The following is a 47,240-nucleotide window of genomic DNA, read 5'->3' on the forward strand; positions in this document are numbered from 1 at the left end:
TCTCGTTGAGGTTGTGCGGCGGTACGTCGGTGGCCATGCCGACGGCAATGCCGGTGGTGCCGTTGAGCAGCAGGTGCGGCAGGCGTGCCGGCATCCAGGTCGGCTCTTCCAGGGTGCCGTCGAAGTTCGGGGTCCAGTCGGTGGTGCCCTGGTTGATTTCGCCCAGCAGGACTTCGGCGATCGGGGTCAGCTTGGATTCGGTGTAGCGCATCGCCGCGAACGACTTGGGATCGTCGGTGGAACCAAAGTTGCCCTGGCCTTCGATCAGCGGGTAGCGGTACGAGAACGGCTGGGCCATCAGCACCAACGCTTCGTAGCAGGCGCTGTCGCCGTGCGGATGGTACTTACCAATGACGTCGCCGACGGTACGCGCGGACTTCTTCGGCTTGGCGGCGGCGTTCAGCCCCAGCTCGCTCATCGCGTAGATGATGCGGCGCTGCACCGGCTTGAGGCCGTCGCCGATGAACGGCAGCGCACGGTCGAGCACCACGTACATCGAGTAGTCCAGGTACGCCCGTTCAGCGTATTCACGCAGGGGCAGCTGTTCAAAGCCGTGGAAAGCGGGGCGGGCTAGATCGGTCATGCGGGATTGTTACCTGTGGCAAGGGACGGCGACGGCTGTCGCCCTCGCAGGCGGTCGATTATCCGGATGCGGCGTGGGATGCCAAGCGATGTGAAGGAATCGGGGCCGGGCCGTTGTCCTGAATGGGGCAACACTGCATTTCCTTCCAGATTAAATATTTCCATTGAGAAATATATTTTCCGGAAGTAAAGTGCGTCCCCATGATGATCTGCCCCGATACCACGCCGCCCAGCCTGGGCCTGCTGCTGCGCCAGGTGCGTGACGGCCTGATGCGCCAGCTGGACGTTTCCATGGCCGAGGAAAACCTCGATATCGGCTTCACCCACTACCTGGGGCTGAAGGTGCTGTCGTTCCGCGCGCCCTGTACCGCCAACGAACTGGCCCAGGCCCTGGACCAGGTGCCCAGCGCGGTCACCCGCCTGCTGGACAAGCTGGAAGCGCTGGGCTGCGTCCGCCGTGAACCGCATGCGCAGGACCGGCGTGCGCTGCAGATCGTACTGACCGACGAGGGCCGCCAGCTGTGGGCCCGCCTGAAGCAACGCGGCGACGCGGTGATGGACGACGCCATGCGCGACCTGTCCGCCGACGAGCGCGCGCTGCTGCTTTCCCTGTTGACCCGTGTCCGCGACTCTCTGATTACGCCATGACTTCCATACCTGATCGCACCTCATCGCTGCGCCCGCTGCGGCCGGCGCTGCTGTCCGTGCTGGCGCTGGCGCTGGCTGCCTGTGCCAGCACCGGCGGCCTGCAACCGCACGGCCAGCTGCTCGACGCCGACAGCCTGCAGACCCAGCGCACCCTGGCCGGCCACACCCTGAGCCCGTCGGCATTCCCGGCCACCGACTGGTGGCGGGCGCTGAACGACCCGCAGCTGGACGCCCTGATCGCCGAAGGCCTGCAGCGCAATCCGGGCCTGGAGGCGGCCGATGCGCGCCTGCGCCAGGCGCGTGCCCAGATCGGCACCGCGCATGCCGACCGCCTGCCCAGCGTGTCCGCTTCCGGCGGCTACACCGGCGTGCGCCTGCCCGAATCGATGGTGGGTGACGAACTTGGCGGCAGCTATGCCGGCAGCGGCCAGGCCTACCTCAGCGTCAGCTACGGGGTGGACCTGTGGGGCGGCAAGCGTGCTGCGTGGGAGGCCGCGGTGGACAGCGGGCATGCCGCGGCCGTCGACGCGCAGGCCGCGCGCCTGAACCTGTCGGCCGGCATTGCCGAAGCCTACACGCAGCTCGGCTATGCCTGGCAGCTGCACGATGTGGCCAGCGAAGAGCTGGACCGCTCGCAGAAGACGCTTGACCTGACCCGCCAGCGTCGCGCGGCCGGCATCGACAGCGACCTGCAGACCCGCCAGGCCGAAGCCCGCATTCCGGCCGCGCAGCAGCAGCTGCAGGCCGCGCAGCAGCAGATCGACGAGGCCCGCACCGCGCTGGCCGCGCTGGTCGGGCAGGGCCCGGACCGTGGCCTGCAGATCGAACGCCCGCAGCCGCTCAACCCGCTGGCACTGCAGCTGCCGGGCGTGCTGCCGAGCGAACTGCTGGGTCGTCGCCCGGACATCGTCGCCGCACGCTGGCGGGTCGAAGCGGCCGGCCGCGAGATCGACGCGGCCAAGGCGAAGTTCTATCCCAGCCTCAACCTCACCGCGCTCGGCGGCGTGGTCGCCAGCGAAGTGGACCAGCTGCTCAAGAGCGGCTCGACCTTCGCCTTCATCGGCCCGGCGCTGAGCCTGCCGATCTTCGACGGTGGCCGCCTGCGTGCCAACCTGGACAAGACCGACGCGCAGTACGACCTGGCCGTGGCCGACTACAACCAGTCGGTGGTCACCGCATTGCGTGAGGTGGCCGACCAGGTCAACGCGGTGCGTTCGCTGGCCGACCAGGCCGCCTCGCAGGCGCAGGCGGTCAGTACCGCGCGTGCCGCCCACGCGTTGGCGCAGCAGCGCTACAAGGCCGGCATCGGCAGCTACCTGGACGTGCTCAGCGTGGAAGCGCAGCTGCTGCAGTCGCAGCAGCAGCTGGCGTCGCTGCAGTCGCGCCAGATCCTTGTTTCGGTTCGGCTGAGCCAGGCGCTGGGCGGGGGCTTCACCCCGTCCGGCGACACCGCCACGCTCGCCACCGCCCCCGAATCCACGCATTCCTGAGAGTCCTCCCATGAGCCAGACTTCCGCTCCTGCTGCCGCACCGGCAGCCCCTTCCCGCCGTGGCAAGCTGCTGCGCGGCCTGTTGGCCATCGTGGTGCTGCTGCTTGCCGCTGCGGCGCTGTGGTACTTCATGTTCGGCCGCTGGTTCGAAGAAACCGACGACGCCTACGTGCAGGGCAACCAGGTCCAGATCACTCCGCTGGTGACCGGTACCGTGGTGGCGATCAACGCCGATGACGGCATGCGCGTCGAGCGCGGCCAGCTGCTGGTGCAGCTGGACCCGGCCGACACCGAAGTGGCGCTGCAGCAGGCCCGCGCCAACCTGGCCCGGACCGTGCGCCAGACCCGTGGCCTGTACCGCAGCGTGGAAGGCGCGCAGGCCGAACTGAGCGCGCGCCAGGTCACCCTCAACCGTGTCCGCGAAGACTTCGCCCGCCGCAAGGGCCTGGCCGCCACCGGCGCCATCTCAGATGAAGAGCTGGCGCACGCCCGCAACGAGCTGGCCGCCGCCGAAGCGGCCGTGGCCGGCTCGCGCGAAACCTTCGAGCGCAGCAACGCGCTGGTCGACGACACCGTGATCGCCACCCAGCCGGACGTGGAAGCGGCTGCCGCGCAGCTGCGCCAGGCCTACCTCAACAACGCCCGCGCCGGCATCGTCGCGCCGGTCAGCGGCTACGTGGCCCGTCGCTCGGTGCAGGTGGGCCAGCGCGTGCAGCCGGGTACCGCGCTGATGGCGGTGGTGCCGACCGAACAGATGTGGGTGGAAGCCAACTTCAAGGAAACCCAGCTGCGCCACATGCGCCTGGGCCAGGAAGTGGAGCTGCGCTCGGACCTGTACGGCGGTGACGTGAAGTACAAGGGCCGCATCGACAGCCTGGGCCTGGGCACCGGTTCGGCGTTCTCGCTGCTGCCGGCGCAGAACGCCAGCGGCAACTGGATCAAGATCGTGCAGCGCGTGCCGGTGCGCATCGCCATCGATGCCAAGCAGCTGGCCGACAATCCGCTGCGCATCGGCCTGTCGATGAAGGCGGAAGTGAGCCTGCGCGACCAGAAGGGCACGGTGCTGCCGACCACCACGGCCAAGGGCCAGGTGTTCGACACCGACGTGTATGCCAAGCAGCTGCACAGCGCCGACGACGTGATCCACGAGATCATCCAGAGCAACCTGCCGCGCACGGCAAAGGCAAGCTGAGGCCACCATGTCCGCACAAGCTCCCGCCGCGCCCGGCCTGCCGGGCGCGCCGTCGGCGCCAGGTGCGACCGGCGCGTTCCGGCCGGCCAACGTGGCGTTGTGTACGGCAGGCCTGGCCATGGCCTCGTTCATGCAGGTGCTCGACACCACCATCGCCAACGTCTCGCTGCCGACCATCGCCGGCAACCTCGGCGCCAGTTCGCAGCAGGCGACCTGGGTCATCACCTCGTTCGCGGTCAGCACGGCCATCGCGCTGCCGCTGACCGGCTGGCTGAGCCGCCGCTTCGGTGAAACCAAGCTGTTCATCTGGGCCACGCTGTCGTTCGTGATCGCGTCGCTGCTGTGCGGCCTGGCGCAGAGCATGGGCATGCTGGTGGTATCGCGTGCGCTGCAGGGTTTCGTGGCCGGTCCGATGTACCCGATCACGCAGTCGCTGCTGGTCTCGATCTACCCCCGCGAGAAACGCGGGCAGGCGCTGGCGCTGCTGGCGATGATCACGGTGGTGGCGCCGATCTGCGGCCCGATCCTGGGCGGCTGGATCACCGACAACTACAGCTGGGAATGGATCTTCCTGATCAATGTGCCGCTGGGCATCTTCGCGGCGCTGGTGGTGGGCAACCAGCTGAAGGGCCGTCCGGAGCAGATCGAAAAGCCGAAGATGGACTACGTGGGCCTGATCACGCTGGTCATCGGCGTGGGTGCGCTGCAGCTGGTGCTGGACCTGGGCAACGACGAGGACTGGTTCAGTTCGCCGACGATCGTGGTGCTGGCCTGCATTTCGGTGGTGGCGCTGGCGGTGTTCCTGATCTGGGAACTGACCGACAAGGATCCGATCGTCGACCTGCGGCTGTTCCGCCACCGCAACTTCCGCGCCGGCACGCTGGCGATGGTGGTGGCGTACGCGGCGTTCTTCAGCGTGTCGCTGCTGATCCCGCAGTGGCTGCAGCGTGACATGGGCTACACGGCGATCTGGGCGGGCCTGGCGACGGCACCGATCGGCATCCTGCCGGTGATCATGACGCCGTTCGTAGGCAAGTACGCATCGCGGTTCGACATGCGCTGGATCGCATCGTTCGCGTTCGTGTTCCTGTCGTTCACCAGCTTCCTGCGTTCGGGCTTCAACCTGCAGGTGGACTTCGCGCACGTGGCGGGGGTGCAGCTGATCATGGGCATCGGCGTGGCATTGTTCTTCATGCCGGTGCTGCAGATCCTGCTGTCGGACCTGGACGGTCGCGAGATCGCGGCAGGTTCGGGCCTGGCCACGTTCCTGCGCACGCTGGGCGGCAGCTTCGCGGCATCGCTGACCACGTGGCTGTGGGCGCGCCGTACGCAGGAACACCATGCGCACCTGACCGAAAGCATTTCCGGCTACACGCCGGGCATGCAGGAGAAGGTGGCCGCGATGGGGCAGGGCGACCTGCAACATGGTGCAGCGGCGTTGAACAACATCATCAACCACCAGGCATCGCAGATGGGCTTCAACGACATCTTCTTCCTGCTGGGCTGGATCTTCCTGGCCATCATCGCGTTCCTGTGGCTGGCCAAGCCGCCGTTCGGCGCCGGTGCCGGCGCGGCGTCTGCCGGCGGGCATTGATGGTGTGAGCTGCTGAAACGAAAAACCCCGCTGAAGAGCGGGGTTTTTTGTTGTGTGCTGCTGATGGCGAACAGCGAACAGCGAACAGCGAACAGCTAACAGCAGCGTTTCAGTTCTTCCGAGCTGGGGAGGCCGACGGGCAGCCCCTTACGGGACACGCCGTAAATACATCCTTGTAGGCTTGGCAAAAACATCCATGTTTTTGACAGTCCCTACAGGGGCTGCCCGCCGGCCTCCCCCGACAGATGGTCGCGTGCGGAAACGAAGAGCAGCCACGCATGGCGTGGCTCTACGCGGCGGGTAGGCGAATGGGGCCGGTTACGCGGCTGGTACGCAGACCGAACTTGGCGGTAGCGTCGGTTCCCGAACGACGGCACGGAACTCCACCGCGTCCGGTAACGCAGGAAAATGATCGGCACTGCCATTGATCTTCCATGGCCACCAACACACCGTCGAGGGTCGGCGGGGGCGGGGGTACGGGGGCTTTGCGAAACATGGATGTTTCGCAAGAGCCTCCAGGGATGGATTCACGGCGCCCCCCGTACCCCCGCCGCCGCCGGCCAAGCTCAGGCCAACCGATGGTCACCGGCTGTTCGCCAGAATGCATGAAGCCGGGCACAGCCCGGCACCATGAAATCGAGAGTAATAGAAACGAAAAAACCCGCTTTCGCGGGTTTGATCATTTACTGAGTCATGGTGCCCAGGAGAGGACTCGAACCTCCACGAAGTTGCCCCCGCTAGCACCTGAAGCTAGTGCGTCTACCAATTCCGCCACCTGGGCGACTCAGGAGGAGAATTTTGCGGGAGAACCACGAATGTGTCAACAGGATGTCGAAGAAAATTTCCTGCGCGATCCCTGCCGCAGAAACGAAAAAACCCGCTTGCGCGGGTTTGATCATTTACCGAGTCGTGGTGCCCAGAAGAGGACTCGAACCTCCACGAAGTTGCCCCCGCTAGCACCTGAAGCTAGTGCGTCTACCAATTCCGCCATCTGGGCGACTCAGGGGGCGAATTATGCGGAAGCCGCCGGAGGCTGTCAATGCATGCGCGAACGCCGATTGGCATACTCGGCCCACACCAACTCCCTGGAGTTTCCATGGCACTGCCGATCCTGCACGCCCACCCGCTGTCGTCCTGTTGCCAGAAGGTACTGATTGCCGCCCGCGTGCTCGGCGTGGCCCTGGACGAGCGCATGGTGAACCTGGGCGACCCGGCCGATCGGGCGATGCTCCACGCCATCTCCCCGGCCGCGAAGATGCCCGTGCTGGTCGATCGGGGCCGGGCCGTTGCCGAGACCAGCATCATCATCGAATACGTGCAGCAGCACCTGGCCAGCGGCGCACGCCTCATTCCTGCTGATGCCGATGCTGCCCTGGCCGTGCGCTTCTGGGACCGGTTCTCCGACTTTTATGTGATGACCCCGATGCAGGCGCTGACTGCCGAACAGCTCAAGCCCGAAAGAGGGCGCAGCGAAGATGCAGCGCAGACTGCCCGGTCACGGCTGCTCGAAAGCTATGCCGCCATGAACCGCCAGCTCGAAGGCCGCACGTGGCTGGCCGGCGAAGGATTCAGCATGGCCGATTGTGCGGCGGCGCCCGCGCTGTTCTATGCCGTGGCCTATGTGCCGGTTCCCGGCACCGAGGTTCACCTGCTCGCCTATTTCGAACGCGTGATGGCGCATCCGGCGGTGGCCGCAGTGGTCGACGCGGCGCGGCCCTGGTTCAAGTACTTCCCGGGGCGGGCAGGGCTGTCGGCCCGGTACTACACACCCGAGGCCTGAAACGAAAAAACCCGCTTGCGCGGGTTTGATCATTTTCTGAGTCATGGTGCCCAGGAGAGGACTCGAACCTCCACGAAGTTGCCCCCGCTAGCACCTGAAGCTAGTGCGTCTACCAATTCCGCCACCTGGGCGACTCAGGGGGCGAATTCTGGGCAAGTCCGCAGGGGTTGTCAACGGTTTTGTTAATTTTCTTCACAATCCTGCATGGGCAGCGGCAATGACCCATTCTGCACACCGCCACGCGGTACCATGGGGGTCGATGAAATCAAAGAAACCGACCCGGGGCGCAAAAGCCCCCAAGTCCCCGGCGCCCAAGCAGGCTGCCGGTCCGTCGGGCAAGTCCCGCGCCGCTGCCAAGTCCGGCAAGCTGCCGCCCTGGATGCCCGAGTCCATGAGTACCCCCGCACCTCCCCGTGGCGGCAAGCGCTCCGGCCCCCGCCCGGATGGCCCGCCGATTCCGACCCGTCGCAACCCGCGCCCCAGCGCGCCGGTGGGCAGCATGGACGATCCCTTCGCCGCCCGCGAAGCCGAACGCTACGCCCAGCCCATCGCCAGCCGCGAAGCGATCCTGCAGCTGCTGGACCGCTGTGATGGCCCGCAGACCGCCGAGGAAATCGGCATCCAGCTTGGCCTGACCGAGCCCGACCGCGCCGACGCGCTGGGCAAGCGCCTGGGCGCGATGGTGCGCGACGGCCAGCTCGTGCAGAACCGCCGCGGCGGCTTCGCCCCGGTGCAGGCCACCAACCTGATCACCGGCGTGGTGATCGCCAACCCCGAAGGGTTCGGCTTCCTGCGCCCGGTCGACGGCGGCGACGACCTGTTCCTGGCGCCGTATGAAATGCGCAAGGTCATGCACGGCGACCGCGTGCTGGCCAACGTCACCGGCATCGACCGCCGCGGCCGACGCGAAGGCAGCATCGCCCGCGTGCTCGAGCGCGGCATGACCCGCCTGATTGGCCGCTTCAGCGTCGAGTTCGGCATCAATTACGTGGTGCCCGATGACAAGCGCATCCAGCGCAACGTGCAGATCCCGCCTGACCAGACCGGCGATGCCCGCGACGGCCAGCTGGTGGTGTGCGAACTGACCCAGGCACCCGACACCCGTCGCCCGCCGATCGGCCGCATCATCGCCGTGCTCGGCGACAAGCTCACTGCCTCGCTGATCGTGGAAACCGCGATCCACGGCCATGAGCTGCCGTTCGAGTTCCCGCAGCAGGTGCTGGACGAAGCCGCCTCGGTGCCGATGCAGGTGGAGCCGGCCATGATCGGTGACCGCGTCGACCTGCGCAGCACGCCGCTGGTCACCATCGACGGCGAAGACGCCAAGGACTTCGACGACGCGGTCTACTGCGAACCCAACGCCGAAGGCTTCCGCCTGGTGGTGGCCATCGCAGACGTCTCCAACTACGTCCGTCCCGGCACGCCGCTGGACGATGAAGCACAGAAGCGCGCCACCTCGGTGTACTTCCCCGGCTTCGTGGTCCCGATGCTGCCCGAGACGCTGTCCAACGGCATCTGCTCGCTGATGCCCAAGGTCGACCGCATGTGCTTCGTCTGCGACATGCAGGTGAACCGCGACGGCGAAGTGATCCACTCGCGCTTCTACGAAGCGGTGATGAACTCGCACGCGCGCCTGACCTACACCCAGGTCTGGCAGGCGGTGGGCGAAAACGATCCGGCCGCGCGCAATGCCATCGGCGCGCTGCTGCCGCAGGTCGAGCGCCTGCACCAGCTTTACAAGGTGCTGGCCAAGGCCCGCACCCGTCGTGGTGCGATCGAGTTCGAATCCTCCGAAGTTCGCTTCGTGCTCGACAACACCGGCGAAGTCACCCAGGCCGGCATGCTGGTGCGCAACGATGCGCACAAGCTGATCGAGGAATGCATGATCGCGGCCAACGTGCAGGCCGCACGCTACCTGCTGTACAAGCAGGTGCCGGCCCCGTTCCGTGACCACGCCAAGCCGCCGGAAGCCAAGTTCGAGGACCTGCTGGAGTTCCTCAAGGAATTCAAGCTGAGCCTGCCGCTGTGGTCCAAGGTACAGCCGGGCGATTACACCAAGCTGCTCAAGAAGGTGCGCGAGCGCCCCGATTCGGCGCTGATCGAATCGGTGCTGCTGCGCAGCCAGAGCCTGGCGGTGTACTCGCCGGACAACCAGGGCCACTTCGGCCTGGCGCTGGATGCGTATGCGCACTTCACCTCGCCGATCCGCCGTTACCCGGATCTGCTGGTGCACCGTGCGATCAAGCATGCGCTGAGCGGCAAGCCGCTGGAGAAGTTCACCTATACCCAGCGCGAAATGGCCGCGCTGGCGCTGCAGTGCTCCGAACGCGAGCGCCGGGCCGACGAGGCCGAGCGCGAGGTCGACGAGCGCTACCGCGCGGCGTGGATGGAAAAGCACGTGGGCGGCCAGTTTGACGGCGTGATCAGCGGCGTGACCAGCTTCGGCCTGTTCGTGGAACTGGACGATTCCAAGGTCAACGGCCTGGTCCATGTCACCCAGCTGCCGCACGACTATTACCAGTTCGACGCGACCCGCAAGACGCTCAGCGGGGAACGCCGTGGCACCAGTTACCGCCTGGGTGACCGTGTGCGGATCCTGGTGCTCAAGGCCAGCATGGAAGAACGCAAGATCGACTTCCGGCTGGTGGAAGAGAAGGGCGACGAAGAACCCCAGCTGCCGCCCCGCGGCCAGCCGGCCAAGCGGAAGAAGCAGAAATACTGAGGGGAGGCGCCCCATGAACCCGGTTCCCGAATTCTCCGGCGGTTGCCAATGCGGCGCGGTCCGTTTCCATGTCCGCGGCGCCCTGCCGGATCGTTCCGTCTGCCACTGCCGGATGTGCCAGAAGGCCTTCGGGGCGTACTACGCCCCGCTGGTCTCGGTACGCGGGGCCGATTTCCAGTGGACCCGTGGCGAGCCGCGCCGGTTCCAGTCCTCCAACCACTTCCGGCGGGGCTTCTGCGCCGACTGCGGCACGCCGCTGACCTACGAAGGCGAAGACGGCATGGCCGTGGCCGCCGGCGCGTTCGATCAGCCTGAACGGCTGCCACCGACCGTGCAGTACGGCACCGAGTCCAAGCTGCCGTTCGTGGACCAGCTGGGCGCGCTCGAGGTGATCCTGCAGGAAGACGACCCCGACGCAGAGCGCCTGCGCACGCTGGTTTCCCACCAGCACCCGGACCACGACACCCCCCGCTGGCCCCGTTGAGCGGCCGGGCAGGGGCCGGGCGCTACGGCAGCCGGACCGGCAATGCTCTACCATTACCACCCCCTGTACCGGTCCCGCCCCCGCAATGAGCAAGCAAAGCCAGTGGATTGTCGGCGTCAACGCCGTCGCCTCCTCGATCGAGAACGATGCCGAGAACGTCCGCGAAGTGCTCATCGAGGCGAGCGCGAAGAATCCGCGGCTGACCGAAATCGAGGAAAACGCACGCCGCAAGGGCATCGACGTGCGCAAGGTGAACACCCAGGCGCTGGATGGCGTGGGCGGTTCGGTCCGCCACCAGGGCGTGGCTGCGCGCTACCAGGCAGCCCGCACCTACGGTGAGAACGAGCTGGAAGGCCTGGTCGAGGCGGCCGAGGGCAAGGCCCTGCTGCTGATCCTGGACGAGGTGCAGGACCCGCACAACCTGGGCGCCTGCCTGCGCAGCGCGGCGGCCGCCGGTGCCACCGCGGTGATCATTCCCAAGGACAAGTCGGCCACGGTCAATGCCACCGTGCGCAAGACCTCGGCCGGCGCCGCCGACCGCATCCCGGTGGTGGCGGTGACCAACCTGTCGCGCTGCCTGAAGGACCTGCAGAAGCAGGGCGTGTGGATCTACGGCCTGGCCGGCGAAGCCACCACCTCGCTGTATTCGATCGACCTGAAGGGCAACGTGGCGCTGGTGCTGGGCGGCGAAGCCGACGGCATGCGCCGCCTGACCCGCGAAAACTGCGACGGCCTGGTCAAGATCCCGATGCCGGGCGACATCGAGAGCCTGAACGTCTCGGTGGCTGCGGGTGTCAGCCTGTTTGAAGCCGTGCGTCAGCGAAGCTGACGCGCCGCTTCAAACAGGCGGGTAGCAGCCGACCGTTGGTCGGATGACATTCGGGCGGGCGGTGCAACCGCCCGTTGCCTTGAATGCCGTGCGGTGTTCACCCCGCGCTGCCCCCCAACGCCTTGAACAGCGTCACGTCGTTGACCAGCTGTTTCTGCTTCACCGACGCCAGCGACAGTTCGGCGTCGCGCCGGGTCTGCTGCGCTTCCAGCCAGGTGCGCAGGTCGGTGGCGCCGACCCGGTAACGCACTTCGTACATGCGCTCGATCTGCACCGCTTCGTCATACGACGCCTGCGACGCCGCCACCTGGGTGGCGAGCTGGCTGCGCGCGGACAGCGCGTTGTCCACCTCCGACAGCGCCGTGTACAGCGTGCGCCGGAAGGTGTTGGCCGCGATCTGGTAATCGGTACCGGCGATCTTGGTATCCAACTGCGCCTGGCGGAGGTTGAGGAACGGCAGCGACAGCCCCGCACCCAGGGAGGCCACCGGGTTCTTCAGCACATCCGACAGCGTGGTCGCGCCGCTGCTCACCCCGCCGGTCAGGCTCAACGCCGGGTAGTAGCTGGTGGCGGTCACCTTGATGTTCTTCAGGCTGTTGCGCAGGCGCAGTTCGGCTGCGCGCAGGTCCGGGCGCCGGCCCAGCAGGTCGGCCGGCAGGCCTTCGGCGATGGCCGGGCTGCCGGCGCCGTCCAGCGCCTGCGGTTCGTCGGCCTGCGGCCATGGCTGGCCATCCAGCAGCACGGTCAGCGCATTGCGGCTGGCCACGCGCTGCTGCTCCAGCGCGCTCTGCGCGGCACGCTGCGCTTCCAGCTGCTGGGTGGCCTGGCGCACTTCCAGCCGCGATACCGCGCCGGCGGTGAAGCGGGCCTGCACCAGTTCCCGGGTACGCTGCAGGCGTACCAGATTCGCTTCGCCGGCCGCGATGGACTGGTTGAGGTAGGCCAGGGTCCAGTACTGCGTGGCCACGTCGCCGATCACCAGCAGTGCCGTGTTCTGCAGGTCTTCCTCGCTGGCCTGGGCTTCCCACTGCGCGATGTCGCGCTGGGTGCGCAGTCGGCCCCACAGGTCGATTTCCCACTGCAGCGAGACCCCGGCCGAACTGCTGCGGTTCCAGTCGGCGCCCTGGTCGATCGGGCGATTGCCGCTGCTGCCGACGCTGCCCGACGGCTGCGGCCACAGCGCGTTGTCGCTCAGCCCGGCCTGCAGGCGTGCGCGCTGCACCGCCAGCCCGGCCGAGGCCAGGTCGGTGTTGGCCTGCAGCGAACGCGCGATCACGCGGTCCAGCCGCGGGTCGCCGAAGCCGGTCCACCAGGCGTCGTCGCGCACGTCGGTCCGCAGCGGGGAGGGTGCATTGGAGGTTTCCACAGGCGCGTTGCGCTGCGCATCGCCACGGCCGTACACGGCCGGCACGCTGGGCGGGTCTACCTGGTACTGGCCGGTGCTGACGCAGGCCGACAGCAGCAGGGTGGTGGATAACAGGATGGACGTCTTCATTCGCGCGCCAGCGCCTCCACGGGATCGAGTTGGGCCGCATTGCGTGCCGGAAGGAAGCCGAACGCCACGCCGATCAGACTGGAGCACGCGAACGCGGCCACGATCGAGGCAGTGGAGAACAGCATCCTGAAATCAGGGGCGAAGGTGTCGAACACCCAGCCCACCACCAGCGACAGGCCCACGCCCAGCAGGCCGCCGAGCAGGCAGACCAGCACTGCTTCGATCAGGAACTGCTGGCGGATGTCGCTCTGTCGCGCGCCCACCGCCATGCGTACGCCGATCTCGCGGGTGCGCTCGGTGACCGACACCAGCATGATGTTCATCACCCCGATCCCGCCGACCAGCAGCGCGATGGCGGCGATGGCGCTGATCAGCAGCGTCATCGTGCGGGTGGTCTGCTCGATGGTGTCGCGGATCTCGGCGCTGTTGCTGAGGAAGAAGTCCTCCGTGCCATGGCGCATGACCAGCAGCCTGGAAATGGCGGCCTGCGCCGCATCCATCGGGGTGGCATCGTCCACCCGCACGGTGATGCTGGAGACATGGCTCTGGCCGAGCATGCGCGACATCACCGTGGTGTAGGGCACCCAGATCGACAGGCTGGTGCTGCTGCCAAAGCCCATGCTCTGGCGCTGGGCCACGCCGATCACGCGCACCGGCACGTTGCCCAGCAGGATCACCTGGCCGACCGGGTCGGCGCCGTTGGGGAAGAACTGGGTGCGGGTGTTCTCATCGATCACCGCCACCTGCGCCAGCCCCTTCACCGCATCGGCATCGAAGAAACTGCCGGCGCTCAGGGTCACGCCCTTGACCCGGAAGAACTGCTCCCCCACGCCGCTGACCTGGGCCGTGGCCGACTGGTTCCGGTAGCGCGCGGTGACCGACGAAGACACGCTGGGGGTGACGCTGTCGATGTAGCTCTGCCGCGACAACGCGTCGGCATCACTGGCCTTGAGCGTCTGCACTCTTGCCGAGCGCATGTCGCCGAAGCCGCGCCCGGGGTAGACGTCGATGGTGTTGGTGCCCAGCGCGCTGATGTTCTGCAGGATCTGCTGCTGCGAGCCGTTGCCCATCGCCACCACCGATACCACCGAGGCGATGCCGATGATGATGCCGAGCATGGTCAGGAAGGTGCGCAGGCGATGCGCGTTCATTGCCAGCAGCGCCATCCGGAATGCTTCGGTGAAGCGGTCGCGGGCGGCACGCCAGCTGTGGCCTTTGGTGGCGGCCACGGTCGGCGTGCGTTGCGCACGGTAGCTGGGTGCCTTGGGATTGACGCGGTCGGCGATGATCTCGCCGTCGCGGATCTCGATGATGCGCTGGGCGTGCTCGGCCACCGACATGTCGTGGGTGACGATGATGATGGTGTGGCCTTCGGCATGCAGCTCGCCGAGGATGCCCATCACCTCTTCGCCGGATCTGGTGTCCAGCGCGCCGGTCGGCTCGTCGGCCAGGATCACCTCGCCACCGTTCATCAGCGCCCGCGCGATCGACACGCGCTGCTGCTGGCCACCGGACAGCTGGCCTGGCTTGTGCCGCATGCGGTCGCCCAAGCCCAGCCGCTGCAGCAGCTGTTCGGCGCGCGCGCTGCGCACCGGCGCCGGGCTGCCGGCATACACCGATGGCACTTCCACGTTGCCGCGTGCGTCGAGGTCGCCGAGCAGGTGGTAGCGCTGGAAGATGAAGCCGAAATGTTCGCGGCGCAGTTCGGCCAGTTCGTCCGGCAGCATGCTGCCGGTCTCACGGCCGGCCACCTGGTAGCTGCCGCGGGTGGGGCGGTCCAGGCAGCCGAGGATGTTCATCAGCGTCGACTTGCCCGAGCCGGACTGGCCGACGATGGCCACCATCTCGCCGGCGGCGATGTCCAGGTTGACGTCGCGCAGTACGGCAATGGTTTCGTCGCCGGCCGGGAATTCGCGGCGCAGGTCGCGCAGCCGCAGCAGCGGCGCGCCCGTGGGAGCGGTCTTCATCGACGCGGCCCCATGCCCGGGCCACCCATGCGCATCTGCGCGCCACCGCGGTTGCCGCTGCCGGACGCGGCCGGGGTGGCGCTGCCTTCGCCGACCACGACCTTCTCGCCTTCCTTCAGCCCAGACAGCACCTCGACGCTGGAACCGGTGTTGATGCCGATCCTGACCTTGCGCGGCTGCGGCATGCCATCGGCATCGGCCACGCGCACCACGTATTGGCCATCGCGCGATTTCGGCCCCAGCGCCACCGACGGAATGACCAGCACGCCCTTGGCCTGCTTGAGCAGCACCGACACCTGCGCGGTCATGTCGATGCGCAGCGTGCCGTCCGGGTTCTCCACGTCGAACAGGGCGTTGTAATACACCGCCGTACTGGAGCTGGAACTGGACGAACTGGAACTGCTGGAACTGTCGCTGGCGATCGACGACGGCGCCGGATTGATCTGGCGCAGTGTGGCTTGGTACTTGCGATCCGGGTCGCCCAGCGTGGTGAAGTACACCGGCATGCCGGCCTTGATCTTGACCACGTCCGCTTCGGAGACCTCGGCATTGACCGTCACCAGGTCCAGCCGCGCCAGCATCACGATGGTCGGTGCGGTCTGGTTGGCATTCACGGTGCGGCCTTCTTCGGCCACCACCGCGACCACGGTGCCGTCCATCGGCGCGGTGATGCGGGTGTAGGCGAGGTTGGCATTGGCGGTGCCCAGCTCGGTCTGGCGGCCCTGGATCTGCGCGTCATAGGCCTTGACCTGCGCACGGGCGGTCTTGAGCGCGGCCTCGGCGCTGTCGAACTCCGCACGCGAGGTGGCTTCGGCCGCCAGCATTTCCTGCTGACGCGCGAATTCCAGTTCGGCCTGGCGCAGGGTGGCCTGCTGCACCGCGCGCTGGGCGGTGACCTGGTCCAGCGATGCCTGCGCGTTGAGCACGGCGTTGCGCTGGGTGGTGGCGTCGATCTCGGCGATCAGGTCGCCCTGCCTGACGGTATCGCCCAGCTGCACCTTCAGCGATTTGATCTGGCCCGAGGCCTGCGCACCCACGCTGACCAGCTTGTAGGCATCGATCACGCCGGTGGCTTCCACGGTCTGTTCCAGGTCGCCACGGGTCACCGGGCTGGTGGCCAGGGTGGGGGCGCCCGGCTTGCGCAGGGTCCATGCGACAATGCCGCACACCAGCAGGGCCAGGGCGATCAACAGCAGCACGCGGCCGCGACGGGTGGTAGGCAGGCGGGACTTCACGATGATCGTCAACTCGACAGGCCGGCGTGCGGCGTTGTCAGCATTGTGAAGAGCGCCTGTGGAGGGCTCAACGCACGGCATGTAACAGCACGTAACCACGCCCCGGTCCGACGTGTCCTTCTGTATCGTGTGCATGCCTTGAAACATGCATACGCAAACCAGAGGATGCGGTTCAGCTCCCGACAGGGGATCATCGCCGCATGGAGAACACCACTACGATGCAACGCCTGCTGATCGTCGATGACGACAACGACATCCGCCAGCTGCTGGCCGAACAGCTCGGTCGTGCCGGCTACCAGGTCAGCACCGCCAGCGATGGCCAGGGCATGCGCCAGGTGCTGGAACGCGAGCACGTGGACCTGATCGTGCTCGACCTCAACCTGCCGCGCGAGGATGGCCTGACCCTGTGCCGCGACCTGCGCGCGCGCTCGACCACGCCGGTGATCATGCTCACCGCACGCAGCGAACCGATCGACCGCGTGCTCGGCCTGGAAATGGGCGCAGACGACTACCTGGGCAAGCCGTTCGAACCTCGCGAACTGCTCGCGCGCATCCGCAACGTGCTGCGCCGGACCGAAGCGCTGCCGGCCAACCTGGAACCCTTGGCGATCCGCCGCGCGCGCTTCTCGCACTGGATCTTCGACCTGGAGCACCGCCATCTGGTCGACCCGGATGGGCGCGTGGTGGTGCTGTCCGGTGCCGAGTTCCGGCTGCTGCGGGTGTTCGTCGGGCATGCCAACAAGGTGCTCTCGCGTGAGCAGCTGGTGTCGCTCAGCAGCGGGCGCAGCTACGAATCGCAGGACCGTGCGATCGACCTGCAGGTCAGCCGGCTGCGCAACAAGCTGGCCGATGACGGCGGCAGCGACGGCCTGATCAAGACCGTGCGCAATGAAGGCTATGTGCTGGCCACGGCGGTCACGCTGGAATGATGCGCCTGCGCCGCTTCTTCGCGTCGATGGTCGGTCGGCTGTTCGTGATCCTGCTGCTGGGCATGAGCGTGGCGGCCGTCGGTGCCACCATGCTGGCCAGTGCCAAGCGGCAGCAGGAATTCGAGCGGCAGAACCTCAACCGCATCGCCGATCGGCTGCAGGGCTTCGTCAACATGCTCGACGGCGACCCGGAACTGCGCGACCGGCTGCTGACGGTGGGCGGGCCGGCGGTGCGCAGCCTGCCCGAAGGGGCGCGGCTGGGGCGCGAGGATGCGGCGTTGATGGGCATCCTCGACGACCGCCCGGGCCCGGTGGCGCATGCCACCGTGCATTTCACCTCGTTCCGTTCGTGCCTGCCCAAGGCGCAGGAACTGTTGCCGCCCCCTCCGCAGCAGCAGCGGCGCCGGCCGCCGCACGAACGGGACCCGGCCTTCATCCCGCCCAAGTGCCGCGCGGTGCAGGTCCCGCTCAGCGATGGCACGGTGCTGTCGCTGGCGCTGGAATCGCCGGCCATCGCCCACAACGGCATCCTCGCGGTGGACCCGCTGTTCCTGACCCTGCTGGTGCTGGCGATCGGCGTGCTGGCCTACGTGGTTGCGCGCATTGCCAGCGCGCCGCTGCAGCGGCTGGCCTCGGCCGCGGCCGAGCTGGGCGACGACCTGCAGCGTGCGCCATTGCCGGTGACCGGGCCGCTGGAAGTACGCCGCGCCGCCGAAGCCTTCAACGCGATGCAGAAGCGCCTGCAGCGCACGCTGGGTGAGCGCACCCAGATGCTGGCGGCGATCACCCATGACCTGCAGACGCCAGTGACCCGCCTGCGGCTGCGGCTGGAAAACGTAACCGACGAAGCCCTGCGCGAGCGCCTGATCGGCGACCTGGGTGCGATGCAGGCGCTCATCCGCGAGGGCCTGGAACTGGCCCGCAGCGCCGAGAGCGCCGAGCCACGTGCCGCGCTGGACCTGGATTCGCTGCTGGAAAGCCTCGTCGAGGACGCGGTCGAGGCCGGCGCCGACGCCCGCTTCGAGCAGGGCAGTGGCGCGGTGCTGATGCTGCGCCCGCTGGCCATGCACCGGCTGTTTTCCAACCTGATGGACAACGCGCTGGGCTACGGCGGCACGGCCCGGGTGCGGGTCGAGCAGGGCGCGGACGGGGTGCGGGTACGGGTGCGCGACAGCGGTCCGGGCCTGGCCGAGGACGACCTGGAAACCGTGTTCGACCCGTTCGTGCGCCTGGAAACCTCGCGCTCGCGGGCGACGGGCGGGGCCGGGCTGGGGCTGACCATCGCCCGCGCGCTGGCCGAGAAGGACGGCGCCACCCTGCGCCTGCGCAACCATCCGCAGGGCGGGCTGGAGGCCGTCGTGCACTGGCCGGCGCCACCGCGCCCGCCGGCACCCCGCGCCGGCTGATCGCACAGGAGGCAAACGGGCGCGGTTTTGCCTACTATGGGCAACCCCCGCCCGTATTCGCCGCATGAGTGCGCCCGATCTGGCTGGTTTCCACCCCGGCGCCGCGCTGTCCGCGCCGTGCCCTTCCCGCGCCCCTGGCGGATCCTGACGGATGAGCCAAGGGGGAGGCGGGAACCGGTGGCGGCCGGTACATGCAGTAGTGACCGTGCAGCGCCTGTGCCTGGCGCTGGTGTTGCTGTGCCTGGTGTTCGGGGTACCGGCCACATCGGCCGCGCAGGATGGTCCCCCGCCGCTGCGCGACTACGCCATCGATGTCTGGACCTCGCGCAACGGCCTGCCGCACAACTCGCTGCGTGACATCGCGCAGACGCCGGAGGGCCACCTGTGGTTCGCCACCTGGGAAGGGCTGGTGCGCTACAACGGGCTGGACTTCACCGTGTTCGACCGCAGCACCCGGCCGGGCCTGCGCGACAACGGGGTGGGCGCGCTGTTCGTCGACCGCGAGGGCGGGCTGTGGATCAGCGATTCGCGCGGCAACGTCACCCGGCGCAGCGCCGACGGCCGCTGGCAGGTGTTCGCACACCAGCCGCCGGCCCCGCAGGTGCTGATCCAGGCCATGCAGATGGACAGCCATGGCCGGCTCTGGCTGCTGTATGAGGGCAATGGCATCGGCAGCCTGACCCGCGACGGCCACTTCGACTACCAGAAGCCGCCGGCCGACGTGCCGATGGCCATGAGCTTCACCAAGCTGGTGGTGGATGCGCAGGACCGGGTCTGGGTGGGCACGCTGGACGGCCTGGTGGTGCGCGGCACCGACGGCGTGCTGCGCCGCGCACCGGAGAGCTACGGCCTCGGCCACGGCCTGGTGTGGCCGTACCGCGCACCCGACGGCGTGCTGTGGATCGTGGCTGGCGAGCGCATCTACCGCATGCTCGATGGCATGCCGCAGTTGCAGCACCGCCTGGCCCCGGGCATGCACATCACCTCGATGCTGCAGGACCGCCACGGCGACCTGTGGCTGGGGACCGAAAACCAGGGGCTGCTGCGCCTGTCGCGGCACGGAGTGGAGCGCCTGCCGGCCGGGCTTTCACTGCCCGGGGGCAGGGTGGTGAGCCTGCGCGAAGACGCCGAAGGCAGCATCTGGGTCGGTGCCAACGGCGGCCTGTACCGGTTGCGCGAAACGCTGTTCAGCAGTTTCACCGAGCGTGACGGGCTCAGCGGCGATTACGTGCGCACCGTGCTGGAAGACCGTGACCGCCAGCTGTGGGTGGGCAGTGCCAGTGGCCTGGACCGGCGCGACGCACAGGGCGTGTTCCATCCGGTGCCGCTGCGCAACCGCGGCGGCAAGACACCGTCGGTGCTGAGCCTGGCCCAGGACCATGCAGGCGGGTTGTGGGTGGGGACGTTTGGAGACGGCATCCTGCACCTGGACGGGCAGGGCCGCATGCTGCGCAGCTACGGTGCCGACGACGGCCTGCTCGGCGGCAACATCCGCGCGATGAGCGTGGATCGCGAAGGCGCTGTATGGGCCGGTACCCAGAAGGGCGTCGCCCGGCTCGATGCCAATGGGGTAACCGTGCCGATGGTGCCGGGCATGCCCACCGGCCTGGTCACCGCGCTGGCCCACGATGCCGAAGGCGACCTGTGGGTGGGCACCATCGAAGGCATCAGCGTGCTGCGCGGCGACCATGTGCAGCGCATCGACCTGGCTCCGCTGGGCGGCGGTCGCAGTGTGTTCGGTTTCCAGCAGATCGGCGATGCGATGTGGATCAGCAGCGACCGCGGCCTCTATCGCTACCAGGACGGTACCCTGTCGCGGGTGGGGCTGGAGCAGGGCATGCCGGTCGATACCGTGTTCCAGCTGGTACCGGACCGGGTCGGCAACGTCTGGATCAGCAGCAACCGTGGCGTGCTGCGCACCGACATGGCCATGCTCAACGACGTGGCCGACGGGCGCACGCGGCGGATCGAGGTCGAGCATTACAACGAAATCGACGGCATGGCCAATTCGCAGGCCAACGGCAGCTCCGGCCCCTCGGCGATCCTGCGCCAGGACGGCACGTTCTGGGTGGTTACCGCCGGCGGCCTCAGCACGGTGGACCCGCTGCGCCTGCAGCGCTTCCGCGAACGGCTGGCGCCGCCGGCGGCGATCGAAACGGTGCTGGTCGATGGCGTGCCGCTGCACTGGCAGGGCGCCAACCACAACACGCTGCCCGGTGGTCGCCGGCTCAGCATCAGCTACGTGGGCCTGAGCTATCTCATGTCCGAACGCATCCGCTACCGCACCCGGCTGGAAGGCCTGGACAGCGCGTGGATCGAACGCGGCCAGCAGCGCAGCGTGGAGTTCATCGGCCTGCCGCCGGGCGATTACACCCTGCACGTGTCCGCGGCCCACCCGGGCGGCGCCTGGGGCGACAGCGAGGCGGTGTGGTCGTTCACGGTGGAACCGTTCCTGTGGCAGCGGCGCAGCGTGCAGTTCGTCTGTGGCCTGCTGCTGCTGGCCGGGCTGGTGGCGTTGTACCGCTACCTGATCAAGCGTTACAAGGCCAGCAACGTACGCCTGGCACGCAAGGTCGATGCCGCCACCCGCGACCTCAAGGCGCAGACCGCCAGCCTGCAGGCGTTGAACGAAGAGAAGACCCAGCTGGCCGCGCGTTTGGCAGTGCAGGCCGAACAGTTCGAGCGGCAGGCGCGCGAGGATGCGCTGACCGGGCTGCCCAACCGCCGCGCGTTCGACGAAGCGCTGGCGCGCGACTTCGCCCGCTCGCAACGCAGCGGCCACCCGCTGTGCCTGGTGGTGCTGGACATCGACCACTTCAAGGAAGTGAACGACCAGCACAGCCACAGCGTGGGCGACGTGGTGCTGACCGAAGTGGCGCGGGTGATCGCGTCGGCCTGCCGTGATTCGGACATGCCCGCGCGCACCGGCGGTGAGGAATTCACGCTGCTGCTCAACGACACCCGCCTGGCCGAAGCGGCACAGGTCTGCGCGCGCCTGCGCGGGCTGTTCCATGACCATCCGGACTGGGCTGGCGTACCTGGCCTGCAGGTGACCTTCAGCGCCGGGCTGGTCGAACTGGAGGCCGGGGACCGCACCCCGATGCTGCTCTACCAGCGCGCCGACCGCGCGCTGTACCGTGCCAAGAGCGAAGGCCGCGACCGCACCGCGATCGGCTGATCAGGGGCGCGGCCAGGCGTTGGCGATCTTGCAGAACAGCTTGGCGGTCTGCTCGGTGTCATACACCGCGCTATGCGCTTCTTCCGCATCCCACCCAAGACCGGCAGCCGTGGCCGCCCGTGCCAGCACGGTCTGGCCATAGGCGATGCCGGCCATGGTCACCGTGTCGAACACGCTGAAGGGGTGGAACGGGTTGCGTTTGTGCCCGACCCGGTTCACCGCCGCATTGATGAAGCCCAGGTCGAAGTGCGCGTTGTGGCCGACCAGGATGGCGCGCTGGCAGCCGTACTTCTTCACCGCCGCGCGCACCGGCGCGAAGATGTGGTCCAGCGCGTCCTTTTCCGCCTTGGCCAGCCGGAACGGATGGTCGAGGATGATGCCGGTGATCTCCAGCGACTTCGGGTCGATGTCCAGCCCTTCGGCCGGCACCACGTGGGCGCTGGCGGTCTGCCCGGGAAAGAGCAGGCCGTTGTCGTCCATTTCGATCGGCACCGCGGCGATCTCCAGCAGCGCATGGCGCTGGCTGTCGAAGCCGCCGGTTTCCACATCCACCACCACCGGCAGGAAGCCACGGAAGCGGGTCGCCATCATGCGCTGGGCGGCAGAGGGCATGTCTTCAGCGGCCACCGGCGCGCCGGTGGTCTGGGTGGGGTCTTGAGTCATGCAGCGAGTTTAGCAGAGCGGCCTGACCGTCCCATGGCGGCGGTGCCAGACCGCCACGCCAAGCAAGGCGGTGCCAACTGTGGCCAACACCAGGGCCGGACCCGGCAGCAGCCACCCCAGCGGCCAGGCGGCGGCCAGCGCCAATCCGCCCCAGGCCAGCGCGTCGGCCCGGCCGCGCGGATCCCGGAGCAGCCAGCCATCCACGCTCAGCCGCCCGGCACCCTGCAGCAGCAGCGGCAGCAGCATGGCGACGAACAACAGCGGCAGCTTGAAGTTGCCCTGGCCCTGGTCGCTGATCGCATAGCCCTGCGCCAGCGAGGCGAGCGAGTCCCACTGCGCAGGCCAATGGACGGCAGCGGTCGCCACTACCGTCAGCCCGATCAACAGCGCGGCGGTGGCCCGGGTGGCCACGCCCAGCAGCAGGCAGATGCCGCCGATGAGTTCGATCCACGTCGCCGCCTGCCAATTGAACTCGGCCGGCAACCAGCGCAGTGGCAGCGGAAAGTTCGATTGCACGTTGTCGAACCAGTTCACCCCGCGCCATTTCTCCAGCCCGGATTCCAGATATTCCCAGGCCAGCAGCACGCGCAGTCCCAGTGGCGCAAGCCAGGCGCCGAGTCCATCAAGACGGGGGCGCAGGGTGGAGGCAAGGCAGCGGGGGAAATGCATGGGGACAGCCCGGTAAGTGGAGGTCCCTTGAAGAGGGCCAGCGCGCGATGAACGATGCGGGCGCCGGCGGCATCGTTCAGCCGTGGGTTGGGGACCGGGCAGGACCGATCACGCCGGTCGCGAGCAACTGCGCCAACAGGGCACGTCCGGCCGGTTCCAGCCCGGCCGCGTCCAGTCCATTCGCCTCGGCCAGCTGCGCAAGGTGCGCGGCGCCGCTGCGGTGTCCGGGGGCCTGCATCTGGATCAGCAGCTGCCACGCCAACGGGCTGAGCTGCGAAAACACGATGCGGCCATCGGCCAGCCGGCGTGCCAGCAGGAAGGTCGGTTCGGGCGGCGGGTCCACCGGCTGGAAGGCTGCCCCGATCTGCTGCACCGGCCACTGGTACGCCAAAGGCCATGCCAACGGGGAACGCTGCAGCAGGCAGCGCCAGGCATCGATATCCGGACGAGGCGGTTCGAGCGGCAGCGCATCCTGCGACTGCAAGGCCAGTTCCACCCATTCGTAATGCGCCAGCTCGGCCAGGAACGGACGCGGCAGCGTGTCCTGCCGCTGCAGCCACTGCACGAACTCGGCAGCGACCTCGGTGAACAACGGCGAGGCGCAGCGGTGCTCGATGAAGTAGCGCCGGCACAGCGCCTGCCATTCCGCGCCGTCCAGCATCTGCAGCAGTACCGGGAAACTGCTGCCCAGCAGCGCCTGCAGGTTGTTGAACAGCAGATCGCGGTAGATCTGCAGCCGCCGCGGCTCCAGGTCGGGAGGCGACGGTTCATGCGCCGGATCGCGCAGGTGGCGGGTCAGGGCGAACTGCTGGTCACGCAACAGGTCGCTCATGCCGCCGCATCCAGGATGCGGCGCATCTGCCGCAGCTCCGCCTGCAGTTCGGCATACGGCGGCAGGTTGAAGTCGCGTTCGAGCAGGCCAGGACGCGGGCCGAACCGGGCGCAGGCATGTTCCAGCAGCGCCCACACCGGCCCCACCACGGGGCTGCCATGGGTGTCGATCTTCAGGTCATCGGCTTCATCGAAGTGCCCGGCCACATGCAGGCAGACGATGCGTTCGGCAGGCAGGCCGTCGATGTACGCGACCGGGTCGAAGCCATGGTTGATGGCGTTGACGTAGACATTGTTGACGTCCAGCAGCAGGTCGCAGTCCGCTTCCTGCAGCACCGCCGTGGTGAATGCCAGTTCGCTCATCGCCGCATGCGGGGTGAGGTAGGTGGATACATTCTCCACTGCGATGCGCCGGCCCAGCCGGTCCTGCACCTGTGCGATGCGGGCCGCGGTGTGGCGGATGGCCTCGTCGGTGAACGGCAGCGGCAGCAGGTCATACAGGTGGCCGTCGTCGCTGCAGTAGCTCAGGTGTTCGCTGTAGAGGCGCACACCGTGTGCGTCCAGGAAACGCCCGACCTGGTCGATGAACGCCACGTCCAGCGGCGCGCTGCCGCCCAGCGACAGTGACAGTCCATGGCAGGTCAGGGGATGGCGCGCGCTGAGCCCGCGCAGGCGCTCGCCCATCACGCCGCCCAGCCCGATCCAGTTCTCCGGCGCGCACTCGAGGAAATCGAAATCGCCCGGCGGTGCCTGTTCCAGGTCATCGAGCAGGGCGCGGCGCAGCCCCAGTCCCACCGCCGTTGCAGGCAACGGCAGTGGGCGTGCAGGGCTCACGCGGGTGCGCGGATCAGTGCCCGGCACCGCACTTGCCTTCGCCGCACTTGCCTTCGGCGGTCTTCTTGGCGGCAGGCGCAGGCTTGGCCTTGGTCTTGTCGGCGCCACACTTGCCTTCGCCACACTTGCCCTCCGCGGGCTTCTTTTCGGCAGCATGCGAGGTGGCCTTGTCGGCACCGCACTTGCCTTCGCCGCATTTGCCTTCGGCCGTCTTGGAATCGGCTTTGGGCGCGGCCTGGGCAGCCAGGGCGTAGCCCTGGGCCAGGTCGGTCATCGACAGGGCCGAGGCGGTCCCGGCCAGGCCGAGGCCGCCGGCAAGCGCGGCACAGGCCAGCAGGGAAGCGTGTTTGGTGGAGAGGGTCATGCGCAAAGCTCCTTGTAATGCCCTTTCATGGGCAGGGGTGTTGCCGGGGAAGCATGCCGGATTGCCGGCACGCGGGGAACATCAGGCCAGGTACTCGCGGGCCATGACGCGGGCGCGGTGCAGCCGGGCCTTGATGGTTTCGGGGGTGGTGGCCAACCGTGCGGCCAGTTCGGCGATCGACAACCCCTCCAGGTCGCGCAGCAGGATCACTTCGCGGTAATGGGCGGGCAGCGATTCGAGCGCAGCGGCGCAATCGCGGCGCAGGTCCAGGTTGTCGCGCTGGGCCGGCGGCAGGATCTCCTCGCGCAGTTCTTCGTGCCGCCACTGGCAGCGCGCACGCTTGAGCCGGTTGCACTCGCGCTTGACGATGCGGAACGCCCACGAGGTGAAACACTCGACCAGGCGCAGGTCGCACAACCGTCGTGAAACGGTGATCAGGCTTTCCTGCACCGCGTCCTCAACATCGTTGATGACGCAGTGGTACTCGGCATAGCGGCGCAGGTGCTGGCGCGAATGGCGCAGGACGCGGTCCAGCGCGGCGCGGTCGCCGCGATGGGCGGCGGCAAGTTCGTGCGGGCAGAGGCGGTGCATGCGGTCGGCGGATCCTGTTCAACGTGGCACAGGATAAGAGCGTGCGCGGGGCCGCAAGGATGCGCGGGTCGCCGATCTGAGACAGGGGCGATTCAGTACCAATGGTGCGTTCGCGACATTACCGGATGTTCGCGACACCCCGGGACGGCGATGACCCGGCCGCAAACGCAGACGCGCCGGGAGGACCCGGCGCGTCGCGTGGACTGGGCTGTCGCCAGTGAATCAACGGCCGTTGAGCACCACGTCGGCGATCAGGCCGGTGGCGACCGCGATCAGCACGTAGCGGTCATCTACCTTGCGCCACTGCTGGCCGCGCTTGGGCGCATGCAGGCCGTGGCGCCTGTAGTCGCTTACGTACGCGCCACGATGATCCTTGTCCAGGTGGCCGCCACGGCGCGGCGGATCGTGGCGGTCGTGCCCGCGCGACGGGCCATGTTTGCGGTCATCGCGCTGGTCATGGCGGTCGCGGTTGTCGCGGTCGTCATGGTGGGGCGGGGCGGCGAAGGCGGAACCGGTCGCGGCAAGCAGGGTCAGCGACAGCGTAGCGGCGAGGAAACGTTTCATGGTGCAGGCCCTCTGGAGCGGTGGGGTGGAACGCAGGTCCAGAGTGGAATTTTTCAGCTGAATAGGCAATTAAAAAAGGCCGATACGCAGTATCGGCCTGTATCGGCGTGTAACACGCCCCGGCGCGTGCTTACAGGCGCTCGGTACTGGTCTCGTCGCGCTTCTCGCGCGGCGGCAGCGCCTGCTCGCCGTGCACCAGGAACCACACGTTCTCGGCGATGTTGGTGGCGTGGTCGCCCACGCGTTCCAGGTTCTTGGCCATGAACAGCAGGTGGGTGCACGGGGTGATGTTGCGCGGGTCTTCCATCATGTAGGTCAGCAGCTCGCGGAACAGCGCGGTGTACTGCGCGTCCAGCCGGGCATCGTCCTCGCGCAGCGCCAGCGCGGCGGCGGCGTCGTTGTCGCGGTAGGCCTCGATGGCACGCCGCACCTGCTGGGCGGCCAGCCGGCCCAGCGACCGCAGGCCCTGGATCTGCGGCAGCGGCGGCACTTTGCTCAGCGCGATCGAGCGCTTGGCGACGTTGGCCGCATAGTCGCCGATCCGCTCGATGTCGGCCGGGATGCGCAGGCCGGCCAGGATCTCGCGCAGGTCGCGCGCCATCGGGCCGCGCAGCGCCAGGCGCATCACGTCATGGCTGATCTGCTGCTCCAGGCTGTCGATCGCCTCATCGTTGGCGATGATGCGCTGGGCAGCGTTGTCGTCGCGGCGCTCGATCACGTCCAGCGCCGCTTCCAGCTGCGCTACGGACATTTCGCCCATGCGCACGATTTCGGCCACCAGCCGCTGCTGTTCTTCGTCGTAGCTCTTGACGATGTGGTCGTTCGGAATGTTCATTGTGATGTGCTCGATTGTCTGGTTGGTGGCATCGTCGCGCAAGCGGCCTGGCTCAGCCGAACCGCCCGGTGATGTAATCCTCGGTCTGCTGCTTGTTCGGCTGCGAGAAGATCACTTCGGTGCGGTCGTGTTCGATCAGGTCGCCCAGGTACATGAAGGCGGTGTAGTCGGACACGCGCGCGGCCTGCTGCATGTTGTGGGTCACGATCACGATGGTGTAGTCGTGCTTGAGCTCTTCCACCAGCTGCTCGATGCGGCTGGTGGAGATCGGGTCCAGCGCCGAGGTTGGCTCGTCGAGCAGCAGCACGTCCGGGCGCAGGGCCACGGCACGGGCGATGCACAGGCGCTGCTGTTGGCCACCGGACAGGCCCAGCGCGCTCTGGCCGAGCTTGTCCTTCACTTCGTCCCACAGCGCACCTTGGCGCAGCGCATGTTCGACGCGGTCGTTCATGTCCGCCTTGGACAGCTTTTCGTGGTGGCGGATGCCGTAGGCGACGTTCTCGAAGATGGTCATCGGGAACGGCACCGGCTTCTGGAACACCATGCCGACCTTGCTGCGCAGGCGGTTCATCGGGTACTTGGGCGAGAGGATGTTCTCACCATCCAGCAGCACTTCGCCGCGCGCTTCCAGCTTCGGGTACAACGCGTAGATGCGGTTGAAGATGCGCAGCAGGGTGGACTTGCCGCAGCCGGATGGACCGATCAGCGCGGTGACGCGCTTCTCGGGCACTTCCAGGCTGATGTTCTTCAGTGCATGGAACTTGTCGTAGTAGAAATCCAGGCCACGGGCGGCCAGCTTGATCGGCGCCGGGTTGCCCAGCGATTCATGCGAGGCCGGCACCGCGATGCGCTGCATCGGCACGGCATTGGTGAGGTCGTTCATGGCGGTGTCCGCGGAAAGGTCAGTCATGGGAGATACGGTTGCGCAGCAGGATGCCGCGCGCCGAAAGGCTTACCAGCAGCACGAACAGGGTCAGCACCAGGGCGCCTGCCCAGGCCAGCGTCTGCCAGGATTCGTAGGGGCTGCCGGCGAACTGGTTCATCACCACCGGCACGCTCGCCATCGGCTGGAACACGTTGCTGTTCCAGTACTGGTTGCCGAAGGCGGTGAACAGCAGCGGCGCGGTTTCGCCGGAGATGCGTGCCAGGGCGAGCAGGATGCCGGTGACGATGCCGGCGGCGGCGCTGCGGTACAGCACCTGCACGGTGACCTTCCACTGCGGGATGCCCAGCGAGAGGGCCGCTTCGCGCATCTGCGAGGGCACCAGGCGCAGCATTTCATCGGTGGTGCGTACCACCACCGGCAGCACGATGAAGGACAGCGACAGCGCGCCGGCGAAGGCCGAGAACTGGCCGCCGGTCTGCATCACGTACAGGGTGTACACGAACAGGCCCAGCACGATGGACGGTGCCGAGAGCAGGATGTCGTTGACAAAACGCACCACCGTGCCTGCCTTGCGGAAGTTGCCGTACTCGGCCAGCCAGGTGCCGGCCAGCACGCCCAGCGGCGTGCCGATGGCGATCGCCAGCGCGCACATCACCGCGCTGCCGAAGAAGGCATTGGCCAGGCCGCCTTCCTGCATGGGCGGCGGGGTCATCTTGGTGAACAGGTCCAGGTTGATCCCGGGCAGGCCCTTGGAGGCCAGGGTGAACAGGATCCAGCCCAGGAAGAACAGGCCGAACAGCGCGGTCAGGCAGGACAGCAGCAGCGCGACGATGTTGACGATGCGGCGGCGCAGGTACAGCGGCTGCGGGTTGTTGGCGACGGCGGTGCTCATCAGTTGCCCTCCTTGCGGGACAGGCGCATCAGCATCAGGCGGGCGATTGCCAGCACCACGAACGTTACGATGAACAGCACGAAGCCGAGCAGCAGCAGCGCCGAGCGGTAGGTCTCGGTGGCCTCGCCGAAGTCATTGGCGATCAGCGCGGCGATGGTGGTGCCCGGTTCCAGCAGCGAGGGCGACAGGCGCACGCTGTTGCCGATCACGAAGGCCACGGCCATGGTTTCACCCAGCGCACGGCCCAGGCCGAGGAAGATGCCGCCGATCACGGCCGAGCGCGTGTAGGGAAGCACGATGTCCCAGCTTACTTCCCACTTGGTGGAGCCCAGCGCGTAGGCCGATTCCTTCAGGCGGGTCGGCACGGTCAGGAACACTTCGCGCATTACCGAGGAGATGAACGGAATGACCATGATCGCCAGCACGAAGCCGGCGGTCAGCACGCCGATGCCCAGCGGCGGGCCCTGGAACAGCGGGCCGATGATCGGCCATTCGCCCAGGGTTTCATTGAGGGTCGGGGTAACGTACTCGGTCATCACCGGAACCAGCACGAACAGGCCCCACATGCCGTAGATGATCGAGGGGATGCCGGCCAGCAGTTCGATGGCGGTACCGACCGGGCCGCGCATCCAGCGCGGGGCCACTTCGGTGAGGAAGAAGGCGATGCCGAAGCTCACCGGCACCGCGATCAGCATCGCGATCAGGGCGGTGACCAACGTGCCGTAGATCGGTGCCAGCGCACCGAACTTGTTCTCCACCGGATTCCAGTCGGAAGAATAGAAGAAGCTCAGGCCCTGCTCCTGCAGGGCATGGCGGCCGCCCCACAGCATCGAGAGCGCGGCGCAGGCCAGGGCGACCAGGACCAGGACGACGGTGGCGATCAGCACCCACCGGAACAGTTTGTCATTGCGGGCGTCACGCAGGTCGCGGGTGGACGGTGCGGGAACAGGCTGGGCGATGGCATTCATGGGTAAGGCTGGGGCCCGTTAGGTAGGGGGCAGGCCCGCGCAGCGCGCGGGCCTGGGTTGCATCATTTGAATTCAGCGGTCCAGTAACCTTCGATCTGCTTCACCAGTTCCGCCGGCAGCGGCACGTAGTGCAGTTCATTGGCCTGGGCCTGGCCGTTCTCGAAGGCCCACTTGAAGAACGCCAGGGTGTCCTTGCTGCGCTTGGCATCCTTGGCCTGCTTGTGCATCAGCATGAAATTGGTGGCGGTGATCGGCCACGCCTGGTCGCCCGGGGCGTTGGTGATGACCAGGTTGAAGTCCTTGGCGCTGGCCCAGTCGGCGCTGGCTGCGGCGGCACCGAAGGTTTCCGCGGTCGGCTGCACCCAGTTGCCGGCGGCGTTCTGCATCGAGGCATACGGCATGCCGTTCTGCAGCGCGTAGGCCAGTTCGACGTAGCCGATCGAGCCCTTGATCTGCTTCACGTACGAGGCCACGCCTTCATTGCCCTTGCCACCCACGCCGTCCGGCCACTGCACCGAGGTGCCTTCGCCGACCTTGCTCTTCCAGTCCGGGCTGACCTTGGACAGGTAGTTGGAGAAGTTGAAGGTGGTGCCCGAGCCGTCCGAACGGTGGACCAGGGTGATCTTGCCGTCCGGCAGCTTCACGCCCGGGTTGGCGGCCACGATGGCCGGGTCGTTCCAGGTCTTGACCTTGCCCAGGAAGATATCGGCCAGCAGCGGGCCGCTCAGGCGCAGCTTGCCGGCTTCCAGGCCGTCGATGTTCACCACCGGGACAACGCCGCCGATGGCGGACGGGAACTGGCCCAGGCCGGCCTGGGCGAGCTCTTCGCTGGACAGCGGCTTGTCGGAAGAACCAAAGTCGACCGTGCCGGCCTTGATCTGGGCGATACCGCCACCCGAACCGATCGACTGATAGTTGACCTTGGCGCCAGTGGCGGCGTTGTAGTCGGCCGACCACTTGGAGACCAGCGGGAAGATGAAGGAGGCGCCGGCGCCGGAAATCTCGGCGGTCAGCTTGTCGCCGGCGGCCGGAGCAGCGGCGGGCGCGCCTTCTGCCGGGGCGTTAGCCTGGCCTTCGGCGGCCGGCTTGCAGGCGGACAGGCCCAGCGCGATGGCCAGGGAAAGGGCGGCGAAGCCGGCCGTATGCAGTTTCATGCGTCACTCCGTAGCGGGATAGGGGGCCGGTCTTGCCGGCTGACGCTGCTATGAAATGATGTTTTTGTTACAGCTTGATGACGTCGTGACCGGGGGCACGCTCGAGGCCCGTGGGGCAAGGGCTGGCGGGGGCTACAGCGGGTGCCGGTGGATCGAGCGCCGGGGCGCCACACCCTTTCCGGCGAATGTCCCCCGGCGTCGGCCTGCGGCCGACACCTCCTCCTTTAATTCGCCTCCAAGGGCATGGCGCCCCGGCGCTCGATCCACCGGCGTTGCACCGTGGTGTCCGCTTTTCCCTGCCAACCGCAAGCCGAGCCCCGTCGCGGCCGGTAGGTCCCTGGCAAATTAAAGGAGGAGGGGCCGGCCGCAGGCCGACGCCGGGGGACATTTGCACAGGGGCCTACCGGTCGCGGCGGGGCCCTCAACGCTCGCGGCAGATTAAAAAAAAAAGCGCGGACCTTTCGATCCGCGCCGGTGGTGCCGCCAGGGGGAGAGAGAGCCTGGCGACACCGTTGCCTGGTAGGTCACGACCTTTGGCCGTGACCCCCTAAAATCAATATTTCAGGTTCTGCGACCAGTAGGTCTCGATCTGCTTGACCAGGGCGTCCGGCAGCGGCACGTAGTCCAGCTGCTTGGCCTGGGCATCGCCGCTCTTGTAGATCCAGCGGAAGAACTCCTGGGTCGCCTTGGCGCTGTTGACGTTCTTGGGTTGCTTGCGGACCAGGATGAAGTTGGTGGCGGTGATCGGCCACGCTTCGGCGCCCGGGGCGTTGGTCATGACCAGGTAGAAGTCCTTGGCGTTGGCCCAGTCGGCGCTGGCGGCAGCGGCGGCGAACGACTCGTCGCTCGGCAGCACGACCTTGCCCGACGCGTTCTTCATCGCGGCGTAAGACATCTTGTTCTGCAGCGCGTAGGACAGTTCGACGTAGCCGATGCCACCCTTGATCTGCTTCACGTACGCGGCAACGCCTTCATTGCCCTTGCCGCCGATGCCGACCGGCCACTGGACCGAGGTGCCTTCGCCGACCTTGGACTTCCACTCCGGGTTGACCTTGGAGAGGTAGTTGACGAAGTTGAAGGTGGTGCCCGAACCGTCCGAGCGGTGCACGACGGTGATCTTGCCGTCGGGCAGCTTCACGCCCGGGTTGAGGGCGGCGATGGCCGGGTCGTTCCAGGTCTTGACCTTGCCCAGGAAGATGTTGGCCAGGGTCACGCCATCGAGCTTCAGCGCACCCGGGGCGATGCCGGCCACGTTGATCACCGGCACCACGCCGCCGATTACCGACGGGAACTGGGCCAGGCCGGCCGCGGCCAGATCTTCCGGCTTCAACGGGGCATCGGACGAACCGAAGTCCACCGTGGCCGCCTTGATCTGGGCGATACCACCACCCGAGCCGATGGACTGGTAGTTGACCTTCTTGCCAGTCGCGGTGCTGTAGTCGGCCGACCACTTGGACATGACCGGATAGATGAACGATGCGCCCGCGCCGGTCACATCGGCGGCATTGGCGGCGAACACGGAGGACGCGGCGAGGACGGCAACAGCGGCGCGCGACTTGAAGGCGTGGATCACGGGGTGGCTCCTGGGATGGATGGTGGTGCGGGGTTTCCCGCCCGGTGCCTATTGCATAACGGTTCCGTGACAGCGCAGCGACTGTCATATGACGCAACCGTGACACCGTTGGTCGGCAGTTCCAGCCACGCAGGGCGTGGCTCTACGCGCTCACGTGCGATGGCGGTGTGCGGCGTAGGGTCGGTCGCCAGACGACTGCAGTGAACGGCTCAACGTCCGGTAACGCATGGAACCGGAACGAAAAAGGGGCGCAGCCCAAGCTGCGCCCCTCCATCACACAATTACATCAGGACTTACCAGAAGAACTGCAGGCGCGCTTCCAGGATGTTCGGGTCGTCGTTGACGAAGGTGCGCGTGGCCGAGCTGTACTTCTTGCTGTCCACCATCACGTAGTTGAGGGCGAACTTGGTGTTGGAGCGCCAGTAGTAGTTCACGCCGACGGTCCAGATATCCATCTTGCCGCCCAGCACGCCGTCCACGATCGGCGGACGACCGGCAACCGGGTTGGCGTTCAGATGGCCATCATCCAGGTTCATCGAATCATAGCGCGCGCCCAGCTGCCACATGCCACGGCCCGGTTCGTCCGGCAGGCCGGTGGTCGGCACGCCGCTCTTGTAACCCCAGGTCTCGCCGGTGATGTTCCACAGCCCGCTGACATAGAAGCCGTCGCTGGTGTAGTTGTCGCGCGTCATGCGCTTGGCTTCGCTGGTGTAGTACTCGGCCTGGGCCTTGAACGGGCCGCCGATGTACATGGCTTCGGCACCGATGGTCTTGACCCGGTCGGTGTCGGTCATGTTGCCGCTGTCGACCAGGCGTGCGGTGGCCAGGTCGGCGTTCGGACGGGCGCGCACGCGCAGGGTGTCCGCGTCGGTGTCGTAGTCGACATAGCTCAGGCCGAAGTGCAGGACCTGTCCCTTGTCGTTGATTGGCGCCCAGGTGCCACGTGCGCCATAGCCGCTGCCGTGGGCCAGGTTGCGGGTCAGCTCACGGCCGAAGGCGCTGGCGGTGACCGACCAGTTGTTGTCGCCGAAGCTGTAGGCGCCACCGAGGCGGCGGGCCACGGCGTAGGTGTTGGTGACCGCAGCCTTGGAGATGAAGTCGTTGTTCTTGGTGCTGGACAGCTCTTCCAGGCTGTTGGGCTGCTTGAACTGGCCCAGCTGCACGAAGTGGTTGGCGTTGCCGGCCAGCTTGTACTTGACGTTGGTGTCCAGGAACTTGTCGGCCTTGGCGTCGTAGCCGACCACCCATTCCACGTTGCCCGGGCCCTTGCCCTTCAGCACCAGCTCGGCGCGACGCAGTTCGAATTCGCTGTCCTTGCCGTTGGCGGCATCGCCACCGTTGAGATCGGTCACATCGTTGTCGAACCAGTTGCCGTCGGCCTGGACCAGGCCTTCGAAGGTGATCTCCGAGCCGCCGATCACGTCGATGGCCACTTCAGCGTGGGCGGCCGGCACGAACAGCGCAGCAGCCACGGCCGCAGTGAGGAGTTGGCGATGCAGTTTCATGGAAAGGAGCCTTGCAGGCAGGTGGGAAGATGCTGCGCAGGCTAATAAGTGAAGATTGCGTAAATATGACAGTTTCAGACAAAGCAGCCCCAGGCCCGGGCACGGCGGCTGCTGGGGTTGCTCAAACTGCCCGAATCAGATGACTGCCCGGTTGCGCCCAGATGGCAGTCGCCGCCGTCGCTCAGGCGGCGGTTTTCTGCTTGAAGCGGCACAGGTCACGGATCACGCACTGCGGGCAGTCCGGTCTGCGCGCCTTGCACACATAGCGGCCATGCAGGATCAGCCAGTGGTGGGCGTCGAGCAGGAACTCGGCCGGAATCACCTTGACCAGCAGGTCTTCCACTGCGCGAACGTCCTTGCCGGGGGCCAGCCCGGTGCGGTTGGCCACCCGGAAGATGTGCGTATCCACCGCCATCACCGGTTCGCCGAACGCAGTGTTGAGCACCACGTTGGCGGTCTTGCGCCCGACCCCGGGCAGGGCTTCCAGCGCGGCGCGGTCACGCGGCACGTCACCGCCATGCTGGTCGATCAACAGGCGGCAAGTGGCGATGACATTCTTCGCCTTGGCGTTGAACAGGCCGATCGTGGCGATGTACTTCTTCAGTCCGTCCTCGCCCAGCGCCAGGATCGCCTGCGGCGTGTTGGCCACCGGGAACAGTTTGCGCGTGGCCTTGTTGACGCCCACATCGGTGGCCTGCGCGGAAAGCGCCACGGCGACCAGCAGTTCGAACGGTGAGCTGTACTCCAGTTCGGTCTTCGGATGCGGATTGAGTTCGCGCAGGCGGGTGAACATTTCAACGACGTCGGCCTTGGGCATGCGCGCACTGCGCGGAGCGGCCTTTGCAACAGGGGTCATCAGGAAGGCTTTCCAGCAGCCCTGGCTTTGGCGCGCGCAAGAATCGCGGCAGCCGCAGGCGGCAGGGCGGGCTTCAGATCGGGAGTGGGGGCCGGCGGCGCGCGTCGCGCATCGCGTTCGGCCGCGCGGCGCGCAAGCCGCTGCGCGCGCTGGCGGTAACGGTCACGCGCCGCCCAGGCGCGCTGCAGCTGCTGCTGGGCCTGCAGCAGGCGGGCGGGCAGGTCCGGGTGGCCGGGCAGCAGGGCGTCGTCGCCAGGGCCGGGCACGTAGTCCATCAGGCCGGCGTCCAGCGCGGCATCCAAGCCATCCGCCAGCACCAGCTGCAGCAGGCGCGCCGGCGCCGGCCCGGCGGCGTCACCTCCCTGAACCGTGGGGCGGTTGACCCCGGGCGCTGGGGTGGCACCATCGTCGGCAACGGACAGGGGCGCGTCGGCCACGGCAGAAACTCCTGGTAAAACGTTAAAAAAAAGTGATTTTGAACTCTGGAAACGAAAGCAGGTCATAGCCTTCGTCGTTAGTGGCGGTTCAACGTTGCGGCGGCTATCCTAACCCGTCGCCTCAGGGCGGCCCAATGCGTCCTGAGTTACCACCCCTGGAGAAACGTTTGATGAAGTTGCGTTCTATCGCGGTCGCCGTCGCGGCCCTGGCCCTGACGGGCAATGCCTTCGCCCAGGACACTTCGTCCGAAAAGGGCAAGCTGAGCTATTACTTCGGTTACGACTACGGCAACAACCTGGCTGAGCTCACCGGTCGCGGCGAACAGCTGGACATCAATTCGGTGGTGAAGGGCCTGCAGGATGCCTACGCCAAGAAGCAGCCGGCAATCACCGCCGACCAGCTGAAGCCGGCCGTCGAAGCCTTCCAGAAGCGTGAGCAGGGTCGTGCCGCTGCCGCCAAGGCCGAGTACGAAAAGGCTGCCGCCGAAAACAAGACCAAGAGCACTGCCTTCCTGACCGCCAACAAGGCCAAGGCCGGCGTGCAGGCGCTGCCGAGCGGCGTGCAGTACCGCGTGATCGAAGCCGGCAAGGGCGCCAAGCCGACCCAGGCCAGCACCGTGCAGCTGGAAGTGGCCGGCCCGTACCCGTTCGGCACCCGTCCGACCGAAGCCCGCCCGGCGCAGCAGATCCCGTCGATCAAGGTCAGCGAAGTCGAAATGAAGGCCATGCGCGAAGTACTGCTGCAGATGCCGGCCGGTTCGAAGTGGGAAGTCACCCTGCCGCCGGAACAGGCCTACGGTGCCGACCCGCGTACCCCGTTCCCGCCGAACGTCGCCGTGCAGTTTGAAATCAAGCTGGTCAGCGTCAAATAAGAACGGCTGAAAACAACAAAACGCGTCGATGGCAACATCGGCGCGTTTTTTGTTTTCAACACACTCGCAGCGCCGACCGTTGGTCTGCTCTCGCAGTGTTGGAACCGCGCCATTCGCGTTACTGTTGCCCGGTGCACTTTCCGGAAACCCCCGCCCATGCCATGCCGAGCCCCTGCATCGGAACCTGCGCGCTTGATCGCGCCGGCCTGTGCGGCGGCTGCCTGCGCAACGTGGATGAAATCACCCGCTGGTCGACGATGACCCGACACGAACAAGAACATGTGATGCGGCAGGTGCTGCCGCTGCGTGAGCAGCTGCGGCAGTCGCTGGGTGGCTCACTGGCCGACCACGAGCGCCTGTTGCGCGCGCTGCACCCGCTCGATGCACCCCCCGGTGGCGATGGCTGGAACCGCAGTGAACTGGCCGACCTGCTGCCGCCCGGCCCGCCAGTGGAAGCCGCGGTGCTGGCCGGGATCATTCCGCGTGCCAGCGGCGCGCAGGTGCTGCTGACCCGGCGCACCGATACGCTGCGCCAGCATGGCGGCCAGGTCGGCTTCCCGGGCGGCCGCCAGGAGCCGGACGACCGCGACGCGGTGGCCGCCGCGATCCGCGAAAGCAACGAAGAAATCGCGCTGCCGCACGACCAGGTGCAGGTGCTGGGCTACCTGGATCCGTTCGTGACCATTACCGGGTACCGGGTGATGCCGGTGGTGGCGGTGATCGACCCGGGCTTCGTGGCGGTGCCGCAGCCGGATGAAGTGGCCGAAGTGTTCGAAGTGCCGTTCGATTACCTGATGGACCCGGCCAACCTGCACCAGGTCGAGATCGACCACCGCGGCCGCATTCGCCACGTGCTGGAATACGGCTGGCCGGGCCAGCGCATCTGGGGCGCCACCGCCGCCATCCTCTACAACCTGCGTCGCCGCCTGGAGCAACTGGAATGATGACCGCGAACCCGACCCCGTGGACCACTCTTGTCGATGTGGCGACGCTGTCCAGCGCGCTTTCGCAGGGGGATACGCGCCTGCTGGATGCGCGCGCCACCGCCAGTACGGCGCCGCGCGTGCTGGATGCGCGTTTTTCGCTGGCTGATCCGCAGTCCGGCGCGCGCGATTACGCCGCCGGGCATCTGCCCGGCGCCCTGCGCGCAGACGTCAACCGCGACCTGGCGGACATGAGCGTGGTCGGCCACGGCCGCCACCCGTTGCCGGACAGCGATGCGTTCGCCGCCACGCTGGGGCGGTGGGGAATCGGTCCGGATACCCAGGTCGTGGTCTACGACGGCGGCGACGGCAGCATGGCGGCGGCGCGCGCGTGGTGGCTGCTGCGCTTGATCGGACACACACAGGTGGCGGTGCTCGATGGCGGCCTTGCGGCGTGGCAGGCGGCCGGTCTGCCGTTGACCACGGACGTGCCCGAGGTGCTGCCGTTGCCGGCCTATCCGGGGCGTTTCGATACCCGCCAGGTGGCCTCGGTGGACGAGATCGCCGCGCGCTTGAAGCATGCGCCGGGCTGGCTGCTGGATGCGCGTGCCGGTGAACGGTTCCGGGGTGAGGTGGAGCCGCTGGATCCAGTGGCGGGGCATGTGCCCGGGGCGGTGAACCGCCCGTTCGCGTTGAATGTGGCCGACGGCCGCCTGCGGCCCGCAGCCGAATTGCAGGCCGCGCTGCGGCCGCTGATCGGGACGCATGATCCGCAGCAGGTGGTGTTGATGTGCGGGTCGGGCGTGACCGCCTGCCATCTGCTGTTGGCGATGGAAGTGGCCGGGCTGCACGGCGCGCGGGTCTATGCCGATTCGTGGAGCGGGTGGGTCAGCGATTCAAGCCGACCGGTCGCGACCGGCGCGTAGTCGCCGTCACCAAGGCGTCAACGAATGGCGCAGGCAGAGCGGACTGTCAGTCCGCTGCTCTTCGCGTCGACCGCAGGCTGCACGCCAACGGCAGCGGACTGACAGTCCGCTCTACCCCCCCAGCGGACTCAGCGTCACCGCCGCCAGCACCCGCGGCCACGGGAACAACGGGCCCGGGTCGCGCTTGCGCAGCACGCGCCGGTCCGGGTCGTCGCTGGCTACTTCTTCCCGGGTGTCCAGCGCCTCGTGCCCGGCGATGTGGTGCAGGGCGGGCAGGGTGTCGCACAGATGCTGCAACAGGTCGATCAAGGCCGCGATCTGGGCCTCCGGATAGGGTTCGTCCATCGCCTGGTGGCGTGAATCCAGCCAGTGCGGGTAGCGGCCGGTGTTGACCAGCTCGATGCCGACCGAACGCGGGTTGTACCCGCTGACGTGGTGAGCCACGCGCTCGACCGGGACGTACTGGACGATGCTGCCGTCGCGGTCGATGTAGAAGTGCCCGCTGTTGCCGCTGCCGCTGTCGTACAGCACGCGCTCGCCGTAGCTGCGCGCCATGGCCAGGTCGGGCAGTTCGGTGCAGTGGATCACCACCAGATCGATGTCATCCGGCGCGCGCTCGCCCAGCTGCGCCACGTAGGGCAGCGGCTGCGAATCAATGCGGGGCGGGGCGCGGTCGGGCATGCGCCGATGCTAGCATTCAGGCATGAGCGCTTACATCGATTTCCACGCGGTGGCTGCATGAGCCGCGGCCACTGCATTCTTTCCCACGGCTTCGAAAGCGGCCCGGACGCCACCAAGGTAACCGCCCTGGCCGAAGTGGCCGAGCGGCTGGGATGGACCCACGAACGGCCCGATTACACCGACCTGGATGCCCTGCGTGAGGTAAGCAGTGTGGGGGATGTCCGTGCCCGCCTGCAGCGCCTGGTCGAGCGCGCCAGCGCCGCCGCCGCGCAAGGCCCGGTCGTGCTGGCGGGTTCCTCGCTGGGCGCCTACATCTCGGCCATCGCCTCGCTGCAGGTCCCGACCCGGGGTCTGTTCCTCATGGTGCCGCCGACCCGGATGGGGCCGATGCCGGCGCTGGATGCCGCCCGCGTGCCCACCAGCGTGGTCCACGCCTGGCACGATGAGCTGATCCCGGCCGCCGATGTGATCGCCTGGGCCCAGGCCCGGTCAGCCCGTCTGCTGCTGGTGGACGACGGCCACCGCCTGAACAACCACGTGGACGCCTCCGCGCAGGCCTTCGAGGCCCTGCTCGCCACCCTCCGGTAGAGCGGGGCTCTGACCCGCTGCATTCCGGTAGCGGTTCGGCCAGCCAGGCAGAGCCCGGCGCTACGCGGCCGCGTGCGGCCCGGTCACGTACAATGGACGGTCCGGCGCCTGCGCCCGGGCCGCCCGCGGTGCCCGTGGGCACCCCCTTCCTGCTGACCTGCGATACCGATCCCGTGAAATTCTTTGTTTCCTGCGCCAAGGGCCTGGAGTACCTGCTCGCCGACGAACTGCTGGCGCTGGGCCTGCCCAGGGCCACTGCCACCATTTCCGGCGTCAATGCCGAGGGCGAGCTGCCGCAGGCACTGAAGGTCGTGTTGTGGTCGCGCCTGGCCAGCCGGGTGCTGTGGCCGCTGGCCGAGTTCGACTGCCCGGACGAGGGATCGCTGTACCAGGGCGTCTCCTCGATGCCGTGGGAGCAGCACATCAGCCCCGAGCTGACCCTGTCGGTGGACGCCCATGTGTCGGGGACCGAAATCACCCACGCGCGCTTCGCCGCGCAGCGGGTCAAGGACGGCGTGGTAGACAGCCTGCGCGCGCAGGGCCTGGAACGACCGTCGGTGAACACCGAGTTCCCGGACGTGCGCATCAATCTGTCGCTGCGCAAGGGCCGCGCCTCGATCTCGATCGACCTCGGCGGCGGCCCGATGCACCGGCGCGGCTGGCGCATGGCGCAGAACGAGGCCCCGCTGAAGGAAAATCTGGCGGCCGCCGTGCTGATGCGCGCCAACTGGCCGAAGATCCATGCCGAGGGCGGCGGCCTGCTGGATCCGATGTGCGGCAGCGGCACGTTGCTGATCGAAGGCGCGCTGATGGCTGCCGACGTGGCCCCGGGCCTGCAGCGGCATGGCAGCATTCCGCCGAGCCGCTGGCTGGGCTTCGACCGCGAGGCCTGGAACGCCCTGATGGCCGATGCGCGCACCCGCGAGCAGGCCGGGCGCGCCGCGCTCAAGCAGGTCATCCACGGCAGCGACATCGACCCGCATGCGATCCGCGCGGCCAAGGAAAACGCGGAGACCGCCGGTGTCGCCGAGGCGATCTGGTTCGGCGTGCGCGACGTGGCCGACGTGCAGGTTCCGCCGCAGGAAACCGGCTGTGTGGTGTGCAACCCGCCGTATGACGAACGCCTGGCTGCCGACGCGGTGCTGTACCGCCGCCTGGGCGACGCGCTCAAGCGCGCCGTGCCGCAGTGGCGGGCCAGCCTGTTGTGCGGCAGCGCCGAACTTGCGTTCGCCACCGGGCTGCGCGCGAACAAGAAGTACCAGCTGTTCAACGGCGCCATCGAGTGCGCGTTGATCGTATGCGATCCCATCGCCGTACCGCAGCGCGAGAACGCGGGCCAGCCGCGCGAGCTCAGCGAAGGCGCGCAGATGGTGGCCAACCGGCTGCGCAAGAACATCCGCAGGTTCAAGACCTGGAAGGCGCGCGAGCAGGTCACCTGCTACCGCGTGTATGACGCCGACCTGCCCGAGTACGCCGCCGCGATCGACGTGTACGAAGAAGACGGTGGCGCTGGCCGCACCTTCCTGCACGTGCAGGAATACGCCGCGCCGGCCACCATCCCGGACGTGGACGTGCGCCGCCGCCGCAACGAGCTGCTCTCGGCCGCGCGCGAGGTATTCCAGGTGCCGGCCGAGCAGGTGGCGCTGAAGTCGCGCGAGCGCGGCAAGGGCGGCAGCAAGTATGGCCGCTTCGAACAGCGCGGCGAATTCGTGTTCGTGCGCGAAAACGATGCGCTGCTGCGCGTGAACCTGTTCGATTACCTGGACACCGGCCTGTTCCTGGACCACCGCCCGCTGCGCTGGCACATGGCCAAGGAAGCGCAGGGCAAGCGCTTCCTCAACCTGTTCTGCTACACCGGCGTCGCCAGCGTGCAGGCAGCGGTGGCCGGTGCGGCCTCCACCACCAGCGTGGACCTGTCCGGTACCTACCTGCAGTGGTGCGCCGACAACCTGGCCCTGAACGGCAAGGGCGGCAGCCAGCACCAGCTGATCCAGGCCGATGCACTGGCCTGGCTGGAAGCCGAGCGGCATCGGTTCGATGTGATCTTCTGCGATCCGCCGACCTTCTCCAACTCCGCCCGCGCCGAGGATTTCGACGTGCAGCGCGAGCATGTGCGGCTGCTGCGTGCGGCCGTGGCGCGGTTGAGCCCGGAAGGCGTGCTGTACTTCTCGAACAACTTCCGCCGCTTCAAGCTGGACGAGGAAGCGATCAAGGAATTCGCCGAGTGCCGCGAGATCTCGGCCGACACCATCGGCGACGATTTCGAGCGCAACCCGCGCATCCACCGCGCGTGGGAGTTGAGGCGTTACGGGGCGTGATGTAGAGCCGACTGTTAGTCGGTTTGCACTTGAGTTCCCGTTGCCACCGGAAGAGCAGCCGACTGACAGTCGGCTCTACAGCGCGGCGGCGCCCAGGCCCAGCACCGGCAACGCCCAGGCCAGCGGCGCGATCCAGCGCGGTCGCCAGGGATACAGGCCGAAGGCGATCAGCAGGCCGCTGACCGTCATCGCGCCCAGCCACAGCACCGGGCCGGCGGCCCAGCCGTGGTCGGCCACGCAGATGCCGAACGCGGTCGCCAGCAATGCCCAACCCAGCCAACGCCACAGCCGCATGCGCGCGGGGCCGGCGTGCGCCTTGCCGTGCAGGTCGAGCTGGTGCTTTTCCATCGCCAGCGACAGTGCGGTGAACGCAGAAAAGTTCAATGTGAGCGCCAGCAGCATCATGCGCTGGCCTCGGCGGTATTCGCGGTGGCGGCAAGTGCTGCGGCCTGGCGCCGCTTCTTCTCGGCCGCGCTCAGCGCAGGCTGCCAACGCTGCATGCGCAGGCCGCAGTACGCCAGCATCGCGCCGAAGGCGAGCATCACCAGGTCGAACCCGGCCACCGCCCAGTCGCCGGTTCGCAGCGTTACGCCCAGATGTGCATCGGTGGTGAGCACATTGATCACCGGGATCAGGGCGAACAAGGCCGCGCCCAGGTACAGCTGCCAGGCCCACATCAACCGCTTGGGCCAGAGGAAGGCCGCCAGCAGGGCGGCGCCCCAGGCATAGAAGAACACGCTGGCTTCTGCGTCGGCGCGTTCCGCCATTTCCAGCGGCAGCAACCGGTTACCCCAGAAGTACGCGGCAAACGCGATCGGCAGGCCGGCCACGGCGCCGATGTTGAGCGCATCCACCAGCCGCAGGCCGAAGCCGATCCTGCCGGCCTTGGCGTGCTTGGGGCGCTCCTTGACCGCCCACAGCACTACGCCGCTGGCCACCATCAGGCAACCCACCAGGCCGGACAGGAAGAACAGGGCGCGCAGGCCCCAGTCCGCGAAGCGGGCCAGGTGCAGGCCGTACATCACGCCACGGGTGTGGGTGGCGCCGCCGGGCACCGGGCTGGTCTCGATCAACGCGCCGCTGACCGCGTGGTAGCGCAGCGATGGTGTGTCGATCGACAGCCGCTTGCCATCGCGCTGGTAGATGTCGATCACCGCATTGGCCGCGCCCGGGTGGAACACCGTGAAGCCGCTGACCTGCGCGCCCTTCCATTCGGCACGCGCGCTGTCGAGCAGCTGCTGGATCGGCAGCGGCGCCGCGCTGCCTTCAGCGGCGTCGGCCGGATCGGCCAGGCGCGCGAAGGCCTCGCTGAAGAACGCGTCCTCATCCTTGGGATAAGCCACGCTTACGCCCTGCGGCAGGTACATGAACATCAGCGTGACTATGCCGGTGTAGGTGATCATCGCATGGTAGGGCAGGGCCATCACCGCGCTGACGTTGTGGAAGTCCAGCCACGAACGCAGGCCCTTCTCCGGCCGGAAGGTGAAGAAGTCCTTGAAGATCTTCTTGTGGGTGATCACCCCGGTAATAATCGCCACCAGCATGAACATCGCGCAGAAACCCACCAGGTAGCGCGCCCACAGCACCGGGATATAGTGCAGGTCGAAATGCAGGCGGTAGAAGAAATCGCCGCCCCGGGTTTCGCGCGCGGCCACTTCCTCGCCGCTGGCCGGGTCCACCGTGGCATCGCCGAAGCGGCCACCGCCGCGGCGGCGCTTTTCACCTTCGGCCGGTGGCTTCACCATCGATTCGGGGTTGCGCCAGAACATGCGCATGGCCGGGTTGCGCGGATCGGGCAGGGTCACGTTCCAGCTTTCGGCCTGCGGCGCCTTGTGCTGCAGGAAGGTCACCGCGCGCTCGGCGGCGACCTCGGTGGAGACGCTGCTGCGCGGCAGCTCCGGGCGCATCCAGCGGCTGATTTCTTCGCGGTAGTAGCTGGCAGTGCCGGCCATGAAGATGAGCAGCAACAGCCAGCCCACCAGCAGCCCGGTCCAGGTGTGCAGCCAGGCCATGGACTGGCGGAATCCATTCTTCATGCACGTGCACCCAGTGCGAGGGTGCCCAGCCAGAACAACGCGGTGGGCGCGGCGATGCCGATCCAGGCGCGCAGTGCGGTCCGGGTGGCGAATGCCCACAGCGCGGCGCAGGCGCACAGCACGATCGCCACCAGCATGCCGGTCAGCACCGCTTGCGCGCGGGCGATGGGCAGGGCCACGGCGAAGAACATCGCGCAGGTGGCGGCCAGCGCGTAGCCGCCGAAGATCGCGGCCAACGAACGCGACAGCACTCCCAGCCAGGGGCGGTCGAAGAAACCGCCGAAGCGGTTGAACCAGCTGGCATCAGGCGTGCTGTCCACGGGAACCTGCAATGTCGGGTTGAACAACGAACGTCACCGGCCGGGGCCGGTGACAGGGGGAGGGTGGCCATCCGTGGCCAAGCCGCCGCACAGGGCGGGGGTATCCCTGGAGAACGGTCTTGCCTCTGTCGCGCACCGCAACGCCACCATCGGCGGCGCGCAGGACGGCATCGAGCAAGCACCCAGTGCGCTAATGATAGTCATTATCATTCGCTTCGGCAAGATTGACAGGCGCTTTGCGCCACCCGTTCTTCGCGCGGCGGCTGCAATACTGGCCGCATGACCGACGCAGACCTGCACGCTCTCGACGCCTTGCCCGATCCCGCCGGGCGCGACCCTGACAGGCTGGCAGCCGATGAGGACTGGTGGTCCCAGGTAGCGGCGCTGTACGACCTCACCGACGAGGTGGTCATGCTCGACAACGGCTACTGGGGCGCGATGGCGCGGCCCGTGTTGCAGTCGTATCAGCGCGCCACCGCACGCGTGAACCGTGAGAATGCCTGGTTCGGGCGGCGGGAGTTCCCGGCGTTGTTGGAACACGCGCGTGCAACGCTGGCCGAAGCGCTCGGCGTGGGCCCGGATGAGATCGCGCTGACCCGGGGCGCGACGGAAGCGATGCAGGTACTGATTGCCGGCTATCGGCACCTGTCTCCGGGCGATACCGTGCTGTATGCGGACACCGACCACGAAAGCGCGATCGCTGCCGTGCAGTGGCTGCGCGAACGCAGGGGCGTGGACGTACAGCGCATCGTGCTGCCGGAGCCGTTCGACCATGACGGCATCGTGGACACCTACCGCCAGGCGCTGGCGCGCTACCCGCGCACCCGCCTGCTGCTGCTCACCCAGGTCGGCCATCGCAACGGCATGCTGCTGCCGGTGGCGGAGATCAGCGCACTGGCCCGCGCGGCCGGCGCGGACGTGGTGCTGGATGCGGCCCATGGCGTCGGCCAGGTCGACACGCCGCTGCATGCGCTGGGCGCGGATTTCGTCGGCATCAACCTGCACAAGTGGATCGGCGCACCGGTCGGCATGGGTGCGCTCTACGTGCGTCGCGGACGCGTTCAGGCCCTGGATCCCTGCATGGGCGAGGCCGACACCGGCGATATCGACAGCCGCGTCCACACCGGCACGGTCAACTTCGCGGCGGTCATGGCTTTGCCGGCCGCGGTATCGCTGCACCAGCGGATCGGCGTGGCCAACAAGCGCGCGCGCCTGCTGCGCCTGCGCAACCAGTGGCTGGACGCGCTGCGCGACGACGCCCGGATCCAGCTGCTGGCGTCACCGGATCCGCGTCTGTCCAGCGCCATCGCCGCCTTCCGCCTGCGCGGGCAGGTCAGCCTGGAGGCCAACACCGCCACCGCCGAGCGCATGCTGCAACAGTCCGGTGTGTTCGTGGTGGCCCGCGAGGGATTGGCGTCCGGCGCCTGCGTACGCGTGACACCGGGCATCTTTACCGCCCCCGCGCGGATACAGTCGTTGATCGACGCCGTGCGCGCAGTTGCTGGTTAGGCAGGATTTCCTGCCGCTAGATGTTCAGCGCGAACTGCAGGCCTTGGCGATTTCGGCGTCGATCCGCTCCGGTGCGGGGCGTCCGAACATCTCGCTGATCTCGCGTCGGGAACGCAGTTCTTCGCATTGCTCCGGATTGGCCGCGCCGTCGATCACGGTGCCGCGCACCGGGGGCTCTCCACGGCCAGCGTCAGCCTGCATGCGGCGGCGGGCCTGGTGCAGGTCGCGCTGGGCACGGGTGCGCTCTTCCCACGTGAGGTTGGGGTCTTTGACAATCGGGCGGGTCACGCCGGTGTCCTGCTCGGGTGGGCAGGGTACCGTCTGGTAGATGGTCTGGCCGCCGTTCGCGCACTTGTACACGCGCCCGGCGTGGGCATTGCAGGCCAGCGCGCACAGCGCCAGCGTCATGATCGTCCTTCGCATGGTTCCCCCCGTGGGCCACTCCAGCCCTGAATGCGCGGCAGAATACGCGAACCACGTCTCAAAAACACCCGGGCAATCTGTCAACCGGGCCTGCCACAAACACAGGTAGAGCCACGCCCTGCGTGGCTGCGCAGGGCAGGCGCTACCAACGCATCCAAACGGTCAGGGCATGCAGCAACAGCCCTATCAACCCACCCACCAAGGTGCCGTTGAACCGGATGAACTGCAGGTCGCGTCCCACGCTCAGCTCCAGCTGCTCCACCAGATGCCGCTCGTCCCAGCCCTTCACGGTCTGCGCGATATGGCTGGTCACGCCTTCGCGCAGCCGGCTGGTCAGGCGCTCGGCGCCATCCATGAGGTGCTGGTTGAGCGCCTCGCGCAGTGATGGGTCCTCCTGCAGCGCCTGGCCGATCTTGCCCAGGCTGCGCTGCAGGTGGCCGGCCAGCGCAGACGATTCGCTGGACAGATCGGCGCGCAGGCTGGCATGGATGCGCGCCCACAGGCCCTGGACGTACTCCTGCACCGCCGGGTGGTCGATCACCTGCTGCTTGAGCTGGTCGACCTTTTCCGCCAGTGCCGGGTCGTGGCGCAGGCGCTGGATGTAGTCGCCCAGCCACGCCTCGTAATCCTTGCGCAACGGGTGTTCCGGCTCGGCCAGGATCTGCTGCAGTTCGGCCAGCACCGCGTGCGCCATGCGCTCGGCCAGGCTGTCGCCGATTTCATCAATGGGTTTGACCCAGTTCACCGTGCTGGCGAGCTTCGGCCATTCGCGCTGGATGTAGCGCACGATCAGTTCAGATGCGCGCTGCCGCACGGCGTCGTTGTCCATCCACTGGCTGATCCGGGTCAGCCCTTCGTCCAGCACCCGCTGGTGGCGGTTGTCGGCGGTGAGCAGGCCCAGCAGCTCGCCGGCAGTGGCCGCCGCGTTCCACTGCCGCAGCTGCTCGACCACGAACGCCTGGATGCTGCGGCGAACGGCGGTTTCGTCCAGGAAATCCAGCGCCTGCAGGGCCCAGCCCCGCGCCATGTCGGCCAGCAGCCGCGACCGTGCGGGATCAGCCAGCCAGCTGCCGAGCCGGCTGGCGGGGTCGAATACCTGCAGCCGGGCCAGCAGTGCCTGCGGTTCCAGGAACTGGTCGCGCACGAACACCGCCAGGCTGTCGGCAATGCGCTCCTTGCTGCGCGGGATGATCGCCGTGTGCGGGATCGGCAGGCCCAGTGGGTGGCGGAACAGCGCCACCACTGCGAACCAGTCGGCCAGCGCGCCGACCGCAGCGGCTTCGCAGAACGCGGACACCCACGCCCAGATACCGCGTTCACCGTTGAGATGGCTGATGACGAAGCCGGCCAGCATGGCCAGCAGCATCGCCAGGGCAATGGCTTTGAGGCGGCGTAGCTGAGCGCGGCGGGGGTCGACCGAGGGCGTGCTGTTCATGCCGCAAGTGTATCGACCCGGATGCGAACGCCGCCTCGACAAGCATTCTGGAGGGC

General features: G+C 67.6%; 44 protein-coding genes and 3 tRNA genes (1 of these 47 cut by a window edge). 18 read left to right on the forward strand and 29 right to left on the reverse strand.

The features are described from left to right. Positions 1–583 carry the beginning of a DNA topoisomerase IV subunit A gene (gene parC, locus AC06E7_RS17910; protein ID WP_184127244.1) on the reverse strand. Its footprint begins 1,661 nt before the window's first position, so 583 of the gene's 2,244 nt are visible here — the first part of the coding sequence; it begins with the start codon at positions 581–583; its stop codon lies off the left edge, out of view. Between the two features lie 203 nt (positions 584–786). On the opposite strand from parC, the gene AC06E7_RS17915 reads away from it, so the two are divergent. From AC06E7_RS17915 to AC06E7_RS17930, 4 genes are read left to right on the forward strand one after another with little or no spacing between them, the layout of a single operon-like run. Continuing rightward, positions 787–1,230, forward strand: coding sequence for a MarR family winged helix-turn-helix transcriptional regulator (locus AC06E7_RS17915; RefSeq protein WP_068854598.1), 444 nt, complete (start codon positions 787–789; stop codon positions 1,228–1,230). Then, complete coding sequence (locus AC06E7_RS17920; RefSeq protein ID WP_478065504.1) at positions 1,227–2,720, forward strand: efflux transporter outer membrane subunit; 1,494 nt, start codon at positions 1,227–1,229, stop codon at positions 2,718–2,720. The genes AC06E7_RS17915 and AC06E7_RS17920 overlap by 4 nt, the downstream gene beginning before the upstream one ends. Positions 2,721–2,730: 10 nt before the next feature. Beyond that, on the forward strand, positions 2,731–3,912 hold the full coding sequence (gene emrA / locus AC06E7_RS17925) for a multidrug efflux MFS transporter periplasmic adaptor subunit EmrA (protein WP_095363322.1): 1,182 nt from the start codon (positions 2,731–2,733) through the stop codon (positions 3,910–3,912). Positions 3,913–3,919: 7 nt separating this feature from the next. Continuing rightward, complete coding sequence (locus AC06E7_RS17930) at positions 3,920–5,506, forward strand: DHA2 family efflux MFS transporter permease subunit (protein WP_068850548.1); 1,587 nt, start codon at positions 3,920–3,922, stop codon at positions 5,504–5,506. A 694-nt stretch (positions 5,507–6,200) separates the two neighbouring features. Here the strand turns inward: AC06E7_RS17930 and AC06E7_RS17935 are convergent. Next, positions 6,201–6,287, reverse strand: a tRNA-Leu gene (locus tag AC06E7_RS17935). A 129-nt stretch (positions 6,288–6,416) separates the two neighbouring features. Then, positions 6,417–6,503, reverse strand: a tRNA-Leu gene (locus AC06E7_RS17940). A 99-nt stretch (positions 6,504–6,602) separates the two neighbouring features. Between AC06E7_RS17940 and AC06E7_RS17945 the strand changes: the two genes are divergently transcribed. Further along, a complete protein-coding gene (locus AC06E7_RS17945) occupies positions 6,603–7,286 on the forward strand; it encodes a glutathione S-transferase family protein (RefSeq protein WP_478065505.1) in 684 nt (227 codons plus the stop codon). A 44-nt stretch (positions 7,287–7,330) separates the two neighbouring features. Here AC06E7_RS17945 and AC06E7_RS17950 read toward each other — a convergent pair. Next, positions 7,331–7,417, reverse strand: a tRNA-Leu gene (locus AC06E7_RS17950). A gap of 260 nt (positions 7,418–7,677) precedes the next feature. On the opposite strand from AC06E7_RS17950, the gene rnr reads away from it, so the two are divergent. The 3 genes from rnr to rlmB all read left to right on the forward strand — a co-directional run bounded on the left by rnr (position 7,678) and on the right by rlmB (position 11,321). Next, entirely contained in the window at positions 7,678–10,008 is a 2,331-nt protein-coding gene (gene rnr / locus AC06E7_RS17955) for a ribonuclease R (protein ID WP_478065506.1), read from the forward strand. 13 nt (positions 10,009–10,021) lie between these two features. Then, positions 10,022–10,492: a GFA family protein gene (locus AC06E7_RS17960; RefSeq protein ID WP_210132221.1), complete on the forward strand. Its 471-nt coding sequence runs from the start codon at positions 10,022–10,024 to the stop codon at positions 10,490–10,492. 85 nt (positions 10,493–10,577) lie between these two features. Next, positions 10,578–11,321, forward strand: coding sequence for a 23S rRNA (guanosine(2251)-2'-O)-methyltransferase RlmB (rlmB, locus tag AC06E7_RS17965; RefSeq protein ID WP_068850558.1), 744 nt, complete (start codon positions 10,578–10,580; stop codon positions 11,319–11,321). A 97-nt stretch (positions 11,322–11,418) separates the two neighbouring features. Here the strand turns inward: rlmB and AC06E7_RS17970 are convergent, their stop codons facing one another. From AC06E7_RS17970 to AC06E7_RS17980, 3 genes are read right to left on the reverse strand one after another with little or no spacing between them, the layout of a single operon-like run. After that, complete coding sequence (locus AC06E7_RS17970) at positions 11,419–12,816, reverse strand: TolC family protein (protein WP_478065507.1); 1,398 nt, start codon at positions 12,814–12,816, stop codon at positions 11,419–11,421. Beyond that, positions 12,813–14,783 (reverse strand): MacB family efflux pump subunit, encoded by a 1,971-nt coding sequence (locus AC06E7_RS17975; RefSeq protein WP_307107199.1) that lies wholly within the window; start codon positions 14,781–14,783, stop codon positions 12,813–12,815. The genes AC06E7_RS17970 and AC06E7_RS17975 overlap by 4 nt, the downstream gene beginning before the upstream one ends. Then, complete coding sequence (locus tag AC06E7_RS17980) at positions 14,780–16,018, reverse strand: efflux RND transporter periplasmic adaptor subunit (protein WP_478065508.1); 1,239 nt, start codon at positions 16,016–16,018, stop codon at positions 14,780–14,782. Before AC06E7_RS17980 ends, AC06E7_RS17975 begins: the two co-directional genes overlap by 4 nt. A gap of 218 nt (positions 16,019–16,236) precedes the next feature. On the opposite strand from AC06E7_RS17980, the gene AC06E7_RS17985 reads away from it, so the two are divergent. From AC06E7_RS17985 to AC06E7_RS17995, 3 genes are all read left to right on the forward strand, one after another. Then, a complete protein-coding gene (locus AC06E7_RS17985; protein WP_095363782.1) occupies positions 16,237–16,947 on the forward strand; it encodes a response regulator in 711 nt (236 codons plus the stop codon). Continuing rightward, positions 16,944–18,353, forward strand: a complete 1,410-nt coding sequence (locus AC06E7_RS17990) for an ATP-binding protein (RefSeq protein ID WP_478065509.1) — start codon at positions 16,944–16,946, stop codon at positions 18,351–18,353. Before AC06E7_RS17985 ends, AC06E7_RS17990 begins: the two co-directional genes overlap by 4 nt. 220 nt (positions 18,354–18,573) lie before the next feature. Then, complete coding sequence (locus AC06E7_RS17995; RefSeq protein WP_478065526.1) at positions 18,574–21,531, forward strand: two-component regulator propeller domain-containing protein; 2,958 nt, start codon at positions 18,574–18,576, stop codon at positions 21,529–21,531. Here the strand turns inward: AC06E7_RS17995 and rnt are convergent, their stop codons facing one another. The 16 genes from rnt to AC06E7_RS18075 form a co-directional block, all read right to left on the reverse strand. Beyond that, a complete protein-coding gene (rnt, locus tag AC06E7_RS18000) occupies positions 21,532–22,119 on the reverse strand; it encodes a ribonuclease T (RefSeq protein ID WP_068854601.1) in 588 nt (195 codons plus the stop codon). Positions 22,120–22,203: 84 nt separating this feature from the next. Beyond that, complete coding sequence (locus AC06E7_RS18005; protein ID WP_478065510.1) at positions 22,204–22,863, reverse strand: HvfX family Cu-binding RiPP maturation protein; 660 nt, start codon at positions 22,861–22,863, stop codon at positions 22,204–22,206. Positions 22,864–22,939: 76 nt separating this feature from the next. Then, positions 22,940–23,695 carry an HvfC family RiPP maturation protein gene (locus AC06E7_RS18010; protein WP_217537345.1) on the reverse strand — a complete coding sequence of 252 codons (756 nt, stop codon included), beginning with the start codon at positions 23,693–23,695 and terminating at the stop codon, positions 22,940–22,942. Further along, entirely contained in the window at positions 23,692–24,555 is an 864-nt protein-coding gene (locus AC06E7_RS18015; RefSeq protein WP_478065511.1) for an HvfB family MNIO-type RiPP peptide maturase, read from the reverse strand. Before AC06E7_RS18015 ends, AC06E7_RS18010 begins: the two co-directional genes overlap by 4 nt. Then, positions 24,542–24,892, reverse strand: a complete 351-nt coding sequence (locus tag AC06E7_RS18020) for an HvfA family oxazolone/thioamide-modified RiPP metallophore (RefSeq protein ID WP_478065512.1) — start codon at positions 24,890–24,892, stop codon at positions 24,542–24,544. Before AC06E7_RS18020 ends, AC06E7_RS18015 begins: the two co-directional genes overlap by 14 nt. Before the next feature lie 81 nt (positions 24,893–24,973). Continuing rightward, on the reverse strand, positions 24,974–25,483 hold the full coding sequence (locus tag AC06E7_RS18025) for an RNA polymerase sigma factor (protein WP_068850579.1): 510 nt from the start codon (positions 25,481–25,483) through the stop codon (positions 24,974–24,976). Positions 25,484–25,705: 222 nt separating this feature from the next. After that, the gene (locus AC06E7_RS18030; RefSeq protein WP_478065513.1) at positions 25,706–26,047 is read right to left on the reverse strand and encodes an RcnB family protein; all 342 of its coding nucleotides are present in this window, start codon (positions 26,045–26,047) and stop codon (positions 25,706–25,708) included. 130 nt (positions 26,048–26,177) lie between these two features. Then, positions 26,178–26,882: a phosphate signaling complex protein PhoU gene (phoU, locus tag AC06E7_RS18035; RefSeq protein ID WP_068854604.1), complete on the reverse strand. Its 705-nt coding sequence runs from the start codon at positions 26,880–26,882 to the stop codon at positions 26,178–26,180. Positions 26,883–26,934: 52 nt separating this feature from the next. After that, on the reverse strand, positions 26,935–27,765 hold the full coding sequence (gene pstB, locus AC06E7_RS18040) for a phosphate ABC transporter ATP-binding protein PstB (RefSeq protein WP_068854606.1): 831 nt from the start codon (positions 27,763–27,765) through the stop codon (positions 26,935–26,937). A gap of 19 nt (positions 27,766–27,784) precedes the next feature. Further along, positions 27,785–28,660, reverse strand: coding sequence for a phosphate ABC transporter permease PstA (gene pstA / locus AC06E7_RS18045; protein WP_095363776.1), 876 nt, complete (start codon positions 28,658–28,660; stop codon positions 27,785–27,787). Beyond that, positions 28,660–29,628: a phosphate ABC transporter permease subunit PstC gene (gene pstC, locus AC06E7_RS18050; protein WP_068850586.1), complete on the reverse strand. Its 969-nt coding sequence runs from the start codon at positions 29,626–29,628 to the stop codon at positions 28,660–28,662. Before pstC ends, pstA begins: the two co-directional genes overlap by 1 nt. A 62-nt stretch (positions 29,629–29,690) precedes the next feature. Continuing rightward, a complete protein-coding gene (gene pstS / locus AC06E7_RS18055) occupies positions 29,691–30,782 on the reverse strand; it encodes a phosphate ABC transporter substrate-binding protein PstS (RefSeq protein ID WP_210132228.1) in 1,092 nt (363 codons plus the stop codon). Between the two features lie 553 nt (positions 30,783–31,335). Next, positions 31,336–32,355: a phosphate ABC transporter substrate-binding protein PstS gene (pstS, locus tag AC06E7_RS18060; protein WP_068850591.1), complete on the reverse strand. Its 1,020-nt coding sequence runs from the start codon at positions 32,353–32,355 to the stop codon at positions 31,336–31,338. Positions 32,356–32,648: 293 nt separating this feature from the next. After that, positions 32,649–33,860, reverse strand: a complete 1,212-nt coding sequence (locus tag AC06E7_RS18065) for an OprO/OprP family phosphate-selective porin (RefSeq protein ID WP_068850595.1) — start codon at positions 33,858–33,860, stop codon at positions 32,649–32,651. A gap of 181 nt (positions 33,861–34,041) precedes the next feature. After that, on the reverse strand, positions 34,042–34,716 hold the full coding sequence (gene nth, locus AC06E7_RS18070; protein WP_426805488.1) for an endonuclease III: 675 nt from the start codon (positions 34,714–34,716) through the stop codon (positions 34,042–34,044). Further along, positions 34,716–35,045, reverse strand: coding sequence for a hypothetical protein (locus AC06E7_RS18075; protein ID WP_478065527.1), 330 nt, complete (start codon positions 35,043–35,045; stop codon positions 34,716–34,718). The genes nth and AC06E7_RS18075 overlap by 1 nt, the downstream gene beginning before the upstream one ends. Positions 35,046–35,323: 278 nt before the next feature. Between AC06E7_RS18075 and AC06E7_RS18080 the strand changes: the two genes are divergently transcribed. The 3 genes from AC06E7_RS18080 to AC06E7_RS18090 all read left to right on the forward strand — a co-directional run bounded on the left by AC06E7_RS18080 (position 35,324) and on the right by AC06E7_RS18090 (position 37,874). Beyond that, positions 35,324–36,025, forward strand: coding sequence for an FKBP-type peptidyl-prolyl cis-trans isomerase N-terminal domain-containing protein (locus AC06E7_RS18080; RefSeq protein ID WP_068850599.1), 702 nt, complete (start codon positions 35,324–35,326; stop codon positions 36,023–36,025). Positions 36,026–36,186: 161 nt separating this feature from the next. Beyond that, the gene (locus AC06E7_RS18085) at positions 36,187–36,969 is read left to right on the forward strand and encodes a CoA pyrophosphatase (protein ID WP_093533909.1); all 783 of its coding nucleotides are present in this window, start codon (positions 36,187–36,189) and stop codon (positions 36,967–36,969) included. Next, positions 36,969–37,874, forward strand: a complete 906-nt coding sequence (locus AC06E7_RS18090; RefSeq protein WP_478065514.1) for a sulfurtransferase — start codon at positions 36,969–36,971, stop codon at positions 37,872–37,874. The genes AC06E7_RS18085 and AC06E7_RS18090 overlap by 1 nt, the downstream gene beginning before the upstream one ends. A 111-nt stretch (positions 37,875–37,985) precedes the next feature. Here the strand turns inward: AC06E7_RS18090 and AC06E7_RS18095 are convergent, their stop codons facing one another. Next, entirely contained in the window at positions 37,986–38,555 is a 570-nt protein-coding gene (locus tag AC06E7_RS18095) for an N-acetylmuramoyl-L-alanine amidase (protein ID WP_478065516.1), read from the reverse strand. A 57-nt stretch (positions 38,556–38,612) separates the two neighbouring features. Here AC06E7_RS18095 and AC06E7_RS18100 point away from each other — a divergent pair, with 57 nt between their 5' ends. Together AC06E7_RS18100 and rlmKL are read left to right on the forward strand one after the other, a co-directional pair. After that, the gene (locus AC06E7_RS18100) at positions 38,613–39,143 is read left to right on the forward strand and encodes an alpha/beta hydrolase (protein ID WP_184124231.1); all 531 of its coding nucleotides are present in this window, start codon (positions 38,613–38,615) and stop codon (positions 39,141–39,143) included. Positions 39,144–39,316: 173 nt separating this feature from the next. Continuing rightward, a complete protein-coding gene (rlmKL, locus tag AC06E7_RS18105; RefSeq protein ID WP_478065518.1) occupies positions 39,317–41,461 on the forward strand; it encodes a bifunctional 23S rRNA (guanine(2069)-N(7))-methyltransferase RlmK/23S rRNA (guanine(2445)-N(2))-methyltransferase RlmL in 2,145 nt (714 codons plus the stop codon). 75 nt (positions 41,462–41,536) lie between these two features. On the opposite strand, the gene AC06E7_RS18110 is transcribed toward rlmKL, so the two are convergent. From AC06E7_RS18110 to AC06E7_RS18120, 3 genes are read right to left on the reverse strand one after another with little or no spacing between them, the layout of a single operon-like run. After that, a complete protein-coding gene (locus tag AC06E7_RS18110; protein WP_184124227.1) occupies positions 41,537–41,866 on the reverse strand; it encodes a DUF3325 domain-containing protein in 330 nt (109 codons plus the stop codon). Continuing rightward, positions 41,863–43,497, reverse strand: coding sequence for a PepSY-associated TM helix domain-containing protein (locus AC06E7_RS18115; protein ID WP_478065520.1), 1,635 nt, complete (start codon positions 43,495–43,497; stop codon positions 41,863–41,865). Before AC06E7_RS18115 ends, AC06E7_RS18110 begins: the two co-directional genes overlap by 4 nt. After that, on the reverse strand, positions 43,494–43,817 hold the full coding sequence (locus AC06E7_RS18120; protein WP_414715899.1) for a DUF3649 domain-containing protein: 324 nt from the start codon (positions 43,815–43,817) through the stop codon (positions 43,494–43,496). Before AC06E7_RS18120 ends, AC06E7_RS18115 begins: the two co-directional genes overlap by 4 nt. Positions 43,818–43,890: 73 nt before the next feature. Here AC06E7_RS18120 and AC06E7_RS18125 point away from each other — a divergent pair, with 73 nt between their 5' ends. Together AC06E7_RS18125 and AC06E7_RS18130 are read left to right on the forward strand one after the other, a co-directional pair. Further along, positions 43,891–44,100 (forward strand): hypothetical protein, encoded by a 210-nt coding sequence (locus AC06E7_RS18125; RefSeq protein ID WP_478065521.1) that lies wholly within the window; start codon positions 43,891–43,893, stop codon positions 44,098–44,100. Then, positions 44,097–45,326, forward strand: coding sequence for an aminotransferase class V-fold PLP-dependent enzyme (locus AC06E7_RS18130; protein WP_478065522.1), 1,230 nt, complete (start codon positions 44,097–44,099; stop codon positions 45,324–45,326). Before AC06E7_RS18125 ends, AC06E7_RS18130 begins: the two co-directional genes overlap by 4 nt. Before the next feature lie 24 nt (positions 45,327–45,350). Here AC06E7_RS18130 and AC06E7_RS18135 read toward each other — a convergent pair whose 3' ends face one another. Together AC06E7_RS18135 and AC06E7_RS18140 are read right to left on the reverse strand one after the other, a co-directional pair. Next, positions 45,351–45,749 carry a DUF4124 domain-containing protein gene (locus AC06E7_RS18135; protein ID WP_478065523.1) on the reverse strand — a complete coding sequence of 133 codons (399 nt, stop codon included), beginning with the start codon at positions 45,747–45,749 and terminating at the stop codon, positions 45,351–45,353. A gap of 142 nt (positions 45,750–45,891) precedes the next feature. Continuing rightward, a complete protein-coding gene (locus tag AC06E7_RS18140; RefSeq protein ID WP_217537362.1) occupies positions 45,892–47,184 on the reverse strand; it encodes a DUF445 domain-containing protein in 1,293 nt (430 codons plus the stop codon). Between the last annotated feature and the right edge of the window lie 56 nt (positions 47,185–47,240).

The organism is Stenotrophomonas sp. Steno-Z4 (assembly GCF_056393145.1).

Excerpts from the sequence above, each read along its gene's own strand:
- AC06E7_RS17915 (WP_068854598.1), top strand. The coding sequence starts at position 787 with ATGATCTGCCCCGATACCACGCCGCCCAGCCTGGGCCTGCTGCTGCGC.
- AC06E7_RS17920 (WP_478065504.1), top strand. The coding sequence starts at position 1,227 with ATGACTTCCATACCTGATCGCACCTCATCGCTGCGCCCGCTGCGGCCG.
- emrA (WP_095363322.1), top strand. The coding sequence starts at position 2,731 with ATGAGCCAGACTTCCGCTCCTGCTGCCGCACCGGCAGCCCCTTCCCGC.
- AC06E7_RS17930 (WP_068850548.1), top strand. The coding sequence starts at position 3,920 with ATGTCCGCACAAGCTCCCGCCGCGCCCGGCCTGCCGGGCGCGCCGTCG.
- AC06E7_RS17945 (WP_478065505.1), top strand. The coding sequence starts at position 6,603 with ATGGCACTGCCGATCCTGCACGCCCACCCGCTGTCGTCCTGTTGCCAG.
- rnr (WP_478065506.1), top strand. The coding sequence starts at position 7,678 with ATGAGTACCCCCGCACCTCCCCGTGGCGGCAAGCGCTCCGGCCCCCGC.
- AC06E7_RS17960 (WP_210132221.1), top strand. The coding sequence starts at position 10,022 with ATGAACCCGGTTCCCGAATTCTCCGGCGGTTGCCAATGCGGCGCGGTC.
- rlmB (WP_068850558.1), top strand. The coding sequence starts at position 10,578 with ATGAGCAAGCAAAGCCAGTGGATTGTCGGCGTCAACGCCGTCGCCTCC.
- AC06E7_RS17970 (WP_478065507.1), bottom strand. The coding sequence starts at position 12,816 with ATGAAGACGTCCATCCTGTTATCCACCACCCTGCTGCTGTCGGCCTGC.
- AC06E7_RS17975 (WP_307107199.1), bottom strand. The coding sequence starts at position 14,783 with ATGAAGACCGCTCCCACGGGCGCGCCGCTGCTGCGGCTGCGCGACCTG.
- AC06E7_RS17985 (WP_095363782.1), top strand. The coding sequence starts at position 16,237 with ATGCAACGCCTGCTGATCGTCGATGACGACAACGACATCCGCCAGCTG.
- AC06E7_RS17990 (WP_478065509.1), top strand. The coding sequence starts at position 16,944 with ATGATGCGCCTGCGCCGCTTCTTCGCGTCGATGGTCGGTCGGCTGTTC.
- rnt (WP_068854601.1), bottom strand. The coding sequence starts at position 22,119 with ATGGCGACCCGCTTCCGTGGCTTCCTGCCGGTGGTGGTGGATGTGGAA.
- AC06E7_RS18005 (WP_478065510.1), bottom strand. The coding sequence starts at position 22,863 with ATGCATTTCCCCCGCTGCCTTGCCTCCACCCTGCGCCCCCGTCTTGAT.
- AC06E7_RS18010 (WP_217537345.1), bottom strand. The coding sequence starts at position 23,695 with ATGAGCGACCTGTTGCGTGACCAGCAGTTCGCCCTGACCCGCCACCTG.
- AC06E7_RS18020 (WP_478065512.1), bottom strand. The coding sequence starts at position 24,892 with ATGACCCTCTCCACCAAACACGCTTCCCTGCTGGCCTGTGCCGCGCTT.
- AC06E7_RS18025 (WP_068850579.1), bottom strand. The coding sequence starts at position 25,483 with ATGCACCGCCTCTGCCCGCACGAACTTGCCGCCGCCCATCGCGGCGAC.
- AC06E7_RS18030 (WP_478065513.1), bottom strand. The coding sequence starts at position 26,047 with ATGAAACGTTTCCTCGCCGCTACGCTGTCGCTGACCCTGCTTGCCGCG.
- phoU (WP_068854604.1), bottom strand. The coding sequence starts at position 26,882 with ATGAACATTCCGAACGACCACATCGTCAAGAGCTACGACGAAGAACAG.
- pstB (WP_068854606.1), bottom strand. The coding sequence starts at position 27,765 with ATGAACGACCTCACCAATGCCGTGCCGATGCAGCGCATCGCGGTGCCG.
- pstA (WP_095363776.1), bottom strand. The coding sequence starts at position 28,660 with ATGAGCACCGCCGTCGCCAACAACCCGCAGCCGCTGTACCTGCGCCGC.
- pstC (WP_068850586.1), bottom strand. The coding sequence starts at position 29,628 with ATGAATGCCATCGCCCAGCCTGTTCCCGCACCGTCCACCCGCGACCTG.
- pstS (WP_210132228.1), bottom strand. The coding sequence starts at position 30,782 with ATGAAACTGCATACGGCCGGCTTCGCCGCCCTTTCCCTGGCCATCGCG.
- AC06E7_RS18065 (WP_068850595.1), bottom strand. The coding sequence starts at position 33,860 with ATGAAACTGCATCGCCAACTCCTCACTGCGGCCGTGGCTGCTGCGCTG.
- nth (WP_426805488.1), bottom strand. The coding sequence starts at position 34,716 with ATGACCCCTGTTGCAAAGGCCGCTCCGCGCAGTGCGCGCATGCCCAAG.
- AC06E7_RS18080 (WP_068850599.1), top strand. The coding sequence starts at position 35,324 with ATGAAGTTGCGTTCTATCGCGGTCGCCGTCGCGGCCCTGGCCCTGACG.
- AC06E7_RS18085 (WP_093533909.1), top strand. The coding sequence starts at position 36,187 with ATGCCGAGCCCCTGCATCGGAACCTGCGCGCTTGATCGCGCCGGCCTG.
- AC06E7_RS18090 (WP_478065514.1), top strand. The coding sequence starts at position 36,969 with ATGACCGCGAACCCGACCCCGTGGACCACTCTTGTCGATGTGGCGACG.
- AC06E7_RS18095 (WP_478065516.1), bottom strand. The coding sequence starts at position 38,555 with ATGCCCGACCGCGCCCCGCCCCGCATTGATTCGCAGCCGCTGCCCTAC.
- AC06E7_RS18100 (WP_184124231.1), top strand. The coding sequence starts at position 38,613 with ATGAGCCGCGGCCACTGCATTCTTTCCCACGGCTTCGAAAGCGGCCCG.
- AC06E7_RS18110 (WP_184124227.1), bottom strand. The coding sequence starts at position 41,866 with ATGATGCTGCTGGCGCTCACATTGAACTTTTCTGCGTTCACCGCACTG.
- AC06E7_RS18115 (WP_478065520.1), bottom strand. The coding sequence starts at position 43,497 with ATGAAGAATGGATTCCGCCAGTCCATGGCCTGGCTGCACACCTGGACC.
- AC06E7_RS18130 (WP_478065522.1), top strand. The coding sequence starts at position 44,097 with ATGACCGACGCAGACCTGCACGCTCTCGACGCCTTGCCCGATCCCGCC.
- AC06E7_RS18135 (WP_478065523.1), bottom strand. The coding sequence starts at position 45,749 with ATGCGAAGGACGATCATGACGCTGGCGCTGTGCGCGCTGGCCTGCAAT.
- AC06E7_RS18140 (WP_217537362.1), bottom strand. The coding sequence starts at position 47,184 with ATGAACAGCACGCCCTCGGTCGACCCCCGCCGCGCTCAGCTACGCCGC.